Consider the following 54,647-nt stretch of genomic DNA (forward strand, 5'->3'; position numbering starts at 1 on the left):
GATTTGCTCGTCGAAGACAATTACAATTCCGGCTCCCGTTGGCGTCGTGCCACGCGCAAAACACTTTTTTGGGCGGGTGATCTCATGGATTGCGGAGCGAGAGGAAAAGCGGTTCAGCCGCCTTGCCCTTGCCGAACTGACAGATGAACAGCTTGCGGACATAGGCGTGACGCCCGCGGAGGCGCGGCGCGAGGCCTCGCAACCTTTCTGGAATTGATCGCGGTCTTGCCGGCTACAGGAGCTCGAGAACCTTCGTCTTCGGCCGGCAGATCGCCACGCCTTTTTCGGTGACGACGATCGGCCGTTCGATCAGTTCGGGATGTGCCAGCATGGCATCCAGGATCTGTCGGTCTGTCTTGTTCTCATCGTCAAGTTTCAGTGACAGGTAAGAGCGCTCTTTCGTGCGCAACAGTGCGCGCGGTGACATGTCCATGGCGAGCAGAAGGGCCAGCATCTGCTCGTGGGTTGGCGGCGTCTTCATGTAGTCGATGATGACAGGCTCAATGCCGGTTTCGCGGATCGTCTCCAGCACCGCCCGGGACGTGGTGCAGCGGTTATTGTGATAGATCGTAACACTCATCAATATGCCTTTGGTGCATTCCCGGCCGTGGGAGGACGGCGGCTTTGCTGTAGACAGCAGGCCTGTGCTTATGAGGGACGTAACGCAGTTTCGTGACAGGCTTGAGAATGCATTCCGGGCGGGAAACGCGCAAAACACTGTCCGCATCTCGGGAGGCTCAATCAGAAGTCCGCGCGACGGATTGTCGAGCAAAACTTCAAAAAAGAAAAGCTGCAAGATTTGGCGGAGCGCCGTCGTCGCGCTGTTTCCGATCCCGCCAGCGCTTTATCGGCAACCGGTGCTGCCCGCGGCCCAGCGCTTCACGTCTGTTACCATTCTCGCTCCAACCGCTTCATTGAACAGCGGTCCGAAGGCTTGAAGCCGGGCAGGGTGTCCCTCCGCCTGGACGACGGCGAGTGGGCGCGATTCGGGTGAATTGCGCTTGACGAGCAGGATGCGCGGGCGTCCGGAGAAGGAGTTGAGTTCTGGAGCCAGGCGATACGGCTTGAACGCTGCGTCTCCAGACTTGAACCAGCAGGCGTTGGCGCCGAGCGCGACGCGTTCCATGGTCGGCAACGCCGCCGTGCTTTGTGCGGGCGCCGGCGGGCTTGCCGACTGGCAGCCGGCGCCGAGCGCAAGTGTGGCGACTGCGCCGGCAGTTGCAAGGAAACGGAAGAAAGTTGCGCCGCGCATCGGAAGGTCCCTGTGATTCGATCTCTGAGGGAGCCTTCTATCAGACCGAATGTTAAGCAGCGATTACATCAAGAGCGGAAGCGAACAGGCCGCGCCCATCGGCGCCGCCATGGGCGGCCTCGATCAGGTTTTCCGGATGCGGCATCATGCCGAGGACATTGCCCTTGGTGTTGACGATACCGGCAATGTCGTTGATGGAGCCGTTCGGATTGGTGCCGGCTGCATAGCGGAAAACGACCTGCCCATTGCCCTCGATGGTCTTCAGCGTTTCCGCCTCGGCGAAATAGTTGCCGTCGTGATGGGCGACGGGGCAGCGGATGATTTGCCCCTTTTCATAGGCGCGGCTGAAATCGGTGTTGGCGTTGACCACTTCCAGCTGGATTTCCTTGCAGACGAATTTCAGAGAGGCATTGCGCATCAGCGCGCCCGGCAGAAGGCCTGCTTCGACCAGGATCTGGAAACCGTTGCAGACGCCCAGCACCTTGACGCCTGCTTCGGCCTTCGCCTTGATCGCCTGCATCACCGGCATGCGCGCCGCGATTGCGCCGCAACGCAGATAGTCGCCGTAGGAGAAGCCACCGGGGATGACGATCAGATCGACATCCGGGATATCCGTCTCGGTCTGCCAGATCGTCACTGGCGCCTTGCCGGAAATCTTGGTGAGCGCCGCGATCATGTCGCGGTCACGGTTGAGGCCTGGAAGCTGGACGACGGCTGATTTCATGGGTGCGGTTCAAACCTGGATTGGGCCTCGGCAAGCTCGCGCAGTTCGAGGCGGTTTTCGATACGTTCTAAGCGCTGATCGGACCTATCCAGTCGGGTGTAGATGTTGTGGATGTCCATCTGCACGGACACCATCGTTCCGCGAAGATTGCTGAGCTCGGTCTTGATGCCGGACGTCTCGAATTTGAGGTTCGAAATGTCCGACTGCATTCGCTTCAACAGCTCATAGATCAGATCGTTTGTAATTGCGGCCATACTGCACCTCATTCAACCCTTAGGCGAGTGAGATAGTGTAATTCTCGATCACTGTGTTGGCCAGCAGTTTCTCGCACATGGCCTTGAGGTCGGCTTCGGCCTTCGCCTTGTCGGCGGTCTCGATCTGGAGATCGAAGACCTTGCCCTGGCGGACATGGCCGATGCCGTCGAAACCGAGAGCGCCAAGCGCGCCCTCGATTGCCTTGCCCTGCGGGTCGAGAACGCCGTTTTTCAGCGTCACTGTTACGCGTGCGTTGATCACTGTTGTCTTTTCCTGCTTATTTTACCAGCACAGGGCCGGTGCCGCGGGGCGGCTCGTTCTCGTTCATGATGCCAAGGCGGCGGGCGACTTCCTGATAGGCCTCGACGAGGCCGCCCATGTCGCGGCGGAACCTGTCCTTGTCCATCTTTTCCTTGGTTTCGACGTCCCAGAGACGGCAGCTGTCCGGCGAGATTTCGTCGGCCAGGATGATGCGCATCATGTCGCCTTCGAACAGGCGGCCGCATTCGATCTTGAAATCGACGAGCTGGATGCCGACGCCCAGGAACAGGCCGGTCAGGAAGTCGTTGATGCGGATGGCGAGCGCCATGATGTCATCGAGTTCCTGCGGGCTTGCCCAGCCGAAGGCGGTGATGTGCTCTTCGGAGACCATCGGGTCGTCGAGCGCATCGGCCTTATAGTAGAATTCGATGATGGAGCGCGGCAGGACGACGCCTTCCTCGATTCCGAGGCGCTTGGAGAGCGAGCCCGCGGCCACGTTGCGCACGACGATCTCGAGCGGAATGATTTCCACTTCCTTGATCAGCTGTTCGCGCATGTTGAGGCGGCGGATGAAGTGCGTGGGAATGCCGATCCTGTTCAGATGCGTGAAGATATATTCCGAAATCCGGTTGTTGAGCACGCCCTTGCCGTCGATGACATCGTGCTTCTTCTTGTTGAACGCGGTGGCGTCATCTTTGAAAAACTGGATCAGCGTGCCTGGCTCAGGACCCTCGTAAAGGATCTTGGCTTTGCCTTCGTAGATACGGCGGCGACGGTTCATCAATATTGTTCTCTATGGTTGTCGGCGCACTTGGGCTGCGCCATTGGCATTTTCTAATCGGGTCCATAGCTCAAAAGAAACTATTTCACAATCGGCGTCTGATCCGATCCCCTGAATTAGCAAGAGGGTAACACGGAAAGTCATCAAAGCGGAAAACTTCGCATTGCACTTTTGACAGGCTTTTGGTTTATGGGCGAAAAGCTGTTTGCGGCGTGGTTTTCAGGGAGATCGACGAATGACCAGTATGCAGGATCGCGAAAAGGCGTTCGAGGCGAAATTTGCGCTGGATGAAGAACTGCGGTTCAAGGCCGAGGCGCGCCGCAACAAGCTGCTCGGGCTCTGGGCAGCCGAGCTTCTGGGCAAGAGCGATCCGGCGGCCTATGCCACGGAGATCATCGCCGCCGATTTCGCGCAGGCCGGACATGAGGACGTCGTGCGCAAGATCCGCGCAGACTTCGATGCTGCCGGCGTCGCCCAGACCGAGGAGGAGATTCGCCTGAAGATGCTGGAGCTTCTCTCCGAAGCCGTCACGCAGATTCAGAACGGCTGATACCGGCCATTGCGCTGATTGCTGGGCCGTCCGCTTGCGGGCGGCTTTTTTGTTCCGGCATCTGGATGTACCGCGCCGCCGCCGGGTCAGGGTCGAAGCCTATTGAGGAACTGGGCGAAGACCATGGTGCCTTCCGGCCACGGACCGTGACCGGATTCGGCGTTGATGTGGCCGGATTCACCGGCGTCCACCAGCAGCGAGCCCCAGGCGTTGGCGATATCGCCGGCATGATCATACGATCCGAACGGGTCGTTGCGGCTTGCGATCACCAGACTCGGGAACGGCAGCGGATCGCGCGGGTAGGGGCCGAACGTCATCAGGTGCTTCGGTCGGATTTTCGGATTTGTCACTTCCGGCGGGGCGACGAGGAAAGCGCCGGCGATCTTCTTTTCCGCGTGCGGCAGGGCGAGGATGGCGGTTGCGACGCCAAGCGAATGCGCCACGATGACGACGGGTTTGGCCGCCGCGTTGATCTCTTCGACCATGCGTCGCACCCAGTCCTCGCGTACGGGCTTTGCCCATTCGGCCTGTTCGACGCGGCGCGCGGAGGCAAGTTTGTTCTGCCACCGGGTCTGCCAATGGTTCGGACCCGAGTTGGTGTAACCGGGCACGATCAGGATATCTGCTTCAGATGCTTTCATAATAACGGCGATTTGTGCTCGGGGGAGACGGAAGTCAAGTGAAAGAGACGCAGATCTGGTATATGCTCGCTGCACGGGACGATTGGTCACGACGTTCCGTGACGGCGAAAGCCGCCAATATCGAGAGCATTGGATCGCGGTCAGCGATGCCGAAATCCCCTCGAAACCGGCACTACTGACTGTTCTCGAATGACGTGACGATGCGTGTGTTCAAGGAGGAGAATTGGTCATGACAACATTCCATGTATTGGCAGGATCCAGCACCACTATCGAGAATCCGGTAATTCGCAAGATCGGCATCGCCGATGTCTTCGACGCGTTGCGTCTCGGCTGGCAGGACTTCAATGCCAAGCCGTCTCATTACGTCTTCCTCTGCCTGATATACCCGATCGCCGGTGTTGTGCTTGCCACATGGAGTTCGGGCGCCAACATGTTGCCGATCCTCTATCCGCTGGCTTCCGGTTTTGCCTTGCTCGGCCCGGTAGCCGCCATCGGTCTCTATGAGATCAGCAGGCGGCGCGAAAAGGGGATGAACACGTCGTGGCGGCACGCTTTCGATGTTCGCCACTCTCCAGCCTTACCGTCGATCATCGCGCTTGCTTTCCTGTTGTTTGTGTTGTTCGTCGCCTGGCTGCTCGTTGCCCAGGCGCTTTATGTGCAGATGTTCGGTGATGTGCCGCCGGCATCGATCTCAACCTTCGCCAACCAGATTTTCGCAACAGAACAGGGCTGGAACCTGATCCTGGTCGGCAACGCCGTCGGTTTCGTCTTTGCCGTGATCGTGCTGTCGACCGTCGTTGTGTCGTTTCCGCTGTTGCTCGACAGGGATGTCGGCGCCGTGACTGCGGTCGAGACGTCCGTGCGGGCAACGCTCACCAATCCGGTTCCAGTTGCCGTGTGGGGACTGATCGTTGCCGGAGGCCTCGTCATCGGCTCGATCCCGGTCTTCGTCGGTCTCGCCGTCATCATGCCGATCCTCGGCCATGCGACATGGCATCTCTATCGCAAGCTCGTGGTTGCGCCGGAGACCAAATGAGGCGGGACCGATCTGAAAAAACGAACGTGCCGCCAGACGGGCGGCACGTTCGTACTGTCATGCGGGCCGTTTAGCGGAAATATTTGAAATAGGACGAGATTTGCGCCGTGGTATTCGACGACGGGTCGAGACGAATGCCAATCTTGTCGCCGCGATACCATTGTACGACGCCGGCAAGATGACCGAATTCGTTGCTTTCGATCGACACTTCCTGACCGGTCTTGGCATTGATATCGAAATAGAGCTGGAAACAAATTCCGGCTGCCGAAAGATCTTTGACGATCCCGCGACTCGACCCGCCCTTGCAGGTCACCGTGCCCGTGAATTTGGCTGTCGTGCGCGCTACCTTGCGTTCGATCGTCTGCTGATACGGCATGTTCCAGCCCGCTCCCGTTTGCTCATTTTTCCGCAGCCTCTCACGGAAGGCTGACGAAAGGCTTGAGAAAACCGTTCAAAATGGAGCGATGTGGGCCGAAACCGGACGCGCGAAAGTGGAACGGGGAGCCTCTTCGGCTCCCCTTAGGGCATCAACCGAAAACGCGACTGAAGATCGTATCGACGTGCTTCGTGTGATAGCCGAGGTCGAATTTTTCGCGGATATTCGCCTCGGGCAGGAAAGCCCGGACTTCGCTGTCGGCAAGCAGTTCCTCGAGGAAATCCTTGCCCTGTTCCCAGACCTTCATGGCGTTGCGCTGAACGAGGCGATAGGCATCCTCGCGGGATGCGCCGGCTTGCGTGAGGGCAAGCAGGACGCGCTGGGAATGAACGAGCCCACGGAACTTGTTCATGTTCTTCATCATGTTGTCCGGATAGACGAGCAGCTTGTCGATCACGCCCGTCAGGCGCGCCAGCGCGAAGTCGAGCGTCACCGTGGCATCGGGGCCGATCATGCGCTCGACGGAGGAGTGGGAAATATCCCGCTCGTGCCAGAGAGCGACGTTTTCCATGGCGGGCAGGGCGAAGGCGCGAACCATGCGCGACAGGCCGGTCAAGTTCTCCGTCAGCACCGGGTTGCGCTTGTGCGGCATGGCCGACGAACCCTTCTGGCCCGGCGAGAAATATTCCTCGGCTTCGAGCACCTCGGTGCGCTGGAGGTGGCGGATTTCGGTTGCCAGGCGTTCGACGCTGGAGGCGATGACACCAAGGGTGGCAAAATACATCGCATGGCGGTCACGCGGGATGACCTGGGTCGAGACCGGCTCAGCGGCAAGGCCCATGGCCTTGGCGACGTGTTCTTCGACGCGTGGATCGATATTGGCAAAGGTGCCGACGGCGCCGGAAATAGCGCAAGTGGCGATTTCCTCACGCGCGGCGATCAGGCGCTTCTTGCAGCGCTCGAACTCCGCATAGGCGAGCGCCAGCTTGATGCCGAAGGTGGTCGGCTCGGCGTGGATGCCGTGCGAACGGCCGATCGTCACCGTGTCCTTGTGTTCGAACGCCCGGCGCTTCAGCGCTTCCAGCAGCCTGTCGAGGTCGGCAAGCAGAAGGTCACTGGCCTTGACGAGTTGCACGTTGAAGCAGGTATCGAGCACGTCGGAAGAGGTCATGCCCTGGTGCACGAAACGCGCGTCAGGACCGACGATCTCGGCAAGATGTGTCAGGAAGGCAATGACGTCATGCTTGGTAATGGCTTCGATTTCGTCGATACGCTCGACGTCGAAGGTGGCCGCACCGCCCCGTTCCCAGATGGTTTTCGCCGCTTCCGTCGGGATCACGCCAAGCTCGGCGAGCGCGTCGCAGGCATGCGCCTCGATTTCGAACCAGATGCGGAATTTGGTTTCGGGCGACCAGATGGCCACCATTTCCGGTCGGGAGTAACGGGGGATCATGGGCTTTCAGCTTTCGTCATAGGTGGCGTTGGCTGAGCCTCTAGCAAAGATGGCCGGTAATCTCAACGTTGCTGATCGGGCATCTTGCATGCAAGCCACAAGCTGGCGGCTGCAAGGGCAGCAAATCCGACCGGCAGATAGAGGCGAATGCCCATCACGACGAACTGATAGATGGCGCCGGCCGAGGTGAACCCGAACTGATAGAACCAGGTCAATGTACCAACAGGGGCATGCCAGCGGGCATAGAAGCTCCGGTAGTCCAAGGCGAAGAGAAAGGCCGTTACGGCGAGGGTGCAGACGGTCAGGCAGAGAAAGAAGGCGGCAAAACGCGTTTCGCTGGCGCGGCCCTGCGCACAGAAGCGGCCGAGAACGAGGGCGAAAGGCCAGGCGACCAAGCCGCCGAGGAAGAACAGCAGGAGAATGCTGTAGAAATGGGACGTTTCGGCACCGTTGCGCAGATAGAGCGCTGCAAGCGCCGACAGCGCCATCATCGCACCCCAGATCGGTGCGCCAAGAAGAATGTCCCGCGCGCCCGGAAGCGTTGCGAGTAACCTCTGGCCCGTGCGCCGCATCAAGCTTGGATATTGTTTTGCCTCGGAGACCTGAACTTGATTCATGGCACCACAGGGGCCGGAACGGCGATCCACCGGCCGTCGCGTCCCTCGAAACCGAAGCTCAGCACCTGCACCAGGACGATGTGGATCGGATCCCGGCCGACCGGGTGGTGAACCATGACACCGCCGATCCGGTAACCGGTCGGGCATTTGCGGCTCTCGGGGATGGCGGTGTCGGAGTGAAGCACGCGATCCGACGCCTGACCATCCTCGCTTTCGAAGGCAAGGCTGAAGCCGATCGATTGCGGTGCCATGTCTTTGCAGAGCGCCGATGGCGGCAGCGTGATTTCCTTCAGCGCCAGCGTGAAGATGCCGCCAACCGGCGGTTCTACGGCGTATTGACGGTATGCCAGCCGATGCGCCGGGGCTTCGGTCTCGGTGACCGGATTGAAGCCCGCCATCAAGCCCGGATGGTCTGTCATGTCGTAGCGATCGACGAGGGCGGCGGCTTTCGCCTGCGTCTGCGCCCGAACCGCGGCAAGACCGGCTTGCTCGTCATCGATTCGCACGCGGATCGGCGTGCCCGGCAGGAACGTGTCCTTGCGCGTGTCGATGAAGAAGATGTTGGAGTAGGGAAAGCCGGAGCCGTCCTGGACGCCATATTCCTCGAAGGCGAAAACGCTGCCGTCCGGTGAAAAGCCGATGGGCTGCAACGAGGCGATATCACCGGCGCAAACGACATCGGCCATCAACACCGATGCGAAAACTGCGGCAGCGATCCCGCCCGAAAATCTCACCCGCGGCCCCCTTCGGCATTGGCGCGCAGAGTGTCGATGGTTTTGCGATAGGCGTCAACATGGCCGCCGCTGAAGATCGCCGAGCCTGCAACGAAGACGTTGGCGCCCGCAGCGGCCGGACGCGCGATCGTGTCGATCGTAATGCCGCCATCGACCTGAAGATCGATCGGTCGATCGCCGATCATCGCCCTGATGCGGCGGATTTTTTCTTCCATCGCCGGAATGAACTTCTGGCCGCCGAAACCGGGATTGACGGTCATCACCAGAATAAGATCGAGCTTGTCGAGCAGGTAGTCGAGAACGCTTTCTGACGTTGCAGGATTGATCGAAACGCCGGCCTTCTTGCCGAGCGCCTTGATCGCCTGCAGCGAGCGATCGAGATGCGGGCCTGCCTCTGCATGCACGGTGATGCTGTCGCAGCCAGCCTTGGCAAAGGCTTCGAGATAGGGGTCGGCCGGCGCGATCATCAGATGGCAGTCGAAATAGGCATCCGTGTGCGGACGCAGCGACTTGATGATGTCCGGCCCGAAGGAGATGTTCGGGACGAAGTGACCGTCCATGATGTCGAGATGGATCCAATCGGCGCCGGCGGCGACGACATCGCGCACTTCCTGTCCGAGCTTGGCATAATCAGCGGCGAGAATGGACGGTGCAATCCGGATGGGCAGGGGCATGATGCAAGGCTCCAACTGTTTTCCGGCCAATAACACTGCTCTTCGCCGCAAACAATATTAGCGAACGCCGCTTTGACGTTATGCTGCGCTATCTTTGGTCGACCAGGTTGGCAGAAGATCGTTCTCGGCAGCGGTCGCATCGTGAATGCCACGCGCGATCGCGCGGGCCATGGTCGACGCCGACGCAGCGCCGAGATCGATGAAGTCCTGCACGGAAACGGTCATTCCGCTCGTCCCGGTTGCCAGCGCGAAGACGAGATCACCGTCGAGCGGCGTGTGTGACGGCCAGAGCGCCCGCGAAAAACCGTCATGGGCTGATATCGCCAGCCTCTTCGCTTCCGCCTTCGTCAGAACCGCATCGGTGGCGATGACGGCGATGGTGGTGTTTTGCGTTTCCTGCTGCCGGGCGCGGAACTTGATGCGGAGCTCGCGGGCATCCTGCGGGAAAGGCTGCGGCATGCCGAGCCCGCCGAATTCCACGCCTTCTTCGAAGGGTGCAGCCCAGAAATGCCGGGTATCGCCGATGGTTGCGGAGCCGAGCGCGTTGACGGCAACCAGCGCGCCGATGGTGATGCCGTTGTCCATGACCGTCGAGGCTGTGCCCAGGCCGCCCTTGAACGTGGCGGTGAGCGCGCCTGTGCCGGCTCCCGCGGTGCCCGTTAGGAAATCCTGAGATGCTGCCTGTACCGCCTGGTAACCGAGTTCGCGATAGGGCGGATACTGGCCCCAATCCTTGTCACCGCCATTGAGCAGATCAAACAGGATGGCGGCGGGCACGATCGGAATACGCAAAGGGCCGACGGCAAAGCCTCGGCCCATTTCGCGCAGCGCGGCCTGAATGCCCGACGCCGCATCGAGACCGAAAGCCGAGCCGCCGGACAAGACCACCGCATCGACCGTCTGCACCGTATTGTGCGGATCGAGCAGGTCTGTCTCCCGTGTTCCGGGGGCACCGCCGAGCACCTGAACGGCGGCGACGGCTGGCTGATCGCAGATGACAACGGAAACGCCGGATTTCAGGCGATAATCCTCGGCGTTGCCGACCCTGAGGCCCGCGACATCGGTAATCGAATTTTTCGGGCCGGGGCGCATCATTCGGTTCCCGTGGCAGTGGGGGCGGGCACGAAACGGCCATCCTGCCACTGGAGCAACCGGTAGGGATTGTCCGCCAACTCATGGCCCGCATTGAATCGGATCGCGCCGATCGCGGTCTGATAGGGACCTTTGAGAAGCGCCTCGAGAAGCGGCGTGTCGTCTTTGCCGGCCTGGTCCTTCGCCTGTTCCAAAAGGGCAACAGCAGAAAATGCCGGCAATACATAGCCTTCGGGAATGAGTTTGGCCGCCGTCATCGCTTCGCTTGCGACCTTCGCCTCCGGCCGGGCAGCGTAGTCCGGCAATGACACCGCCAGCACGCCATTCGCAAGTGCAACAGACTGATCGGCTGCGTTCAAGGCTTCGCCGCCCATCAGCGTCAGCGCAATCTGTTCGGAGGCAGCGTCGCGGGCGATGATGGCCGTGTCCGGCCGGTCGCCGCCAGTGAATACATGTGTCGCGCCGCTCTTTGCCAGCCGGCGCACCAAGTTCACCTGCTGCTCCTGCGCCGGACGATAGGTGTCGGAAAACACCGGCGTCAGTCCGACTTCGGCCAGAGCCGCGCGTACGCTTTCCACCAACTCGCGCCCATGGATCGTCCCGTCCTCGATCAGTGCCAGCGGCTCGTTCTTCCAACGCGACAGGATGATCTCGGTGACCTTGGCCGCTTCCATCCGGGCGCTCGGCACGAGACGGAAGAACGGCCACTTCTTTTTGAATGCGTCCTCCATCAGGACATCGGAACGCACGCTCAGCGTCAGCGCAGGAATGCCGGCCCCGGCGAGCGCGGGAAGCGTTGCCTCGAGGCTTTCCGTGCAGAGAAACCCGATCGCGGCTTCCGCGCCGCTGGAAAGCAGGGCCTTCCTGAGGTTCTCGGCGGCGTTCGGTTCGCAGGTTTCCGGAATCGGGATGATCTCGGACCCGCGATCTTCCGCCTGGAAGCGCGCACCGTCGAGCATCTGCTCTCCGAGCAGCGCGAATGGTCCTTCAACCGGCGAGACGACCGCGATCTTCACGCCAGCCGCCAGCGCGGGAGCGGCCTGCACCGATCCGGCAATGAGGAGGCTTGCGACAATCGAACGGAACATGCGCTTTTCCAGATGGATAATGCGCATGTTTTAAAGATGTGGCCGAAAGCGTCAAAGGAAAAGATCGTGACCTTCGCCGCGTGAACGGCAATTGCCGCGCATGACCAAGAAAAACCGGCTAATGGCTTTCATATTTTGTCGCAGCGTCTATGTGTAAAATGCGAACATCGATCTGGAGACTGCCGTGTTGGACAAGACCCAACTGGACCCGCTGACCTACCGCGATGCCATGAGCCGCTTGGCCGGCCACGTCCATATCGTGACGGCAGCGCATGAAGGCGAGCGCCGCGGCGTGACGATCACCGCGGCATGCTCGGTCTCCGATAGTCCGGCGACGCTGCTCGTCTGCCTCAATGGCGCGAACCCGAGAAATGATATTTTTGCGCGCAGCGGTAGCTTTGCGCTCAATCTGCTCGGCGCCGACCAGATGGATCTCGCCCAGGTCTTTTCCGGCCGCAATAGCATCGATCCTGCCGCACGGTTTGAGCATGGCACATGGGATGAATTGAAGACCGGCGCGCCCATTCTGCGCGAGGCCGTCGCGGCCTTCGATTGCCGGCTGATCGACATCAAGACGGTAGCCACGCACATCGTGCTGTTCGGCGAGGTCGTGGCCGTCACCCTCGGCGAACAAAAACCGGCACTCGTCTACCTCGACCGGGATTATCGCACGCTGTAGTTTCCTCGAAGACGGTCGAGGAATCAGAGCGAAAGGCTGCTGGAAAATGGACAATACGGCAATCGAGGAGATGTTCGCGGCGCTCGGTCCGGTCACGGTCAAGCGCATGTTCGGTGGCAAGGGCATCTATTTCGAGGGTCGCATCCTGGCATTGGAAGTCGGCGGGGACATCCTGCTCAAGGCGGATGCCGAAAGCGCGCCGGAATTCGAAGCTGCCGGAAGCTCGCAATGGACCTATGACGGCAAGGGAAAGCCGGTGAAAATGCCTTACTGGTCGATTCCGGACGACGCTTTCGACGACCCGGACGAGATGGCCCGCTGGGTGCGGCTTGCCTATGAGGCAGCCTTACGCGCTAGAAAATAGCCTTCGACTGCAGCGCCTTGACGGCATCCTGCGCGAACACCGACAGCGGCTGCGGCAGGTCGTCGAGCGCATACCAGCCGATTTCGGAGAGCTTGTCCGGCTCCATCAGCCGTGGTTCGCCGGAGAAATCTTCGGTCACGTAGATCAGCGAGACCCAGTGCTGCCGGTCGGCTTCGACGCGTTGCTCGCTCAGGCAGAGAAAACGCGCGGAATGGATCGTCAGGCCACTTTCCTCTTCCGCTTCGCGGCGCGCGGCCTCTGCGGCCGGCTCCATATGATCGACCTTGCCGCCGACGATGCTCCAATGGCCGGCTTCCGGTGCCTTCAAACGCTTGCAAAGCAAAAGCTTGCCGTCATTCAAAACGGCAAGCCCTGATCCCACACCGGGGAAATCAATGCCTGGATGTGCCATGCGACCGCCCGATAATCAGGCCTTGCCGGCGATGAGCATGAAGGCCGGAATATCGTCGCCGAAGCCGATCGGCGTCGGACCATCATCGTGATCGCGGCGATAGCGGTTGCGGCGATCGCGATTGTCGTCGTTGGCAGGATGCGGCTGAGGCGCAGGGCGATTGCTGTGGCGGCCGGCATTCTGCGGTTTCGTGTCTGCCTTGCGTTCTGATCTCACAGGTTCTGCCTTTGCTGTAACCGGTTCCTGGTCCGTCGATATATCGTCTGATTTGATGTCCGATTTGTGACTGGACACCGGACGAGGAGCGTGGTCACGGTCCCTGTCGCTGCGGCGTCCGCCACGTTTTCCGTCACGTCCGCCGCGCTCGGACCGGCCACTGTCGTGGCTTTCCATCGGGGCGGGCAGGGCGGAAAGGTCGCCGTTCAGCCATTCGATCTTCTTGTCGATCAGCTTTTCGATGGCGTCTGCGAATTTCGTGTCGCGCTTGGAAACCAGCGTGAAGGCGGCACCGGAACGGCCGGCGCGACCTGTGCGGCCGATGCGGTGGACATAGTCTTCCGCATGGATCGGCACATCGAAGTTGAACACGTGGCTGACATCCGGGATATCGAGACCGCGGGCTGCAACGTCGGAGGCGACGAGCAACTGGATCTGGCCATCCTTGAAACTTGCGAGCATCTTCGTGCGCGAGCTCTGGTCCATATCACCATGCAGAGCGCCGACCGAGAAACCGTGGCGGCTCAGCGAACGGAACAGATCGGCCACATCGAGCTTGCGGTTGCAGAAGATGATGGCGTTCTTGAGCTCTTCCTGGCTCTGGACCAGATCGCGCAACACCGCGCGTTTCTCGTAATCCTTGCTGTGGGTCGCGACCAGGCGCTGCGTCACGGTCGTTGCTGTCGAGGAGCGGACGGAGACTTCGACGCGTTCCGGGTTCTGCAGGAAGCGGTCGGCGAGCTTCTGGATTTCCGGTGGCATGGTTGCCGAGAAGAACAGGGTTTGGCGCGTGAACGGGATCAGCTTGGCGATGCGCTCGATATCCGGAATGAACCCCATGTCGAGCATGCGGTCGGCTTCGTCGATGACGAGGATTTCAACGCCGGTCATCAGAAGCTTGCCGCGTTCGCAGTGGTCGAGCAGGCGGCCGGGCGTGCAGATCAGCACATCGGCGCCGCGCTCAAGTTTGCGGTCCTGTTCGTCGAAGGACACGCCGCCGATCAGGAGGGCGATGTTGAGCTTGTGGTTCTTGCCGTACTTTTCGAAGTTTTCGGCAACCTGGGCTGCCAGTTCGCGCGTCGGCTCGAGGATCAGGGTGCGCGGCATGCGAGCACGGGCGCGGCCCTTTTCGAGCAGCGTCAGCATCGGCAGCACGAATGACGCGGTCTTGCCGGTTCCCGTCTGGGCAATGCCGAGAATATCACGCCGCTGCAGGGCTGGCGGAATGGCGCCCGCCTGGATCGGCGTAGGAATGGTGTAGCCCGCATCGGTAACTGCGGAAAGAACTTTTTGGCTCAGGCCAAGGTCTGAAAAAGTGGTCAAAGGGAAATCTGTTTCCGTTCCGGTTCGGTCGAACTCTGGTGACTCGGCAAATGCTTTCTATGCCGCCGCTGGGGCTCATAGGCCCATAGGCGAACAAAGTCAAGAAAACCGGCATTTTGCTCTGGAGCAGAGTGAATAAACAGCCTGCCATCAATAGGATGGCTCCGGAGCGGCTCCCAAACGGTCAAGGTCACAAAACAAATATTTGTCAGTTGATGTAGTGGCTGAGCTTTATGCCGGCCGTCAGGAAGCGCGTCGGATCGACAGCCTCGCCGTTCAGGCGAACCTCATAATGCAGATGCGGCCCCGTCGAGCGGCCGGTGCTGCCGGAGCGGCCGATCGCTTCACCTGCCGAAATCGTATCGCCGACATTGACGAGAAGAGACGATAGATGGGCATACCGCGTCGTGATGCCGTTGCCGTGGTCGATCTCGACCATATTGCCGTAGCCGCCGCCCTTGCCGGCAGTGATCACGGTTCCGGGCGCCGTGGCAACGATCCGCGTCCCGCTCGGTGCGCGAAAATCGATGCCGGCATGCATGGCCAGCCGCCCGAGGAACGGGTCGAGGCGATTGCCGAAGCGGCTGGTGATGTCGCTCGCCGGGGAGGGATTGTTGAACGGCAGTTTCCTCGCCTGGCTGCGGACGTGTTCGAGCCGGGCAAGCGCCGTGTCCAGCGCGACGAGGGAGTTGTCGAAGACTTCGGTGGTTTCCGGCTCGACGAACGGCCCGCCGATCGCCGTTTCCTCTTCCACTTGGGCTGCAGCCGTCGCCTCGTCGTCGCCGACCTTGACGCCCGTGCGGGCAACGATGTTCACGATGGCATCGGTGGCCTGCGAAGCGCCTGCTGTCAGGGTCTGGATGCGATGCTTTTGCTGCTGCTCGATGTCTTTGAGGGAAAGGGTAACCTTGGAGAACAACCGGTCGGCCCGATCAGACACGGCTTCCCGGTCGCCATTGGCGGATATCGGCGCATAGGCGAGCGCCATCTTCTGCTGCACGGGCTGGCCGCCGATCCCCATCAGCCGCTCGATCGCCTTGATCCCGCCGCTTGCATCGGCGCGCTTGCCATAGGCCTCCGGTGCGGCGACAGGCTGGGCCTCTTCCTCCGCAATACCGGATTCCTCCGCCCGTTCGAGAAGCGTGCCGAGCTTGCCGTGACGGGATGTCAGCGCCATCTGCTGTTGGAGCAGTTTTTCGACCTTGTCCTCGACAACTTGTTGGTCGAGAAGCTGGCGACTCGTCACCCGGTCGACCTGGGCGCGCAGGGCGGCAATTCGGTCCTCATACTCATGTTGCATGCGCGCCTGGCGTGCCATGGTGCCGCCGATCAGATCGTCGCGGAGCACGAGATAGGAGGTCGCCGCGAGATAGCCTATTGAAAAGACCGAGATGAAGCAGATCGACAGCGCCGCCATCCAAGGCTGGAAGGTCATGTGGCGAACCTTGTCGCCGCTTGCGACGATGATGATGTGCTTTTGCGCGCGCTTGCCGAAGACCCGGCTTTCCGTAGACACCAACTCACCCCCACCGCCTGCGATTCTGCGCGTTTTGATGGGGTTGATTAGATACTGTTAAGGTTAATAAAGCCTTGATTGCAAGGGAGTTAGCGCCTGCGTCAGGTGTTCACGGAGGCCGTCATCGAACGGTAGAAAGATGGCGTCAAACCGGCTTCCGCGCGGGCGATATCATTAAACGGCGCCTTCAGCGGACCGCGGAAATTGGCCCGGACAAGGGCCTGGAATGCCGCGACAGGATCCTTCTTCTGGCGGGCGCAGAGAAAGCGGAACCATTTGGCGCCGACGGCGACGTGGCCCTTCTCGTCTTCGTAGATGACGTCGAGCACCGCAGCGCTCTCAAGGTCGCCTGCTTCCCGCATCTTCGCCTGCAGGGCAGGCGTGACGTCGAGGCCGCGTGCCTCGAGAATCAGCGGCACGACAGCAAGACGCGCTGTGAGGTCGTTGCGGGTATCGTGCGCCGCCTGCCAGAGACCGTCATGGGCGGGCAGGTCGCCATAATCGGCGCCGAGCTGCTGCAGCCGGTTGCGGACCAGGCGAAAATGCTTGGCTTCCTCGAATGCCACCCGCATCCAGCCGTCGAAGAACGAGTTCGGCACCGGTTCGCTGGCAAAACGGGCGACGATGTCGAGCGCGAGATCGACGGCATTGAGTTCGATATGGGCAATGGCATGGAGCAGGGCGATCCGTCCTTTCTCCGTCGCCAGTGCCCTTTTCGGGACCTGTCTTGGCGGGATAAGGTCGGGTTTTTCGGGGCGCCCGGGGCGATCCGGAACCTGTGTATCCAGCGGCGATCGCAAGGACAGGCTGCGCGTGCTCCAGCGGCGCGCGACCTCCTGTGTCAGCAGTGTCTTCGCGTCGAGATCGGCCGCACGAATTGCGCGCGCGGCCCCGTCGCGCAGGCTGTGGATCGCCGGCAGTTCCGTCATTTTTGGCTGCTCTCCGCAAGATTTTTCACTGCGGCCAGCACCTCTTCGGCGTGCCCGGCAACCTTCACCTTTTCCCAAACCCGCCGGACAAGGCCGTTTGCGTCGATCAGCACGGTGGTTCGCTCGACACCCATATATCTGCGGCCATACATGCTTTTTTCGACCCAGACGCTGTAGTCGTTCAAGACAGCCTTTTCTTCATCTGCGGCGAGAACGACCGAAAGATCGTATTTCTTTGCGAACTTGTCGTGCTTCTTGACGGAATCAGGCGACATGCCGATCACGACTGCGCCAGCGGCTGCGAATTCGCCCGCAAGTGACGAAAATGCAATGGATTCCGTGGTGCAGCCGCTGGTGTCGTCTTTCGGATAGAAGAACAGCACAACGGATTTTCCCCTGAACTGCGCCAGCGAGACAGTGCCGCCGCCATCACGGGGAAGAGTAAATTCCGGTGCTATGGCACCTTCTTTCAAATTCGCCATGGATAATCCTTTTTTCTGCGCCATGTGCTGCGGCGGTTATCGCAAGAGGCTTATCGAATTCGAACCCGCCGCGTCCAGCGCCGAGTGGAATGAGCGATCCGTATCGGACAGCGAAGATGTGCCCGGCGGCAGACATCGTTTGCCCTGCCGTTCTTCTTTAACTACTGTGGAGCAGATGCGAATGCCAGTCGGGGGAGCAGTGCCCTCGGGCATTCTCGGATGTAAATCCGAACGAAATCAGCCACGACAGCGTGAGCAAGGTGCGGATGGCGAGCCGTCGCCGTCTGGCGCCGCGAGGTGGAATAGCAACAGACGGGAAAACGCAACCGAATGAACTTTTTGACAATTCCGGGAGGCCGCCGGCACTGATGAGTGAAATCCGCGGCGAAAGGGTATCGTTTCGCAAGGAAGACATTGTCGCTCTGCATTCCCTGCCGTCGGCGCAGGCGCATGACCCGTGCATCGTGCATGCGCCGAACAGGCGTGGCGTGGCACACCTGATGTTCACGACGGTCGCTGTCATTACCGCAATTGCCTTTCTTCTCGGCGCCGTGCTGTTGGCAACGATTGAAGGCGGGCTGCTGGACGGACCGCTCAATGCGCGGGCGCAGACGGCGTTGAACGCGGCGATCGGTGACGGCTATCATGCCGAGGTCGGCAGCACCGTGCTGCGCGTCACGTCGAACGGCGGTCTCGCCCTCAAGGCACAGGACGTCGCGCTGGTCGAAAATGCCTCCAGCAAGCACCTGGTGACCACCAATTCCGTGTTTATCGAACTCAATCCGATTGCGCTGTTGAGCGGGAGGATTGCCGTGTCGCGGCTGGAGGCAGAGGGAGTGATGCTCGATCCCTCCTTGCTGCCGCAGGGAAAACCGATCGATCTGACGGCGATACGCGTTGCCGATGTTGCCAGCGGACTGGAGTTCGTTTTCAACCAGATGGACGGCATCTCGCAACTGATCAGCCGCAGCAATACCGAATCGGTCAGGATCGCGGACCTGCAATTGTCTTTTGCGGGACCACGCAAGCGCGTCGTTCCCGTGGTCGTGGATGCCGTTGATTTCAAACGCGGCAATGACGGCTCCATGCAGATCGACGGGGTTTTCTCGGTGGCTGGCGAAGCAGCCGCACTGAACCTGCGCGCCAGCCGGCAGGGCGATCGCGTCGCGCGCCTTGTTGGCGCGGTTGGTGGGCTGCCGCTCTCGGCGCTGCTGCACCGGGATGAGACCGCCACGGAGCCGGCCTTCGGCATCAAGAGCGGCGCCAACCTGAGCATCACTGCGACACGCGCTGCCGATGGCGCGACGCCGACGCTTGAACTGAGCGGCCGGACAAGCGCCGGGGCATTTGACGCCGGCGGCTTCACCTCGGAGCTGAAACAATCCGAGCTTAACGTCACCTATGACTTTTCCCGCGGCAGGATAGAAATTCTGCCGTCTATCGTGCGGGTTGGCCGGTCGGCCTTTCCCTTTACCGGCGCCATCGCCGACCTCGATCACACCACGCCTGCCGGCAAAAAGGGATTTTCGCTGGATCTCCTGTTGCAGTCGGCCAGTTCCGCGCCTGTCGACGTCGCCGAACCACCGCTGATCTTCGACGCCAAGGCGCAAGGCCGGTTTCTGTCGGAGAGCCACGAGCTTGTCTTCGACGAACTCGCGGTGTCGAGCAGGCTTGGCACGGCTGCCGGCTCGCTTGCCATGACCTTCGGCGAAATGTCGCCGCAGGTCAGCTTTGCCCTCGTCACGGATAAGCTGAAGTCGGCGGCGGTCAAGCAGCTCTGGCCCTGGTGGGTCGGAAAGAACGCGCGCCGCTGGGTGGTCAACAATATCTTTGGTGGAACCGTCACCGACGGCAGGATTGAAATCTTCCTGCCGATGGGGCGCATTACCCGCACTGTCGGTCCGGTCGATCTGAACGGCGATGAACTCAACGTCCGCTTCGACATAACAGACGCCCGCGTGAATATCGCTGGCGACATCCCGCCGCTGCGCGATGCGGCTGGCGCGTTCACGCTGAAGGGCGAGCATCTTGACGTGCAGATCGATCGGGGAACCGCCTATTTCCCATCCAGCCGCTCGGTAACGCTCAATGGCGGCAATTTCGTCATCCCGAATACCTATGCAAAGCCGCTGATCGCCGAAATGAAACTGGATGTGGGCGGGCAGGCGGATGCGATCGCAGAACTCGTCACCTACCGGCCTATTCTTGCCCTGCAGCGGACGCCGTTCAAGCCCGAGGACTTTTCAGGTGAAATGACCGCGCAGGTCGGGGCGCGGTTTGGCCTTGTGAGAGCACAGAACCCACCGGAGCCGCTATGGCAGGCACAGATGCTGCTCGATGGCGTGACCGTCAACAAGCCGATATCCGGGCGGGCGATCTCCAACATCAAGGGCACCCTCAGAATCGATCCGCAACAGGCTGTATTGCAGGCCAAGGCCGACATCGATGGCGGGCCGATGGATATCTCCCTGATAGAACCTGTCGGGACGGCCAGTCCCGTCAAGCGAAAGCGCGAGATTTCCGGGACGCTCCAAGATGGTATGCTTGCCAAGCTGGCCCCCGGCCTCGCGGAGATCATCAGCGGGCCCGTGTCGCTGGATATCCTGATTGATGAAAGGGATCAGCACACGGTATCTGCTGACTTTGGCAACGCGTCGATTTCCCTGCCCTGGATCGGCTGGTCGAAGGGGCCGGGGATCGCGGCGAAGGCGACGTTTTCGGCTTCAACCACCGACGGCGTGACGCAGATCGATGACCTGAAGCTCAACGGCAACGGTTTTGGTGCCAGCGGCAAGTTCGTGATCGACAAATCCGGGCTGAACTCAGGCCAGTTTTCGTCGGTGCGGCTGGCTCAGGGCGACAATTATGCCGTCAGCATCAAACGCCAGAAGGGTGGCTTTGCTGTCAACGTCAACGGCAGCGCCGCCGATATCCGACCGGTGATCGAGCGCATGCGCAGTTCTTCCGGAAAGGACACGACGAATTCCACGCGAATCTCGCTGGACGCGAACCTGCAGCAGGTGATCGGATTTCATTCCGAGACCCTGTCCAACCTCAATCTGAGTTACGTCGCAAGAGGCAAGCAGATTGACGCCGTCAATCTCTCAGCGGTCACTGACAGCGGTCAGGCGGTGGTTGCGAAACTGACACAAAATGGCGCGGACAATATTCTGGAGCTTACCAGCGGCGATGCCGGCTCGCTGGCGCGGTTCGCAAACATCTACAGCAACATGCGCGGCGGCCTGCTGGACGTGAAACTGCGCGACAGGGGCGCCAGTTCCTGGCGCGGAAATGTCGATATCCGCAAGTTCTCGCTTGTCAACGAGGCAAGGCTGCAGTCCATCGTTTCCACGCCGACCGGCGCCGACGGCCGGAGCCTGAACCAGGCGGTGAAAAAGAACATCGACGTCAGTTCTGCCCGTTTCGAACGTGGTTTCGCAAATGTGATGCTCGACGATGGAACGATAGCCGTCGACGGCGGGGTCGTGCGTGGCATCGATATCGGTGCAACCTTCCAGGGAACGGTGCGCGACAGGAACGGCAATATGGACATGACCGGCACGTTCATGCCGGCCTATGGCCTGAATCGGTTGTTCGGCGAATTGCCGCTGATCGGCGTGCTTCTCGGCAATGGCCGCGACCGCGGCCTGCTCGGGATCACCTTCAAGCTGACAGGACCGTTCACCAAGCCGAACCTGACGATCAACCCGCTGTCGATCATCGCGCCCGGCGTTTTCCGCAGCATCTTCGAGTTCCAATAAAAAACCGGCGGGGTTGCCGCCGGTTTCAATCATTGCTCGACGGTGCCGCCGATCAGGCAGGCCGCACGAGAATATGCTTCTTCTTGCCGAGCGACAGCTTGATGACGTTCTCGGCGGTTATCTCGGCTGTGCCGATCACCTGCCGGTCGTCGCTGATCACCTTGTCGTTGACGCGCACCGCACCGTCTTTCAGAAACTGCCGGACCTTGCCGTTGGATTCCGCCAGACCGGCGCGGACGAACAGCGAAAGAACGCCGACGCCAGCCTCGAGCTCAGCCGCCGGCACATCGATGGATGGCAGGTTTTCCGCAAGTGCGCCTTCCTCGAAGGTCTTGCGCGCGGTTTCTGCGGCTTCCTCTGCAGCAGCGCGGCCGTGCAGCATCGCCGTGATTTCAGTTGCCAGGATCTTCTTGACCTCGTTGATTTCCGCGCCGCCAAGCTGCGACAGACGGGCGATCTCGCTCATCGGCAGTGTGGTGTAGAGCTTGAGGAAGCGTGAAACGTCGGCATCTTCCGTGTTGCGCCAATATTGCCAGAAGTCGTAGGCCGACAGCATATCCGGATTAAGCCAGATCGCGCCATTCACGGACTTGCCCATCTTGGCGCCCGACGAGGTGGTAAGCAGCGGCGAGGTCAGCGCGTAAAGCTGCGGCGTGCCCATGCGGTGGCCGAGGTCGAGGCCGTTGACGATGTTGCCCCACTGGTCGGAACCGCCCATCTGCAGGCGGCAGCCAGTGCGCTTGTAGAGCTCGACGAAGTCATAGGCCTGCAGGATCATGTAGTTGAATTCGAGGAAGGAGAGCGGTTGCTCACGGTCGAGCCTCATCTTGACGCTGTCGAAGGCGAGCATGCGGTTAACCGAGAAATGACGGCCGACATCGCGCAGGAACTCAAGATAGTTGATGCCGAGCAGCCAGTCGGCATTGTTGATCATCAGGGCGCCCTTCGGCCCGTCGCCGTAGGTCAGGTAGTTGGAGAAGACCGACTTGATGCTGGCTATGTTCGAGGCGATCATTTCCGGCGTCATCAACTGGCGTGCCTCGTCCTTGAAGGAGGGGTCACCGACCATGCCGGTGCCGCCGCCCATCAGCGAGATCGGCCGGTGGCCGGTCGCCTGCAGCCAGTGCAGCATCATGATCTGGATAAGCCCGCCAGCATGGAGGCTCGGAGCCGTCGGGTCGAAGCCGATATAGGCCGTCACGATTTCCTTGTTGAACAACGCATCGAGCCCGGCGTCGTCGGACGTCTGGTGGATGAAACCGCGTTCTTGGAGAGTGTGAAGGAAATCGGACTTGAACTCGGACATGACCTGTCTCTTTCGGTGGGCTGTTTGGATTAACGCTTGTTGGATATTTGCGCGGCGTTTAGCACTGTTTCTCGAAAAGTGCACCTGTTTGCGTCGGGAATGTTTGCGACGGGACCGATGCCTGTAAGTTCGGAGCGCCGATGACGAAGATCATAAGAACGGCCATCGGCCTGATGAGCGGCACGAGCATGGATGGCATCGATATCGCTCTCCTGCGGACCGACGGTGAAAACGTGATAGAACGCGGGCCGTCGATGGGCATCCCCTATGAACCGGCTTTCCGCGACCGGCTCAAGCAGGCGCTGGTCGACGCGCGGGATTTGACCGACAGGACAGCGCGGCCGGGCGATCTCGCTGCGATTGAACGAAACCTCACGTTACGGCATGCCGTGGCCGTAAGTGATTTTCTTTATCGGCATGATCTGTCGCCCGCCGAAATCGATGTCATCGGCTTTCACGGGCAGACCGTTCTCCATCGCCCGGATGAGGCGCTCACCGTGCAGCTTGGCGATGGCGCTCTCCTTGCGCAGATGACTGGCATTCCGGTCGTCTGTGACATGCGCGCAAACGACATGGTTCACGGCGGGCAGGGCGCGCCGCTCATTCCCGTCTACCATGCCGCACTCTCTGCAAGCGCAAGTCAGCCCTTGCCGGTGGTTTTCGTCAATATCGGCGGCATCTCCAATCTCACCTTCGTCGACCGGAACGGCGAGATCGCGGCCTATGACAGCGGGCCGGGAAATACGCTGATCGACCAGTGGGTGGAGATGCATACAGGCGCGGCGTTCGATCAGGGAGGGGAAATCGCCAGCACCGGACAGGTCTTACCGACCATGGCTGACCGCTATCTCGGCAGTCCCTTCTTTTCCTCCAATCAGCGGCGGTCGCTGGATCGCAACGACTTCCTGCCGCCGGAGATCGGTGAGGCCGATCTGGCGGACGGTGCGCGCACGCTTGCCTATGTCACGGCTGCCGCCATTCTCAAATCGGCAAAACATCTTCCCGAGCCTCCGGCGCGCTATGTCGTCTGCGGTGGCGGGCGGCTGAACCGCGTCATCATGCGGGATCTCGGAGATTTGGCGCAGGCGCAAAACGCAGCCGTCATTACCGCGGAGGAAGCGGGTCTCGACGGAGATGCGATGGAAGCCGAAGCCTGGGCCTATCTAGCAGTTCGTTCGTTAAGGGGGTTGCCGCTGACATTCCCGGGGACGACTGGCGTGACCGCTCCGATCACTGGCGGCATCCTCCGCATGCCCGATGAATCACGGCTTTCCCGCGCCGATTAATATTTCCTTTGCCGGAAACGGGTAGCCTCGAACACTGGCAGGCCCAGGCTTGAGGACCATCAGGAAATGAAAAGGCCGGGAAATGCCCGGCCATTTCATGTTCAGCGGATGCGCTTGGCCGCCGGCTCCGGCGTCAGCTCGCCGTTCAGACGCCGGTCGAGATAGTCCTCGCATTCGGCCATCAGCGTGTCGACCTGGCCGTTGAAGAAGTGGTTCGCACCCGGCACGGTCTTGTGGGTGATGAGAATGCCCTTCTGCGCCTTCAGCTTGTCGACCAGGTTGTTGACGTCCTTTTCCGGCGCCACCTTGTCGAGATCGCCATTGATGATCAGCCCGGAAGACGGGCAGGGCGCCAGGAACGAGAAGTCGTAGGTGTTCGGCTGCGGCGCGATCGACATGAAGCCTTCGATTTCCGGGCGGCGCATCAGAAGCTGCATGCCGATCCAGGCGCCGAAGGAATAGCCGGCGACCCAACAGCTCTTCGAATCCGGGTGCATGCTCTGCACCCAGTCAAGTGCCGAGGCAGCGTCTGACAGCTCACCGGCGCCATGGTCGAATTCGCCCTGGCTGCGGCCGATTGAGCGGAAGTTGAAGCGGAGCGTTGTGAAGCCGCGCTTCTGGAACATGTAGAACAGCTGGTAGACGATCTGGTTGTTCATCGTGCCGCCGAATTGCGGGTGCGGGTGCAGGACGATGGCGATCGGAGCGTTCTTCTGCTTGGACGGCTGGTAACGGCCTTCGAGGCGACCGGCAGGTCCGTTGAAGATGATTTCGGGCATTGGCTCTCCGGGCATGTTTATGGCACTAAAAAACGCGTTCCGGGGCTTCAGCAGTCTTGACGAAAGCAGTCAGCTTTTCTAAAACGTAGTTTAGAACCATTCAAAACTTTGACACGGTCTTTCCGTGGCGAGTGTCGTCTCTTACGGCAAGCGACGCGAAAATTTCAAGGAAAATGCACCGGCCGCTGCCTTTAACATGGCAACCGGTCATTCTTTGGCAAGGGAAGATGAGAGAAGCGCGCATTTATATGGACTGGAATGCCACAGCGCTGCTTTTGCCGGCAGCGCGCGAGGCGTGCCTGTCTGCGCTCGACCTTGCCGGCAACCCGTCGTCCGTCCATGGCGAAGGTCGCAAGATCCGCGCGCTGATCGAGAATGCCCGGCGCGATGTTGCCGCATTGTGTGGCGCGCAGCCGTCTGGCGTGACGTTCACCAGCGGCGCGACCGAAGCGGCCAACTGGGTGCTGACGCCCGATTTTCGCATGGGCAAGATGCCGCTGAAGATCGGCCATCTCTATATTTCGGCCATCGAGCATCCCGCCATTCGCGAGGGCGGCCGTTTCGACAGACACGAGATCGGCGAAATCGCGGTGACGCCCGGCGGCACGGTGGATCTGGCAGCGCTCGAGGCGGCGCTTGCGGCGCATGACCGCCAAACCGGCCTGCCAATGGTCGCCGTCATGCTCGCCAACAACGAAACCGGCATCGTTCAGCCGATCGCCGAGGTTTCTCGCCTCGTCAAGGCGGCCGGCGGTATTCTGGTTGTCGATGCAGTGCAGGCCGCGGGCCGCATTCCGTTGTCGATTGAGGAACTCGGCGCTGACTTCCTGATCGTCTCGTCGCACAAGATCGGCGGTCCGAAGGGTGCCGGCGCTCTGATCGCATGCGGCGAAATCCTGATGCCGGCAGCGCTGATCCGCGGCGGCGGCCAGGAGAAAGGCCATCGCTCAGGCACGGAAAATCCTGCGGCGATCGCCGGGTTTGCGGCCGCGGCTCGTATCGCCGCCGACGGGCTGGAGATGCGAATGACGGCCGTTGCGGCGTTGCGTCGTGATCTTGAGGACGCCATGATCGCCGCAGCACCCGATGTCATCATCCATGGCAAAGGCGGGCCGCGGCTGGCCAACACAACGTTTTTCACCTTGCCCGGGCTGAAGGCGGAGACAGGCCAGATCGCCTTCGATCTGGAAGGCGTTGCCTTGTCGGCGGGATCGGCCTGCTCGTCCGGCAAGGTCGGCCAGAGCTATGTTCTGTCGGCCATGGGGCATGATCCGGGGCAGGGCGCATTGCGGATTTCGATCGGGTCCTCTACGACGCAGGCCGAAATTGAGCGGTGTGCAGAGGTCTTTGCAAAAGTCGCAGCGCGGCGCAGGCTTTCGGGTGCTGCGGCCTGACGACAAAATTGCGGAAATTCAATTTTCCGCTTGGCAAACGGGGTGAAAATCGCCCCTTAGCCATTACATAAGCGGTGCGACGAAAATTGCATCGTACTGACAAGCTGCCGGACCTTGTATCCGGCAAGATTGGAGAACGACATGGCTGCCGTGCAGGAAACAATCGATCAGGTCGCCCTGATTGATGTGGACCAGTACAAATATGGGTTTGAAACGAAGATCGAGGTGGACAAGGCGCCCAAGGGCCTGTCCGAAGAGATCATCCGTTTCATTTCGGCGAAGAAGCAGGAACCGGAGTGGATGCTCGAGTGGCGTCTCGGTGCCTATCAGCGCTGGTTGACGCTGGAGGCGCCGACCTGGGCGCGCGTCAACTATCCGAAGATCGACTTCAACGACATCTACTATTATGCCGCGCCGAAAGGCCAGAGCGGCCCGAAGTCGATTGATGAAGTCGATCCGGAAATCTTGAAGGTCTATGAAAAGCTCGGTATTCCGCTGCGCGAACAGGAAATGCTCGCTGGCGTGAAGACCTCGAAGATCGCCGTCGATGCGGTGTTCGATTCCGTTTCGGTCGTTACCACCTTCAAGGAAGAGCTGAAGAAGTCCGGCGTGATCTTCATGTCGATTTCCGAGGCCATCCGCGAGCATCCCGATCTCGTGAAGAAATATCTCGGTACCGTTGTCCCGACCACCGACAACTACTATGCGACGCTGAATTCGGCCGTCTTCACGGACGGTTCTTTCGTCTTCGTACCGAAGGGCGTTCGCTGCCCGATGGAACTGTCGACTTATTTCCGCATCAACGAGAAGAACACCGGTCAGTTCGAGCGCACCCTGATCATCGCGGAAGAAGGCGCCTATGTCTCCTACCTCGAAGGCTGCACCGCGCCGCAGCGCGACGAAAACCAGCTGCACGCAGCCGTGGTCGAACTGGTCGCGCTGGATGATGCCGAGATCAAGTATTCCACTGTCCAGAACTGGTATCCGGGCGACAAGAACGGCAAGGGCGGCATCTACAACTTCGTGACCAAGCGTGGCGATTGCCGCGGCAAGAACTCGAAGATCTCGTGGACACAGGTTGAAACCGGCTCCGCCATCACCTGGAAGTACCCATCCTGCATCCTGCGCGGCGACAATTCACGCGGCGAATTCTATTCGATCGCCGTTTCGAACGGTCACCAGCAGATCGATTCGGGTACGAAGATGATCCATCTCGGCAAGAACACGTCGAGCCGCATCATCTCCAAGGGCATTGCCGCCGGCGTGTCGCAGAACACCTATCGCGGCCAGGTCTCGACCCACCGCAAGGCGGAGAATGCCCGCAACTTCACGCAGTGCGACTCGCTTCTGATCGGTGACAAGTGCGGTGCACACACGGTGCCCTACATCGAGGCGCGCAATTCCTCGGCCCAGTTCGAGCATGAAGCGACGACATCGAAGATCTCTGAAGACCAGCTGTTCTACTGCCTGCAGCGCGGCATTCCGGAAGAAGCGGCGATCGCGCTGATCGTCAACGGCTTCGTCAAGGAAGTCATCCAGGAGCTGCCGATGGAATTTGCGATCGAAGCGCAGAAGCTGATCGGGATCTCGCTGGAAGGCTCGGTCGGCTAAGCGGCTTCACAAATTGAACCTGATGCGCAGAACGCTGCGCACGATGTTTATTCTTTTCCCAAAGGGAAGATCGAAATGCTTGAAATCAAGAACCTGCATGCCCGCATCGCCGAAGACGGCACCGAGATCATCCGTGGTCTGAGCCTTACGGTAAAGGCCGGCGAAATCGCCGCCGTCATGGGGCCGAACGGCTCTGGCAAGTCGACGCTGTCCTACATCCTGTCGGGCCGCGAAGACTATGAAGTGACCGAGGGTGACATCCTTTACAATGGCGAGAGCATTCTCGAGCTCGACCCGTCCGAGCGCGCCGCCAAGGGCATCTTTTTGGCCTTCCAGTATCCGGTCGAGATTCCGGGCGTTGCGACCATGCAGTTCCTCAAGGTGGCAATGAACGAGCAGCGGAAATTCCGCGGCGAAGACGAACTGACGACGCCGGACTTCATCCGCCGCGTCAAGGAAGCCGCTGCCAGGCTGCAGATCGACCCGGACATGCTGAAGCGGCCGCTGAACGTCGGTTTCTCCGGCGGCGAAAAGAAGCGCGCCGAGATCCTGCAGATGGCGCTGCTTGAGCCGAAGCTCTGCGTGCTCGACGAGACCGACAGCGGCCTCGATATCGACGCGCTGAAGATCGTTGCCGACGGCGTCAACGCGCTGCGGTCCCCGGACCGCGCCGTCATCGTCATCACTCACTACCAGCGTCTGCTCGAATATATCGTGCCGGATAGCGTCCACGTTCTCTACAAGGGCCAGATCATCAAGTCCGGCGACAAGTCGCTGGCGCTTGATCTCGAAGCCAACGGCTATGCCGACATCATCGACGCGGCGGCCTGAGGAGTGCAAGCGATGAACATGCAAACCGGGATAATGATGACGGCCGCCGAGACGGCCCTTGTCGATGCCTATGCCGCTGAGATCGGCGAACTGCCCGGCGAAGGCGCCGTGCTTTCGGCGCGCGACACGCTGCTTGCCGATCTGAGGAAACAGGGGCTGCCGACGCGTCGCGTTGAATCCTGGCACTATACCGACCTGCGCGCGCTTCTCAGGAGTGTTCCGGCTGCTGATCCGACTGCCTTCGCACAGCGGGTAGACCCGCTGGTTGCCGGCTCTTCCGTGCTCTCCGTTCTGAACGGCATGGCCGATACGAAAGGCGCGCCGGCCGGTGTCAACGTCCGCTCCTATGCCGAAAGCCTCGTTGACGGCGTTGCCGCAGCCGACCTCGTTGAGCGCGACGCCGACGACGCGATTGGCCGCATCAACGGTAGCTTCGTGCGCGACGGTTTCGAGATCGAGGTTCAGGAAGGCACCGAGCTCGAACAGCCGCTGGAACTTCAGCTGGTGCAGAGCGCCGGCCAGAGCCACACCCGGTTCCCGGTGACGTTTGGCGCCAATACAAAGGCGATGGTCATCGAGCGCCATCTCTCTGTCAGCGACGCGCCGAGCCTCGTGACGACGGTTTGCGACCTGATCGTCGACGATGGTGCCGAGATCACCTGGGTCATCTTGCAGCAGCAGGGCGAAGCCGATAGCCATCTCGCCCAGGTCAATTTCGATCTCGGCGCGAACGCAAAGTTCAGGCTGTTCGTCATCAATGCCGGTGGCAAGCTGGTGCGTCAGGAAGTTCATGGCGTCACCACGGGCGAGGGCTCCGATTTCAAAATGCGGGGCATCAACCTGCTCGGCGGCGAAACGCACACCGATGTCACCTTCACGCTCGGTCACGACGTGCCGAACACGACATCGACGCAAGTCATCCGCAACGTCTTGTTCGACCGTGCCAAGGGTGTGTTCCAGGGCCAGATCCGGGTCGCCCCCGACGCGCAGAAGACGGATGCGAAGATGGCGTGCAATACGCTGCTCCTCTCCGACGACGCCGATTTTTCGGCAAAGCCGGAGCTGGAAATCTTCGCCGATGACGTCCAGTGCGGCCACGGCGCAACCGTGATCGATATCAACGCGACGCAGCTTTTTTACCTGCGTGCCCGCGGCATTCCGGAAAACAAGGCGCGCGCCATGCTGGTCAATGCCTTCGTCGACGAGATCGTCGAGGAGTTGGAAGTCGAAGCGGTGATCGAGCCGTTGGAAGCGATCATCGCAGCCTGGCTCGAGAAGCACGCCTGATTGGATAATTGACATGGAACACACGGTGCCGGTGCCTGCCTATGACGTCGAGGCGATCCGCAGGGATTTTCCGATCCTGTCGCGGACCGTCTACGGCAAGCCGCTCGTCTATCTCGACAATGGCGCCTCGGCGCAGAAGCCGCAGGTGGTCATCGATGCCGTTGCCCATGCCTATGCCAATGAATATGCCAATGTCCATCGCGGCCTGCATTTCCTGTCGAATGCCGCGACGGATGCCTATGAGGGCGCGCGCGAAAAGGTGCGCCGCTTCCTGAATGCGCCGTCTGTCGACAATATCATCTTCACCAAGTCCTCGACGGAGGCGATCAATGCGGTTGCCTATGGCTACGGCATGCCGAAGATCGGCGAGGGCGATGAGATCGTCGTGTCGATCATGGAACATCACTCCAATATCGTGCCGTGGCATTTCATCCGTGAGCGGCAAGGCGCCAAGCTGGTCTGGGCGCCGGTCGACGACCAGGGCGTATTTCACATCGATGACTTCGTCAAATGCCTGAGCGATCGCACCAAGCTGGTGGCGATCACGCATATGTCGAATGCGCTGGGCACGGTCGTCCCGGTCAAGGAGATCTGCCGTATCGCGCATGAGCGCGGCATTCCGGTGCTGATCGACGGCAGTCAAGGCGCGGTCCACATGCCGGTCGATGTCCAGGATATCGATTGCGACTGGTACGTCATGACCGGCCACAAGCTCTACGGCCCCTCGGGCATCGGCGTGCTCTACGGCAAGACGGAGCGGCTCAAGGAAATGCGTCCCTTCATGGGCGGCGGCGAAATGATCGTCGAGGTCACCGAAGATAACGTCACTTATAACGATCCGCCACACCGTTTCGAAGCGGGCACGCCGCCGATCGTCCAGGCGATCGGCCTCGGCTATGCGCTGGACTATATGGAAAAGATCGGCCGTTCGGCGATTGCTGCCCACGAGGCCGATCTGGCGGCCTACGCGCTCGAGCGCCTGTCCTCCGTCAATTCGTTGCGCATCTTCGGGACGGCGCCCGGAAAGGGTGGTATCTTCGCCTTCGAGCTCGAAGGGATCCACTCGCATGACGTGTCGATGGTGATCGACCGGGCGGGCGTGGCAGTCCGGGCCGGCACGCATTGCGCCCAGCCGCTCTTGAAGCGCTTCGGCGTCACCTCCACATGCCGCGCATCCTTCGGTCTCTACAATACGCGCGCCGAAGTGGATGCGCTTGTCGATGCGCTGGATCATGCCCGCAAGTTCTTTGCGTAAGGAATAGTCTGATGAGCCTTGATACGACCGAAGACAAGATCGACGTCCGCGAAGGGATCGTTCATTCGGCAATTCCCGCGGATGAGCTGGCGCGTTTGAGCGACGACATCATCTCCGCCTTGAAGACGGTCTACGACCCGGAAATTCCGGCCGACATCTTCGAGCTCGGGCTGATCTACAAGATCGATATCGAAGACGACCGGATGGTCAAGATCGCCATGACGCTGACCGCACCCGGCTGCCCGGTGGCCGGCGAAATGCCGGGCTGGGTCGAAAACGCCGTCGGTGCCGTCGAAGGCGTCTCCGGCGTCGAGGTGTCGATGACCTTCGACCCGCCGTGGACGCCGGACCGGATGTCGGAAGAGGCACAGGTCGCTGTCGGCTGGTACTGATCGACGCAGGTGTATTGATCCCTTAACCGCCGCGCATTACATTCTGGACTAGAAAGCATCAGGCCTTGAACCTGGTTGCGCCAAGGAGAATGGCCGATGGGCTTTGCAGTCATGAGTTTGAGCGATGCGGCGGCTGGCCGTGTCAAGGCGATCATTGAGAATGCGGGCGGCGATGCGCAGGGTATTCGCGTCTCGATCAAGAAAGGCGGTTGCGCCGGCATGGAATATGCCATCGATCTGGTGACCGCTGCCAACCCCAAGGACGATCTCGTCGAACATCAGGGGGCCAAGGTCTGGGTCGCGCCGGAAGCCGTCCTTTACCTCCTCGGCACCCGGATGGATTTCGAGGTCACGGCGCTTCGCTCAGGCTTCACATTCAATAATCCCAACCAGACCTCGGCCTGCGGCTGCGGCGAATCGGTCGAGCTCAAACCGGCCGACCTTGCAGCACTCGCGGCCAAGGGCGACGCGGTGGTGCGAGCCGGCTAAGCGTTTCGCCCGAGCCAACCCCATTTGCGTAAAATTCCGAAAAGAGACTGGTTTCCGCCAGTCTCTTTTTCTGTTCTTATGCACTGCTGATAAACGCGGCCAGGCATGGATCGAGTAACGCGATGCCGATTGCGCAGAAACATTTCGTCCTGGCCCTCTACGGCAGCTTTCCCGATCCTGTTGTCATCGTCGATTCCGACCGGATCATCCTTTCCGCCAATCCCGCGATCACGAAGCAATTCGGTTATGCACCGGACGAAATCGCCAAACGTCCGGTGCGGATACTTTATGCTTCCGATGAGGACTACGACGCATGTCTCAGCCGGGATGCACGCGAACGAGCCGGGGAGGATGTTTCCGACGGCGTCTATCAGTACCGCCGCAAGGACGGATCGGTGTTTTCCGCCCGTCTTCGTGTTACCCGGGTCACCGGAGAGGACGGCACGCCGCAGGGCTTCATCGGTGTCGTGCATGACATTTCGGATATTCTCGAGCTTGACAGGGAGCGAAAGAAGACCGCCGGCATGCTCCATGCTGCTCTCCAGGCGATCCCGGAAGGGGTTGCCATTTTCGACAGACACGAAAAACTCATCGCCTTCAATGAAGCCTATCGCCGTATTCTGGGCGCGGCCGGCCAGGGTCTTCAGGCAGGCATGACCGCGGAGGAGGTCCTTGTTGCCGTGTATGAGGCCGGCAACTATCCGTTCGTACCCATCGGCTCGCCGCATGCTGCGGCATGGATTGAGAGCCGGATGCAGGATTTTCGCCACCCGTGCGGCAAGGCGCAGGTCTTTCCATACGGCAACGGGCGCTGGCTGCAGGCCGAAAACCTGAAGGCAGGCGACGGCAATACGGTCGTTCTGCGTATCGATGTCACGGCATTGAAGGAGGCGGAACTCGCGCTCGACCGGCAGCGGCTGGACTACTACACGCTCGTCCAGAACATACCGGATTTCATCTGCCGGATTTCCCCGGATATGAGATGTACTTTCGTCAACAGGACCTATGCCGAGCTCGTTGGCCAGCCCGCCGACGAGCTTGCCGGAAAGCCCTTTCTGGATTTTGTTCCGGAACGCGACCGCGAGCGCCTCACTCGCCTTCTGAAGAACCTGTCGCCGGAGGAACCGATCTTCGCGCGCGAACAGCGTCAGCAATTGGCCGATGGCAGTGATTTCTGGATCTTCTGGTCAAACATGGCGGTCTTCGACGGCGAGAATCTTGTCGAATACATCACCGTCGGGCGCGACATAACCGAGTTGAAGCGACAGCAGGTGCGGATCGCCCAGCAAAGCACCGAACTGAAGCGCAAGAACGAGGCCCTCAACCAATTCACCGGCACGGTTTCACACGACTTGAAGGCGCCGCTACGCCACATATCGATGTTTTCGGACATGATCAGCGATGATGTTACGAGCGGCAATCTCGAAGAACTTCCGGTCTATGCCCGTCACCTTCGCCAGAGCGCCCAGCGGATGGGACAACTGATCGACAGCCTCCTCGACTATGCCCAGATCGCCGACCAGATCGCTAACTGGCAGACGGTTTCCATGGTCGACGTTGTTTCCGACGCCATCCTCAATCTTGGCACGTTCATTCGCGAGGCGGGCGCGAGGTTCGAATTCGATGTTCTGCCGCAAGTGAAGGGCGATCCAGAACTGCTCAAGCGTCTTTGCCAGAACCTGATCGGCAATGCCGTCAAGTATCGGCGCGAGGGGGCCAAGCCGGTCATCAGGATCTATTGCGAAAAGGATGACGATTGGGTCCGGATCTATTTCCAGGACAATGGCATCGGTGTCGACCCAAGGTTTGCGAAGAAGATATTCGATGTCTTGCAACGTCTTCACAGGGATGAATCGGTCTATCCGGGCACGGGCATCGGACTGGCATTGGCAAAACGAGTCGCCGAAAGCCACAATGGCTCCATCGAGCTCGACACGTCTTTCACGCAGGGTGCACGCTTTGTCCTGATCCTGCCGGACATGATGTAATCTTTCCAAAGACAAGGCGAACAGTCAGCGGTGACAGGACATTTGCCGAAGCGCGTTTCTGGGTCGGGCCCCCCCCACACACAGCGATCGCTGTGGTCAATATCGATAGCAGTACGAAAAAGGGGTGCACTGAGCGCCCCTTTTCGTTTTCAGCGTTACTCTGCCGCCTCGGCGTAATCCTCCAGCGGCGGGCAGGTGCAGACGAGGTTGCGGTCGCCGAAGACGTTGTCGACGCGGTTGACCGGCGACCAGTATTTGTCGACGCGGAAGGCACCCGGCGGGTAGCAGGCCTGTTCGCGCGAATAGGGGCGGTCCCAATCGCCGACGAGATCTTCCACCGTGTGCGGCGCGTTCTTCAGCGGATTGTTGGTGCGGTCCATCCGGCCGTCCTCTATCGCCTGAGCCTCGGCACGGATCGCCAGCATCGCATCGCAGAAGCGGTCGATCTCGGCCTTGGTTTCCGATTCCGTCGGCTCGATCATCAGCGTGCCGGCAACCGGCCAGCTCATGGTGGGCGCATGGAAGCCGCAGTCGATCAGCCGCTTGGCAACGTCGTCCACCGTGACGCCGGCGCTGTCCACCAGCGGGCGCGTGTCGATGATGCACTCATGCGCTACGCGGCCCTTGGCCGACTTGTAGAGCACGCCGTAAGCGCCCTTCAGCCTTGCGGCGATATAGTTGGCGTTGAGGATCGCCACCTTGGTCGCCTGCGTCAGGCCTTCGCCGCCCATCATCAGGCAGTAGCTCCACGAGATCGGCAGGATCGACGCCGAGGCGAAGGGAGCCGCGGAGACGGCGCCTTCGCCGCCATCGGTTTCCGGATGTCCCGGGAGGAACGGCGCTAAGTGCGCCTTGACGCCGATCGGCCCCATGCCGGGGCCGCCGCCGCCATGCGGGATGCAGAAGGTCTTGTGCAGGTTGAGATGGCTGACGTCGGAACCGATATCGCCGGGCCGGGCGAGCCCGACCATGGCGTTCATGTTGGCTCCGTCGAGATAGACTTGGCCGCCATGCCTGTGAACAATCTCGCAGACCTCGCGAACATTCTCCTCGAACACGCCGTGCGTGGACGGATAGGTAATCATGCAGCACGAGAGGTTTTCCGTGTACTGCTTTGCTTTTTCACGGAAATCCTCCATGTCGATGTCGCCGTTGTCGCTGACCTTGACGACGACCACCTTCATGCCGGCCATCTGCGCCGAGGCCGGGTTGGTGCCGTGCGCCGAGGTCGGGATCAGGCAGACGTCGCGATGACTGTCGCCGTTGGCAAGGTGATAGGCGCGGATGGTAAGCAGCCCCGCATATTCGCCCTGAGCACCCGAATTCGGCTGCATCGAGACCGCGTCATAACCCGTGATGGCGCAAAGCTTCTGCGACAGATCGGTGATCATGTGGCGATAGCCTTCGGCCTGGTCCGCCGGCACGAAGGGATGGATTTCGGAGAATTCCGGCCAGGTGATCGGCAGCATTTCCGCTGTTGCGTTGAGCTTCATCGTGCAGGAGCCGAGCGGGATCATCGAACGATCGAGCGCCAGATCCCGGTCCGACAACCGGCGGATATAGCGCGTCATTTCGCTTTCCGCCCGGTTCATATGGAAGATCGGATGGGTCAGATATTCGCTGGTGCGCAGCAAGGATTCCGGCAGACGGTAGCCGGGTTCGAAATCCTCGACGCTGAAATCGCCGCCGAACGCCCGCCAGACGGCCTCCAGCGTCACCGGCCGCGAGCGTTCGTCGAGACTGATGCCGATTTTGGTGGTGCCGATCCGGCGCAGGTTGACTTCTTCGGCGACCGCCGTCTTCAGGATGATGCCCTGAAGCTTGCCGACATCGACGGTGATCGTGTCGAAGAACACGTCGGGCTCGACCTTGTAGCCAAGTTTCTCGAGTCCCATGGCGAGACGAACGGTCTTCTGATGAACGCTCTGGGCGATCGCCTTGATGCCCTTCGGACCGTGGAAAACCGCATACATCGATGCCATGACGGCAAGCAGCACTTGTGCCGTGCAGATGTTGGATGTCGCCTTTTCCCGGCGGATATGCTGTTCGCGCGTCTGCAGCGACAGGCGGTAGGCGCGGTTGCCGCGGCTATCGACGGATACGCCGACGAGACGGCCGGGCATTGAGCGCTTGTAGGCATCCTTGACCGCCATGTAGGCCGCGTGCGGGCCGCCATATCCGACGGGAACACCGAAACGCTGGGTGCAGCCAATGGCAATATCGGCACCCATTTCGCCGGGCGATTTCAGGAGTGCGAGCGCCAGTGGATCGGCGGCAACGACCGCGATCGCGCCGGCCTGATGCAGCCGGGCGATCAGACCGGAAAAGTCGCTCACATGGCCATAGGTGCCGGGATACTGGAAGATTGCGCCGAAGACGCTCGCGGATTCGAGATCGCTATGAGGATTGCCGACGATGACCGTCCAGCCGAGCGGCTCGGCGCGGGTCTTGATCAGCGCGATCGTCTGCGGATGGCAGTTCTCATCGACGAAGAACGTGCGTTCCTTGGATTTTGCGACGCGTTCGGCCATGGCCATGGCTTCGGCTGCAGCCGTTGCCTCGTCGAGCAGCGAGGCGTTGGCGACGTCGAGGCCAGTCAGGTCACAGACCATCGTCTGGTAGTTCAGCAGCGCCTCCAAACGGCCCTGGCTGATTTCCGGCTGGTAGGGCGTATAGGCCGTGTACCAGGCCGGGTTTTCCAGAATGTTGCGCTGGATCACCGGCGGCGTGATTGTGCCGTAGTAGCCTTGGCCGATCAGCGACACGAGCTTCTGATTGCGGTTGGCCGTTTCGCGCATCTTGTCGAGCGCCTCGCGCTCGGTCATCGCGGCCCCCCAGGCAAGCGGCGTCTTCTGCCGGATCGACGGCGGAACTGTGTCATCGATCAACGCGTCGAGGCTGTCATAACCAATGACCTTGAGCATCGCCGCCATTTCGTCGGGCGAGGGCCCGATATGGCGCCGGTTGGCGAAGTCATACGGCTTGTAGTCGGTGAAGGTGAAGTCTTTCGGCATGCTCATCAGGCGATCAGCTCCTTGTAGGCGGCTTCGTCCAGCAGTGCATTGGCGGCGGACGGGTCCGAAAGCTTGAGCTTGAAGAACCAGCCGGCGCCCTGCGGGTCGCTGTTGACCAGCGCCGGGTCGTCGACGATCGCCTGGTTGCTCTCGAGGATCTCGCCGTCGAGCGGACAATAGACGTCGGAAGCAGCCTTGACGGATTCGACGGTCGCGGCGGTCGCGCCCTTGTCGAGGCTCGTTCCGGTTTCAGGCAGTTCGACGAAGACGAGATCGCCCAGTTGCTCGGCGGCATGCGCGGTGATGCCGACGGTCGCCACGTCACCCTCGATCTTCAGCCATTCATGTTCGTCGGTAAATTTCAGCATTGGATTTTGCTCCAGATCAGCGTTTGTAGGTCGGGGTGATGAAGGGAAGGGATGAGACGGTGACGGGCAGGTATTTGCCGCGCACCTCCGCGAAGAGTTGGGAACCGTTCGCGATATAGGGCGCTGCGACATAGCCCATGGCGACCGGATGGTCGGCGCTCGGTCCGAATCCGCCTGAGGTGACGGTACCGGCCGGCCGTTCACCCTGCGCATCGGCAAACAGGGCTGCACCGCCGCGCACGGGCGCTTTCCCGTCTGGCTTCAGGCCGACGCGCCGCCGGCCGGCGCCGTCGGCAAACTGACGCAAGATGATGCCCGCGCCGGGGAAGCCGCCTTCGCGAGCGCCGCCCGTCCGGCGCGCCTTCTGCATCGCCCATTCGAGCGCCGCTTCGACCGGCGTTGTGCCGGTGTCGATGTCGTTTCCGTAAAGACACAGCCCGGCTTCCAGGCGAAGCGAGTCGCGGGCGCCGAGACCGATCGGCAGGACATCGGGATGTTCGAGAAGCCGGCGCGTCACATCTTCGGCAGAGGCGGCGGGAATGGAGATCTCGAAACCGTCCTCCCCGGTATAGCCGGAGCGGGAAATGATGCAGGGGACGTCATGAAGATCGGCTTCGGCCACGTCCATGAAGCGCATGGTAGCGACATCGGCCCAGAGCTCGGCCAGAACACATTCGGCGCGGGGGCCCTGCAGCGCGATCAGCGCGCGGTCATTGAGTAAGGTGAGATCGCAGGTCTCGTTGAGCTGTTTTTGCAGATGTGCGAAATCGGCATCCTTGCAGGCGGCATTGACGACGAGGAACAGGTGATCGCCGCGATTGGCAATCATCAGGTCGTCAAGGATGCCGCCCTCGTCGTTGGTGAAAAGCCCGTAGCGCTGGCGGCCGTCGCCAAGACCGAGCACGTCGACAGGCACGAGCTTTTCAAGCGCAAGCGCCGCATCCTCGATTTTTCCGGATTTCGGCCGCAGGATGATCTGGCCCATATGCGAAACGTCGAACAGGCCGGCGGCGGCGCGGGTGTGGAGATGCTCTTTCATCACCCCCGCCGGATATTGCACCGGCATGTCGTAGCCGGCAAAGGGCACCATGCGGGCGCCAAGCGACACGTGCAGCGCATGCAGCGGCGTCTGTTTCAGGGGGGAATGATCGTCCAAATCCGGCCTCCAGGTCTGGCGCAACGCGCCGGCTCATCTCCACGCGCATTGACTGCGACGTATCCTCGAGCCCCCTCTGTCCCTTTGCCTGAGATTGTTATCCCTTCGGCGAGCGGAAATGCTTCTCTCCAGAGTCCTACCGGCACCTTGCTGGTCCTTTGGCCTGAGAGTTTCCGGGGCGGTTGCTCCTTCGGCACCGGTGTTACCCGGATTCTCCCAACAAGATCGGGTTCAGATAACGGCGATCCCGATTGCTTGGCAAGCGCAAAATGTCGCGGCCGAACAGATTTTTGTCGCCACCGTTTCAGTAGGATGAGAATGCTGCGGCAAAGCGGCCTTTGCTTTTCTTGCGCCGAGACGTTAATGCAATCGGTCAACACGGGGATGATCGATGGCCAGAGCCGGACGACAGTGGCAGATGACGGTGCGCGTGCTTTCGGCACTCGCCCTGCTGTTCCTGTCTTTTGCGCATCAACCGACCTTCGCCCGGCAGATCACGTCGGCGATCGCAAGCGAATATCTGCTACCGGATGGCACGATCGCCGATATCTGCTTCGGGTCGGACGGTGTCGACGATCACAATTCCACGCATGAGGGGCTTGCGCCGGTCTGCGACTATTGCCGGCTCGCCGCATCGATCGCCTTGCCGTCGCCCCCAAGCGACGGTTATCTCATCATTCGCTTCGCCGCGTTTGCCGAAAGCAAGGCGGATTTTCTAGCCGTTTTCGTCGAACATCGGCGCGCTCTGCCGCAATCGCGTGCCCCTCCGCTGTCGCTCTGACGTTATCGCTTCGGCGATTCTTTCACGTTTTCAGTCATTTTAGCCGCCCGATGCGGCGTTGACCGGCTTGCCGTGTTGGCAACGACCGGTCTGGAGACAGATCAATGATACAGACCAGAACAGCACTTCTTGCGTTTGCCTTTTCTCTTGCTGGCGCTGGCGCCGCCTATGCGCATGCGTCCTTCGAAACCGATAAAGTTGCCTCGGAAAGCAACTTCAAGGCCGTGCTGCAGATTCCGCACGGTTGCGACGGCAATGCGACGACCGAAGTCCAGGTGAAACTGCCGGAAGGCTTCGTCTTTGCCAAGCCGCAGCCGAAGGCCGGCTGGGAGATCGAGATCATCAAGGGCGACTACCAGAAGAGCTACGACAACCACGGCAAGACGGTAACGTCCGGGCCGCTCGAAATCCGCTGGAAGAACGGCAATCTGTCCGACGACTATTACGACACCTTCGTCATCAAGGGGAAAATCTCGGGCTTCGACAAGGAGACGCAGATCGCCTTTCCGGTGACGCAGCTATGCGGCGCGACGGACAAGGTCGTCTGGGACGAGATCGCCGCCGAAGGCCAGGACGCCCATTCGCTCGATCACCCGGCACCGACGATCACCGTGACTTCGGCACAGGCCAGCGGGCATCACGGCGATCACATGGCAGCGATGGCGGGGAAGGGTGACGCGACGGTCAAGGCCGGATCGCTTGAGATTTCAGGCGGCGGCGTCAAGGCGATGCTACCGGGGGCCAAGGTCGGCGGCGGCGGCTTCACGGTCAAGAACGATGGAAGCGAAGACGATAGGCTGGTCTCGGTCGAAAGCCCGGCCGCGGGTCGCGTCGAACTGCACGAAATGACCATGCAGAACGACGTGATGAAGATGCGCAAGCTGGAAGAGGGCATCGCCATTCCGGCCGGTGAAACCGTCGAGCTCAAGGGCGGCAGCCTGCATCTGATGTTCATGGACGTGAAAAAGCCGTTCGTCGAGGGCGACAGCGTGCCGGTGACGCTGACCTTCGAAAAGGCCGGCAAGGTCGACTATGTACTTCCCGTCGGTAGCGCCGCCGGTGGCGCGCACAAGCACAATTGAATTTCCGGCACAACTGAGTTTTGTGATTTTTTCGGCACAAGGAGGCGGCGCGGGAACACTGCGCTGCTGCCTTTTTCTCACGGGGAGGGCGGCTTACTCTTCGGAGCTCTCGCCGTTCTCATCGGCTTTCGGCTCATCCGGTTCGAATTCCATATAGCGACGAACCACGTCGCCGCGTGTGCCCTGCGGCGGCCGACCGTTGGAACTCAACAGCATCAGCGACAGCGCGGTCGGGCTGCGCAGTGCCGCGACCGATGCATGCCTGTTGGCCGCATCGTCCTTCGGCCGTGCCGACAGCAATGTGATCGCCTCCTCGGTCGGGCCATCGCCGCTCACGCGCGCGGACGGCTTCACGGCTTGCGCCGCGTAAGCCGCCGTGGTGGCTGACATGGTAATGACCTGGGCCATGACGATCTGCCCTGTGAGGGCGCTCCTTCGGATGTGGCAATACAGCCCTCTTAACCCGGGCGCCATTTCATCCGCGTGAAATCGGGCGCCTGCATTTGAGGCAAATTTTATCGGTCATCCGAAGGAGGAAGGGGATTGAAGGGGTGGGCCTGGCGGAGGCTTGACGCCTGCCAGCGTCATTCCGCCGTCTCTTTGAACGGCGAAAAGCCTAGCGGCGCCATGTCAGTTCGACGCGGTCTCGTCGATAGAACGGCCGACCACCAGCGCAGCCTTCAGGCCCGACTCCAGCTTTTCGTAAATGCCGTCGGCTTGCACACCGAGCGCGTCAAGTGTCTTCGAGAAGAAGCAGCGGACGGCGGCGGCGGTGACGACGTCGAAGATTTCGGCGTCGGAGAGGCCGTGCCGCTTCAGGGCATCGACATCCGGCTCTTCGATCGCGGTCGCATCACGCACCACCTTGGCGGCAAATCGCATGATGGCGCGTTCAGCCTCGTCGATCGGGGCCTCGTTCGGATTTTCCGCGACTTGCTGCACCTCGTCGGCGGTAAAGATATCGCGCAGCAGGACGGAGCCGTGAGCAAGCATGCAGTAGGAACTCTTCAATTCCTTTGCCGCCGCCATCGTCACCAGTTCGTAGCGGCGCAGGTCCATGTTGGCCCTGATGCTGGCAAGCAGCGCGCTCCAATTCGCCATCACCTCCGGCCGGTGACCGAAGGCCTTCATCATGTTCGGCAGGTAGCCATAGCCGGCCTCGGCCTGCGCATACATCGCCGCTGTCTGCTCGCCGGCGGAAGCATCGGGTGTTTCGATGAAGGGCATCGTGCAGGTCTCCCAAGGCGGAAAAGGCACAATAGGAGCGCCTGAGTTGCATTGCAAGAAAGGCGGAACACGGCCCATCACGATGTGGTGACCGGGCTGGATTCGTGACGGCAGAAGCAGGTGACACCGTTGGAACCGGCCGCAATTGGCGGCATAACGGGCTCTGCTCCGATTCTTCCGGACGAGGATAGGTCGCGCACTGCTTTCATCGGCAAGCGTGCCCGGCTGCTTCGTTCGGCTGGATAGGACATGTTGAAGCGGATTGATGGGGCTCATGACAATCGACCATAGTTTATCCCGCCGCGGCTTTCTCGCGGCGCTTGCGGCATCGGCTGGCACTTTGGCCGGCTGTACGACGTCCAGTCGGCCCGTGCCGAAGCCGGTGACGATCGCGCGACCCATCGGGCCGCCGTCGGAAGCGGAACTGCAGGTCATGTATGGCCCGGTCGAAGACGGTGGCTACCTGATCCCGGCGGTGCCCTATCAGGAGATCGATCCGCAATTCTACCGCCAGCGCGTCAAGGACCCGACCGGCGAGGCGCCTGGCACGGTGGTCGTCGATACGCCGTCGCGCTTTCTCTACGTCGTCGAGCCGGGCGGAACGGCAATGCGCTACGGCGTCGGCATCGGCCGCGAAGGGTTTGCCTGGCAGGGCGACGGCATCATCCACTGGCGCCAGGCCTGGCCGCACTGGAAGCCGCCGAACGAGATGGTCGCCCGCACGCCGAGCCTTGCGAAATACTCGATCGAGAACGGCGGCATGCCGCCGGGCCTCGACAATCCGCTCGGCGCGCGTGCGCTCTATATCTTTCAGAACGGCGAAGACACGCTCTACCGGCTGCATGGCAATCCGGAGTGGCAGTCGATCGGCAAGGCGGTGTCGTCCGGCTGCGTGCGGCTTCTGAACCAGGACATCATCGAGCTCTACGAGAGGGTGCCCTACAAGGCGAGGATCGTCGTCTGGCAATGACATGCCGGCGGATGCTTCCGCCGCAACAAGCCCGGTCCTGATTAACGGAACGCTAACCGCTCTTTCGGATTCTGTCTGGGATCGGGGCGGACGGTGCCCTGATTTGGACCGTTCGACACAACTTTGGCACGATTTCAAGCAATAGACGCCTTCATGCTTCCTTCGATTTCCCTTTCCGGCGCCGCGATGCGCACCGCCCGCCGCGTTCTCACCCGGACGATCGCCGCCCTTGCGCTCGGCGTGGCGCTCTCCGGCTGCCTGGGGCTGGACGATCTCTCCGAGGCGCCACCGAAACTCTCCGGCAAGATGATAGCCGAGATGTCGAGGAAGGGCATGAAGCCGGAAAGTCCGGTGCTGGTCAGGATTTTCAAGCAGGAAAGCGAGCTCGAAGTCTGGAAGGTCGACAAGTCGGGCACTTACGCGCTTTTGAAGACTTATCCGATGTGCCGCTGGTCGGGAAAGCTCGGACCGAAGACGAAGATCGGCGACCGGCAGGCGCCGGAAGGCTTCTATCACGTCTCGGCAGGCCAGCTTAATCCGAACTCGCAATATTACGTCTCCTTCAATCTCGGCTATCCGAACCGACTCGAATCGGCGCTCGGCTATACCGGCGAGGCGCTGATGGTTCATGGGGCCTGCTCGTCCTCCGGCTGCTATGCCATGACCGACCAGGGCGTCGGCGAAATCTATGCGATCGTGCAGAGGGCGCTTTCGGGCGGGCAGGAGAATTTCCAGGTCCAGGCCTTTCCGTTCCGCATGACGGCCAAGAACATGGCGCTCAATCGGGGCGATCCGAACATGTCCTTCTGGCACACGCTGAAGGAAGGATACGATGCCTTCGAGGTGACGCGCCGGCAGCCCAAGGTTTCCGTCTGCGAAAGCCGCTACGTCTTCAACAAGGAATTCGACGGCGGCGAACCGGCCGATCCGCTCGCGGCCTGCCCGGCGGTCACCAACCAGCTCGAGCCGCAGGCGATGGCGAAGATTGAAGCGGCGGAGCGCCAGGTCGAAGCGGCGATGACGCAAGCCATTCCCGCGAGCAGTTCGATGAGCGCCTATGTCGATGGCGGCATGCATCCGAGTTTTCGCACACTGTTGAAGCGGGAAGGGCCGAAGAAGCTGGCGGCGAGCATTTCCGCCACCAAATACCCGATCAGCCGGCCGGAAGCGGCACTGGCGGATCCGTTCGCGGGGCGGTGAGGGCGGGCGTTCGGCCCTTTGAATGCACGTAACAATGAAGCGCAACGGGAGGATCGGATGCGCCACAGCTACAGTCTCGACCACTTCGCACTGCTGGTCCGCGATCTTAATCGCAGCGTCGCCTTCTACACCGACATCCTCGGTTTCGAGCCGATCGAACGGGCCGGCAGCGCCAATGTGCGCTGGCTGACGATCGGCGGGCTCGATACGATCCACCTCATCGAGGGCGATTTCGGCGCCACGCACCTGACCAAGGATACGCATTTTGCGCTGCGCGTTGACGACCTTGATGCGTTCGTCGCGGATATCGTGGCGAGTGGCGTGACGTTTTACGACTGGCCGGGACATGTCGGGCAGATCGGGGTCCGGCGGGACGGTTTCCGGCAGGCCTATGTGCAGGATCCGGACGGGTACTGGATCGAGATCAATGATCATACGCGGGCGGTTGCTGGCAGGTGAGGCGGGACGTCTTGCGGCCATGACCGATCCTTCACGCGCGATCTCTCGCCGTGGTTTGGCTGATGTCGGACGGGGCGCTGAAAGCTGCCTCGTAAGAATAGAATAGGTGACACCTCTCAGAGCCCCGTTCGGCGGTTTATGCCCGCAAACTCGTTCCGCTACGGCCTGTCGGCCCTCTATGCCTTTGCACGCCCGCAGCAGCAGCATCAGCCTGCGGAGGGGAACCTTCTTGCAAACCCCGGCCTCAAGGACTTCCGTCCTTTCCCTGAAACCGGCGCCGGTCCCGCCTGGCTGCCACGGCTGGCAGCGTATCCGAGGCGGAACGGGGTTATCGTAGAGGAGGTTTTGGAGGCGGGGATTTTTGAGGTGTTGCGGAGATCCCCTCACCAACAAAATCTAACACTTAGCCTTTGGCTAAGATGTTGATTTTGTGTCCTCTCCCACTGGGGGAGAGGTAAAGCCAGCCGCGCCTTCGCGGCAGACCGTCATCCCCGTTTTGGCCGGAGAGGTGCCGCGGGTTACCTCTCCCCTTGTATCCCCTTCCTTCCGGCGTGGTCTCGAGCCGTTTTTTTACGGAATTATGTAGCAAATGCCACCAACGACCGCTTTCGGCCCAATGCTGGAAATTTTGCATCAGCGAGACGATCAGGGTTACGTGGAGCGTCGATATTCGGGACGTGACCCATCTGCTTTGGCAGGATTACGGCCTGTCGTCGAAAGTCCAGCCGGGCGCGTCGTGCTGATTGCGGAGACAATAATCTCCGCAACCAGCACCATCGTTCGCAAGCAGGCGTCTTAGCCGGCAGAGAACTTCTGGACGGCGGTCACGTCGAAATAATCCCGCCACTCGACAATCTTGTCGCCTTCAAGCTCGAAAATTCCCATGATCATCACGCGCCCAATCTCACTGCCGTCGGCACGCTCGAACCGGTCGAGCCTTTCGGTGAGAACGCGGGGTCCGTCTGCGGCAATCGCGAGCATGTCGATATGGACCGTGGAGATGCCCATAGATGTCTCAAGTCCGTCGATCATCGCAATGGCCTCGTCGGTACCCGTTGTGACTGAGACGCCTTCGTTGACCCAGCGCGTGTCGGGTGTGAACCAGCGACGGACGGCTGGCCTTCCGCCGTCTTCATGAAATGTTGCGCAGAAAGCTGAAACGATTTCGATTGGGGTGGGCATGGCAGTTTCTCCTGGACCATCAGAAGCCCCGATGGCCTCTGTCTTGAGGCCGATAATAGGATTTGAACCCGGATGCCACGATGCCGAATCTTCCGTCAACATTGCCTAATCTTCCGGAATGCTTGATAGAACTGGGCAATCGGGTTAGGGTGGCTCCATGAGCGAACTCGACAAAATACGCGCCATCGCAATGCGTCACGCCGGCCGTCCAAGTCTTAAATTGCCGAGACTGTTTGCTTACACCCTCGACCATACGACTGAGATCGACCCGCTGATCTATGATCCGGCGGCATCCCTGGTGATACAGGGCACTCAGCGCATGTTTATCGGCGACAAAATGTTCGAGTACGGACCCGGTCAAAGCATGATCGTCGCGGCCGAGATCGCCGCGTTGGGACAGGTCTGCGAGGCTTCACAAGATAGACCGTTTGTCGCAGTCGGTCTGTTTCTGGACCCGGCTCTGCTGTCCGACCTCGTCCTCGAGATGGCAGCGATGCCGGAGTTGCCGATTGAATCGGGATACGGCGTCAGCACTGCGAGTGTGTCGCTTCTTGGCGCTTGGGGAAGATTGGTGGAACTGCTCGATCGCCCGACCGAAATCCCGGTCATGGCTCAGTCTCTGGAGCACGAGCTCATGTTTCGGCTGCTGATAGGCCCGCACGGCGGCCTGCTCCGTCAGATTGCCGGGTCTGACTCGCGCCTGATGCACATTCGCAAGGCCATGGCCTGGATACGCGACCATTACACCGAGCGCCTCGATTTCAAGGCGGTGGCGGCACTGGCAGGCATGAGCGTATCCGTTTTTTATGACCGCTTTAAAGCCGTCGCCGCCGTCAGCCCGCTTCAGTATCAGAAGTATATCCGGCTCCACGAGGCCCGCCGACGCATGATCGCGAACCAGGCAGGTGCAGCCGAGGTGGGGTTCGCGGTCGGCTACGAAAGCGCCTCGCAGTTCAGCCGTGAGTACAAGCGTCTCTTCGGAGCGCCTCCGGGTCAAGACACCAAAAGAGCGAAGGCGGGATTGGGGGGCATTACTCCGCCAAGAGCGCTTGGTGCTCGGCCAGATGTTGCTTGAACCGCTGACCGTAGTCCCGACCCACGGCCGCCACGACGCTCTCTCGTAGAGCCAAAGCGTCCCGCCATCGCGTTACGCTCGGGAAGCCCTGGAACATCATCTGCGTCACGGCCGGGTTGATGAGGTCGAAATACCGGAGCAGAGGCGCGAACACCGCATCGACCATGCTGAACGTCGAACCAGCGAAGTACGGCCCCTGTTCCAATGCTTCCTCGAGCCTCTCAAGCCGGCCTCGAAAGGCGGCACGCTTGGCGTCTGCAGTCCCGCGATCCTTGGCGTTGAGGAATTGCCAGGCTTCGGCCAGAGTCGCCGTGCCATATTCGATCCAGGCGCGCTGCCGAGCGCGGGACAGCGCATCCTCCGAGTAGAGCTTGCCGCCACCTTGCGTCTCTTCGAGGTATTCGCAGATCACCATGCTTTCGAACAGGACGGCGTCCCTGTCATCCGCCTGCTTCACCTTCAGCAAAGGCACCTTGCCCGTCGGTGAAAGCGCCAGGAACCAGTCTGGTTTGTCAGCGAGATCGACGTCGATCCTTTCGAAGGCGACGCCTTTCTCCAGGAGAACAATGGCCGCGCGCTGAACGAACGGGCATAGGGGGTGGCTGATGAGGGTAAGCTTGGTGGTCGTCATGATGGCCTCTCGATAATCGACAATCTGGTGAGAGCTCGCGCGGTCTAAAGTAATTGTCCTCCCGAGATGTCGAACGTGGTGCCATTGGCCCAGGCCATGTCGTCGGACAGGATCGCGGCGACGGCGCCGCCCACATCGTCCGGCAGTCCGACGCGGCCAAGCGCGATGCCTTGCGCGACGTACGCGTTTACACCCTCGTCATCGCGTACTGCGCCGCCGCCGAAATCGGTTGCGATGGCACCCGGCGCGATGGCGTTGACGCGAATCCTGCGCTCACCCAGCTCGACAGCCAGATAACGTGAGAGCACCTCGACCGCCGCCTTCATGGCCGCATAGAGGCTGTACCCCGGCAAGGTGAAGCGCACGAAGCCGGACGAGACGTTCAGAATGCGCCCCCCGTCCGCGATCAGCGGCAGAAGCTTCTGGGTCAAGAAAACAGGCCCCTGGAGATGGGTTGAAACCAGGGAAGCAAACTGCTCCTCGGTCGCGTCGACAAAGTTAGAGAACAGGCCGTTGCCTGCGTTGTTGACGAGATAGTCGAAACGATCTCTGTGGAAATCCGACCTGAGCGTCTTCGTGATGGCATCGACGAATGCCGGGAAGCTCGCCGTGTCGGAGACATCGAGCGCCAGCATCGACGCCTTACCGCCCAGCGCTTCGACTTCCTGACGCAGTGCGTTGGCCTCGGCTGCGCCAGTACGGTAGGTGCCAATGATGTGGACCCCCCGTTTGGCCAGGTGAAGCGCCATGTTGCGGCCAAGGCCGCGGCTTGCGCCGGTGATAAGTGCGATAGGGTGGGTCATGGTTGCCTTTCTCGGATCGTCGCGCCATCGGGCGCTTGATCCAAAATAGGCTAAAGCCTGATCTGGAATACGCCTGATCGGCTCAACGTCTTGCCTGATCGTCTCAACGCCTTTGCTTTTCCGCGGGCCCGTGGCACACTGGAGAAATGACACACGATCTCGCGCAGCACCTGGACATCGTTTTGCGTCATGCCGCGACGGGCCTGACGGAGACACTGATCCCCCGCCTCGATATCTTCGTGGGACAAGGCTCCACGGGCACGGCGCCTTGCCTTTATCGCTCGATGATCTGCTTCATTCTGCAGGGGTCCAAGCGTGTTGCGATCAACGATACCCTTCTCAGTTACGACAGCGCGCAGTATTTCATCAGCGCTCTCGACCTGCCGCTGATCGGGGAAATTCTCGATGCCGGAGAGGCCCGCCCCTATGTCGCGGTCTCACTCGTCCTGGACCCGGCGCTGTTGGCGGAGCTGGCTGCGACCATGCCCTCGGTACGCGAGAGCGATCAGAAAGGCATGGGCGTCGCGGTCAATCCGATGACCGCTCCGCTTTGCGATACATTGCTCCGGTTGCTGTCCTTGCTCGATAGCCCGGCGGACATTCCCGTTCTCGGCCCGATGATCGAGCGCGAGCTACTCTATCGGTTGCTACAGGGTCCGCAGGGACGATTGCTGCGTCAGATCGCACGGCCTGAAGGTGCCTTGGAACGCGTCCGGCGCGCCGTCGCATGGATCAGGGATCACGCCGACGCGCACCTTCGCATCGATGCCCTTTGCGATGCCAGCGGGATGAGCCGCGCAAGCTTGCATCGCCATTTTCTGGCGATAACTGGCTTCAGTCCTCTTCAGTATCAAAAGCATCTCAGATTGCAGGAAGCCCGCCAGTTGTTGCTAGCAGGCGGCCATAGCGCGTCGGATGCGGCCTTCGCGGTCGGATACGAGAGCGCCTCCCAATTCAGCCGCGAGTATCTTCGGCAATTTGGCGCGCCGCCGGCGCGGCATGTCCAGGAGATGCGTCAAGCGATTGAACACCCGACGGTGCCTGCGGCGGCGGGCCAATCTCCAAGACGCCGAGCCGGCTCCAGCGGATGAAGCGATTGTAGAGCGTTTTGTACGGCCCATAACCTGCCGGCGCGTCCTTCCACTGCAGGCCGTTGCTGATCACGTAGACGATCCCACTCACCACCCCGCCGGTCATCGACCCGCGGAACCCCGCGCGACAGCGGGAAGAACGGCGATATCCGCGCGACCCAGCGTTCGATCTAACCGGCCATTTCAATAGGTCCGCCTGAGCTCCTGTCACCATCAAGCTTGAAAGGCAGCTTTCAAGAACTCCCACGGGTGTTGTGAACGACCGAAATGGGGCGCAAAGCTGCCAACGCCGCATCGTTATCGGTTGGTGGCATTTGCTCCATAATTCCGTTTTTTTATCGTCATGGTTGGTTTCCTCTGCATCCTCCTTTCGAGGCCGAAGGCTGGCCGTGCAACCGACAAGGGTCGAGGAAAGCTCCTCGATCCATCCTCCCGGCGTTCTGTGCGCAAGAATGCCACGCACTGCCGGCTTTCTACGGCGAAGCCGTTGGCAAACTTGAACGTGTGAGTGACGAGGAACGCCGTCGCCAGGAGATCTTTCGTCGAGCCGCGCCAGGCATTGCCGGAACACGGTGCCTGGTCACCCTCGGAGCAGAGCAAGGTTATAGGACGGTGGCAATCAGCCGGAAGGATTGATGCGCGCGGGTATTGGCGGGAGACTTTCGCTCGCCTCAGCTCAAATTCCGACGATTCCAATTATCGGCGGCGTGAAGTCCGGAAACCCAAGCCTCGGATAATCACAGTCCCTATCAAACTTGGAGATCGATTGAGTGCGACTGCAAGTCGGATCGGTTTTATAGGCATATCCAGGCAAGTTAACGTACCGACTACTTGGGGTGCACACCACGATGGCGACTCCGATAATCAATGCCGCGTAGGTCTTCATGATCGCGCCTCGTAAGCAAATTGTGTCGGACTTACACCAATCACGGAATTTGTTTGTGCTTTCGTCCGTGATGAAAGCATTCACTCCGTGCAAATATCTCATAAACAGAGGGTGACAACTATTCACACAAAGGGATTAGGGCCGTCTTCAAGTTAGGCATGCGGCAGGAATGTCGGCTGGCAAAGCTCGATCAAATGAACCGGGCGGCAAGGATTTCAATGCCGCGGACATTCGCCGCTCGACCGCGCTCGTCGTGCTGCCCTCGAGGCGGTAGGAGCCGGTCCAGCCAAGGGCAGGAGAGCCAAGCCGCGTGCGATAGTGCGAAGTGCGCCGCGAAGAGGGCTGGGCGGTCTTCGGAGTGGGCGGAGCGTCGCAGAAGCCTCCCCGACGGGGTCTGCGCGATTGAATAGCCGATGCCCAGAGCAGCCCATAGTGCGAGAAGGGTGATGAAACTCCCGACGATTGCAGTCAGCTCCAAGCCTGCAATCAAAATTCACCGGTCGCCCACTATCAGCGTCCTACCGGGTGCCAGTGATGATATTCGCAGTCGAACGGAGCTGGACATGGCCGTCCTGCATGGATTGACGCGCCAGGGCCAGAACCTCGTCGCGGACTAGGGCTCGCGTCGCCGTGTCGGCTTTCGCAAGTCCGGCCACCACGGGTGCTGCGATGTCTGTCATAAAGTCCCAGTACCTTTCCGGCGTTTCGTGCGTCATGATCGACGAAACCTCCTCCTCCACGATGTCTTGCAGACCTGCTTCTTCGAAGGCGGTGCGCATTAGTCCTGATGGCGCGCAACGAAAGAGACCGGGCGAACCGGGCAGCGGTGCTGGCATCTCCACGTGACGTGCAATCGTAGACATGATTGTTGTTGCCCAAGGGTTTTTGTCAGGCCCGTTCCAGACCGCCGCGCAAATCTTCGCACCTGGCTTTGCCACCCGTGCGAATTCGCGTGCGGCAGTTGCGATATCTGGAAAGAACATGAAGCCGAAGCGGCACAGGAGGGCGTCGAAGCGCGCATCGGGGAAAGGCAGGGCTCCCGCATCGCAGACCTTGGTTTCCAAATTCGACAGGCCGCGCCGAGCTGCATTTTCAGCGGCAACCGCCAGCATGCGCTCGGAGAGATCAATTACGGTCACCTTTCCATGCGGGACCATTTCTGCAGCAGTGAGGCCGGGTTCGCCGGTCCCGGCGGCGACGTCAAGAACATGCGAGTTCTTCCGCAGGTTCGCGTGCCGGAGCATCGCATCGCCAAACGGAGCGAGCCAGCCCAGAACCAGCGCGTCCCATTTTTTCCACCCTGCTGAAAAGCGGTCCCAGGTGTCGCGCTGCTGTTCGCGGATCTCATCGAGGTTTCCAGACATGCCCGTCTCTCCTTCCAGGATGAACCTTCCCGATCGACCGGGTGGCGTACTATGAACCGTCTGGAGTTGGTTACAACGAAATTTACGCCGTCAGGCGACAAGTTCGCTCCGCCGGCTCCGGGCATCGACAGGCGAGGGTGTCAACATTGCAGCGGCGTTGTCCTGAGGAAGAAGACAGGGGCGGGAGGGCACGCGCAAGACTGTCCAGCGTTTGGCTCACATTGCCACTCTCGCTTGGCCACTCTCGCTTGGCCACTCTCGCTTGAAACTCATGATCCCCGGTCTCACTTATATATCAACTCAACACTGTCGTACTGACAGCCCCCTTGCTCATGCAGGCCGCTGCCGGTCCTCTACAAAAGGCGTTGGCGGACGTCGGAGGGCGTTACCTATGGGATTCATTGATCAGAGCATTGTGCCCGCAGAAGACGGCGGCCTCCTCGACGTCTATTCGAGTACGGTCGCCAGCGCGGTCGATCTCGTCGGCCCGGCTGTCAGCCGCATCGAACGGATCGGCGGACGAGGCGGCCACGGTTCGGGGTTCGTGATCTCTCCCGACGGTTTGATCGTTACCAACAACCACGTCGTGGAAGAGGGGCGGTTAGTGCGGATCACGACACCCGATGGGTTTGTCACCGAGGGGCGGGTGCTCGGCCGAGATCCGGATACCGACATCGCCCTGATCAGAGCCGACAGCAGCGTCGGCGCGTGGGCCAGACTCGGCGATTCCAAGCGCCTGAAGCGAGGGCATATCGCGATCGCGATCGGCAATCCCCTGGGTTTTGAGTGGACGGTCACCGCCGGAATCATTTCCGCGCTTGGCCGCTCGATGCGCGCAGCCAATGGACGTGTTATCGACGACGTCATCCAGACCGACGCTGCGCTCAATCCTGGCAACTCGGGCGGGCCTCTCGTGTCGTCGAGCGGTGAAGTGGTCGGTGTCAACACCGCGGTCATCCAGGGAGCTCAGAGCATCGCCTTCGCCGTCGCCTCGAACACCGCGCAGTATGTGGTCTCGGAACTCCTGCGTTTCGGCAAGGTCCGCCGGGCGTTCATCGGCATTGCCGCCGACACTATCGAGCTTCACCGTCGCGTGGCGCTCCAGGCAGGGGTCACACAGACAACCTCAGTCCGGTTGCGACGGGTAGAGCCAGGCAGTCCGGCGGAAAAGGGCGGCCTGCAGGAAGGAGACCTGGTTTTGGCCATCAACGACAAGCCCGTCGCCGGTGTCGACGATGTCGTGCGTCTTATGGATGGCGATCGTATCGGGCAGGAAACCGCGTTTCTGATTTTTTCGGTGCAAGGAACAATCGAGACGAAGTACGTGACGCCAGCGGCACGGCCGTTATAGGGCACGCCAATCGTTCGCTCCATCAGAGCATGAGAAAATTGATCCAATTATTTGAAACCATTCAAGGAACCATGGTGTTCAGCGCAATTATCGGCACTGCACACGGATGATCCAGCATTGACCCTGCCGAGGGACGCCGAATGGGCAATCCTGCAACAGGACGGGACCGTCGTTCCGACGCAGCATCCGCAACCCAAGGATCGAAGGCTATCAAGTAGCCAAGGAGAACCCAACAGGACAGGAATCCGCCGGCGACGGAGGGCATTACAATAGCCCGCATTGCGAGGTAAAATGGCACCAGCAACAACTCCTGCCGTGCGGCACACTCGGGTCGTGAGCTGCAGCGCCCATAGCGCTCTCGTCCCCCACCGGTTGCCGTTATAAGCGCGAGATCGCGCCGCGATGTGAAAAACCCGTTAACGGATGGGAGAGCAAATGGTGCAGATGAGCAGTTGTGTGTAGCAAAGGCAGCAGTCCCATGGCCATGAACGAGACACGCGAACCTACCCGCCGTGATTTTCTCTATATTGTGACAGGCATGGCGAGTGCTGTGGGTGCCGTTGCATCGGCCTGGCCATTCATCGATCAGATGCTCCCGAACGCATCGACGCTTGCGCTGGCCTCCATCGACGTAGACATATCCTCGCTCGACGAAGGCATGTCACTCACGGTCAAATGGCGCGGCCGTCCGGTTTTTATTCGCAACCGGACCTCAACGGAAATCGAAGCGGCAAACGCAGTCGCAATTGAGGAACTCAAGGACCCCGTGGCGCGGAACGCCAATCTTGCTGACGATCAAGCTGCGACCGGTCTTGCTCGCTCTGCCGGCGATGGGAGGGAGAACTGGATCGTGATGATCGGTGTCTGCACCCATCTAGGCTGCGTCCCTCTCGGGCAGACCGGGGACTTCGGAGGCTGGTTCTGCCCGTGTCATGGATCGCACTATGATACTGCAGGTCGCATTCGCAAGGGTCCAGCACCGGAGAACCTCGCCATTCCGCGCTTTGAATTCATTTCCGAAGCCGTCGTCCGGATTGGTTGAGCTCCTTCCGGATTCGACTGCGAGATCATCGACACGCCCGGTCGCCGCCATGATATAGTCTCTCCTTCGCATGAACCACGGGAGGGGTGAATGCGCAGCGTTGCGTTATTTCTTGCGATCGAAGTGCTGCTCGTGTCGAACGCGGCAGCAGCGGAGCCGATTGTCTTTCATACGGCGCACTTCGGCGACGACACGGTTGTGAACCTTAGTCTCGTTGGCAATCAAGCTGCGGAACGAGTGGGGTACGACTATGACGTGCTTATCTCGCTCTCCGAAACGAACGGGCGGGGCGACGCGGTCTACAGCGACCCCGGAAAACATAGAGCACTTGTCAGATGCAACCCGCCGGAAGCGGTAGCGGTGAGGGGTGTCGACTATCCCGTACGAACGTCGGGCGCGGGAGGAGACGACTGGAAGGATGATCTCTGGAGGGCGGTCTGCGAAAGTCCCGTTTCGTAGGGAAGCCGCCCTCCAGGCAGTGCGACCCAACTCTGCGCTATACAATCGGGAGGCAGAACGTTCTGTCAGGGCGGACGATACGACACGTGGCGCGTGCGTAGTTCGGCCGAAGAACTCCAGGCACCCGGCGACGAAGACCTATCGGTCGGCCGAGCCCGCTTTCTCTCGGTTACCACGAAGATGCGTGGGACACGGCCGCGTGAACGGCCGCGCCCCTGAGTATCGGATTACTTGACTTCGGTGACCGTGAGCTTGCCCTCGACGCGCTCGGCGACGAACTCGATGCTCGCGCCCTCCTTGAGCTTCTCGAGCAGGGCGTCGTCCTTGACGCGGAACACCATGGTCATGGCAGGCATCTCGAGGGACTTCAGTTCCTCATGGATCAGCGTGACCTTCTTCGCCTTGACGTCGACCTTCTTGACGGTGCCCCTGGTGAATTCCGCGGCAAACGCTCCGGACGCGACCGCTACGGTGAGGGCGGCGGCCGTGACGAACCTCATGAGTGATTTCATTGTCATGTCTCCTTGGGTTGGATTACTTCTTGGCCACGGTCACGTCGCCGTGCATTCCGGCGTCGTAGTGGCCGGGAACCAGGCAGGCGATCTTGAAGGTGCCGTCGTTGGTGAACTTCCAGATGATCTCACCGGATTTTCCGGTAGCCAGACGGATCGC

57 protein-coding genes, 2 pseudogenes and 1 riboswitch (2 of these 60 cut by a window edge) are annotated in these 54,647 nt (G+C 60.7%); of the genes and pseudogenes, 25 read left to right on the forward strand and 34 right to left on the reverse strand.

Annotated features, from left to right (window positions below; translation table 11 throughout):
- A protein-coding gene (locus tag ACSQ3F_RS16255; RefSeq protein ID WP_436101174.1) for a DUF1127 domain-containing protein crosses the window boundary here: on the forward strand, positions 1-217 show its end. The gene continues 299 nt to the left of window position 1, outside the view; 217 of the gene's 516 nt are visible here — the last part of the coding sequence; the start codon falls outside the window, past its left edge; the stop codon is at positions 215-217.
- 15 nt (positions 218-232) lie between these two features.
- Here the strand turns inward: ACSQ3F_RS16255 and arsC are convergent, their stop codons facing one another.
- The 6 genes from arsC to purC all read right to left on the reverse strand — a co-directional run bounded on the left by arsC (position 233) and on the right by purC (position 3,273).
- Positions 233-580: an arsenate reductase (glutaredoxin) gene (gene arsC / locus ACSQ3F_RS16260; protein ID WP_436101175.1), complete on the reverse strand. Its 348-nt coding sequence runs from the start codon at positions 578-580 to the stop codon at positions 233-235.
- A 264-nt stretch (positions 581-844) separates the two neighbouring features.
- Positions 845-1,252: a hypothetical protein gene (locus ACSQ3F_RS16265; protein WP_436101176.1), complete on the reverse strand. Its 408-nt coding sequence runs from the start codon at positions 1,250-1,252 to the stop codon at positions 845-847.
- Between the two features lie 52 nt (positions 1,253-1,304).
- The gene (gene purQ / locus ACSQ3F_RS16270; protein ID WP_436101177.1) at positions 1,305-1,976 is read right to left on the reverse strand and encodes a phosphoribosylformylglycinamidine synthase subunit PurQ; all 672 of its coding nucleotides are present in this window, start codon (positions 1,974-1,976) and stop codon (positions 1,305-1,307) included.
- Positions 1,973-2,230 (reverse strand): hypothetical protein, encoded by a 258-nt coding sequence (locus ACSQ3F_RS16275; protein ID WP_436101178.1) that lies wholly within the window; start codon positions 2,228-2,230, stop codon positions 1,973-1,975. Before ACSQ3F_RS16275 ends, purQ begins: the two co-directional genes overlap by 4 nt.
- A gap of 19 nt (positions 2,231-2,249) precedes the next feature.
- Positions 2,250-2,492, reverse strand: a complete 243-nt coding sequence (gene purS / locus ACSQ3F_RS16280) for a phosphoribosylformylglycinamidine synthase subunit PurS (RefSeq protein WP_436101179.1) — start codon at positions 2,490-2,492, stop codon at positions 2,250-2,252.
- Positions 2,493-2,508: 16 nt separating this feature from the next.
- On the reverse strand, positions 2,509-3,273 hold the full coding sequence (purC, locus tag ACSQ3F_RS16285) for a phosphoribosylaminoimidazolesuccinocarboxamide synthase (protein WP_018324721.1): 765 nt from the start codon (positions 3,271-3,273) through the stop codon (positions 2,509-2,511).
- A 235-nt stretch (positions 3,274-3,508) separates the two neighbouring features.
- On the opposite strand from purC, the gene ACSQ3F_RS16290 reads away from it, so the two are divergent.
- Positions 3,509-3,823 (forward strand): DUF1476 domain-containing protein, encoded by a 315-nt coding sequence (locus ACSQ3F_RS16290; protein ID WP_436101180.1) that lies wholly within the window; start codon positions 3,509-3,511, stop codon positions 3,821-3,823.
- 86 nt (positions 3,824-3,909) lie between these two features.
- Here ACSQ3F_RS16290 and ACSQ3F_RS16295 read toward each other — a convergent pair whose 3' ends face one another.
- On the reverse strand, positions 3,910-4,464 hold the full coding sequence (locus ACSQ3F_RS16295; protein WP_436101181.1) for an RBBP9/YdeN family alpha/beta hydrolase: 555 nt from the start codon (positions 4,462-4,464) through the stop codon (positions 3,910-3,912).
- A 229-nt stretch (positions 4,465-4,693) separates the two neighbouring features.
- On the opposite strand from ACSQ3F_RS16295, the gene ACSQ3F_RS16300 reads away from it, so the two are divergent.
- Positions 4,694-5,500: a DUF2189 domain-containing protein gene (locus tag ACSQ3F_RS16300; RefSeq protein ID WP_436101182.1), complete on the forward strand. Its 807-nt coding sequence runs from the start codon at positions 4,694-4,696 to the stop codon at positions 5,498-5,500.
- Positions 5,501-5,570: 70 nt separating this feature from the next.
- Here ACSQ3F_RS16300 and ACSQ3F_RS16305 read toward each other — a convergent pair whose 3' ends face one another.
- The 7 genes from ACSQ3F_RS16305 to ACSQ3F_RS16335 form a co-directional block, all read right to left on the reverse strand.
- Positions 5,571-5,876 carry a PilZ domain-containing protein gene (locus tag ACSQ3F_RS16305; RefSeq protein WP_436101183.1) on the reverse strand — a complete coding sequence of 102 codons (306 nt, stop codon included), beginning with the start codon at positions 5,874-5,876 and terminating at the stop codon, positions 5,571-5,573.
- Between the two features lie 151 nt (positions 5,877-6,027).
- Complete coding sequence (gene purB, locus ACSQ3F_RS16310; protein WP_436101184.1) at positions 6,028-7,329, reverse strand: adenylosuccinate lyase; 1,302 nt, start codon at positions 7,327-7,329, stop codon at positions 6,028-6,030.
- Between the two features lie 62 nt (positions 7,330-7,391).
- Entirely contained in the window at positions 7,392-7,901 is a 510-nt protein-coding gene (locus ACSQ3F_RS16315) for a hypothetical protein (protein ID WP_436102170.1), read from the reverse strand.
- 41 nt (positions 7,902-7,942) lie between these two features.
- Positions 7,943-8,680 carry a DUF2259 domain-containing protein gene (locus ACSQ3F_RS16320; protein ID WP_436101185.1) on the reverse strand — a complete coding sequence of 246 codons (738 nt, stop codon included), beginning with the start codon at positions 8,678-8,680 and terminating at the stop codon, positions 7,943-7,945.
- Positions 8,677-9,354, reverse strand: a complete 678-nt coding sequence (gene rpe, locus ACSQ3F_RS16325; protein ID WP_436101186.1) for a ribulose-phosphate 3-epimerase — start codon at positions 9,352-9,354, stop codon at positions 8,677-8,679. The genes ACSQ3F_RS16320 and rpe overlap by 4 nt, the downstream gene beginning before the upstream one ends.
- 78 nt (positions 9,355-9,432) lie before the next feature.
- Positions 9,433-10,449 (reverse strand): P1 family peptidase, encoded by a 1,017-nt coding sequence (locus ACSQ3F_RS16330; RefSeq protein ID WP_436101187.1) that lies wholly within the window; start codon positions 10,447-10,449, stop codon positions 9,433-9,435.
- Positions 10,446-11,534 carry a branched-chain amino acid ABC transporter substrate-binding protein gene (locus tag ACSQ3F_RS16335; protein WP_436101188.1) on the reverse strand — a complete coding sequence of 363 codons (1,089 nt, stop codon included), beginning with the start codon at positions 11,532-11,534 and terminating at the stop codon, positions 10,446-10,448. Before ACSQ3F_RS16335 ends, ACSQ3F_RS16330 begins: the two co-directional genes overlap by 4 nt.
- Before the next feature lie 229 nt (positions 11,535-11,763).
- Between ACSQ3F_RS16335 and ACSQ3F_RS16340 the strand changes: the two genes are divergently transcribed.
- Positions 11,764-12,213, forward strand: a complete 450-nt coding sequence (locus ACSQ3F_RS16340; RefSeq protein WP_436102171.1) for a flavin reductase family protein — start codon at positions 11,764-11,766, stop codon at positions 12,211-12,213.
- Positions 12,214-12,259: 46 nt separating this feature from the next.
- Positions 12,260-12,577 (forward strand): TfoX/Sxy family protein, encoded by a 318-nt coding sequence (locus ACSQ3F_RS16345; RefSeq protein ID WP_436101189.1) that lies wholly within the window; start codon positions 12,260-12,262, stop codon positions 12,575-12,577.
- Here ACSQ3F_RS16345 and ACSQ3F_RS16350 read toward each other — a convergent pair.
- From ACSQ3F_RS16350 to ACSQ3F_RS16370, 5 genes are all read right to left on the reverse strand, one after another.
- Positions 12,567-12,989, reverse strand: coding sequence for an NUDIX domain-containing protein (locus tag ACSQ3F_RS16350; RefSeq protein WP_436101190.1), 423 nt, complete (start codon positions 12,987-12,989; stop codon positions 12,567-12,569). The genes ACSQ3F_RS16345 and ACSQ3F_RS16350 overlap by 11 nt on opposite strands.
- 15 nt (positions 12,990-13,004) lie before the next feature.
- Positions 13,005-14,528, reverse strand: coding sequence for a DEAD/DEAH box helicase (locus tag ACSQ3F_RS16355; RefSeq protein ID WP_436101191.1), 1,524 nt, complete (start codon positions 14,526-14,528; stop codon positions 13,005-13,007).
- Positions 14,529-14,736: 208 nt separating this feature from the next.
- The gene (locus ACSQ3F_RS16360) at positions 14,737-16,047 is read right to left on the reverse strand and encodes a M23 family metallopeptidase (protein ID WP_436101192.1); all 1,311 of its coding nucleotides are present in this window, start codon (positions 16,045-16,047) and stop codon (positions 14,737-14,739) included.
- Between the two features lie 98 nt (positions 16,048-16,145).
- Entirely contained in the window at positions 16,146-16,973 is an 828-nt protein-coding gene (locus tag ACSQ3F_RS16365) for a ferritin-like domain-containing protein (protein ID WP_436101193.1), read from the reverse strand.
- The gene (locus ACSQ3F_RS16370) at positions 16,970-17,455 is read right to left on the reverse strand and encodes a peroxiredoxin (protein ID WP_436102172.1); all 486 of its coding nucleotides are present in this window, start codon (positions 17,453-17,455) and stop codon (positions 16,970-16,972) included. Before ACSQ3F_RS16370 ends, ACSQ3F_RS16365 begins: the two co-directional genes overlap by 4 nt.
- A gap of 368 nt (positions 17,456-17,823) precedes the next feature.
- On the opposite strand from ACSQ3F_RS16370, the gene ACSQ3F_RS16375 reads away from it, so the two are divergent.
- Entirely contained in the window at positions 17,824-21,216 is a 3,393-nt protein-coding gene (locus ACSQ3F_RS16375; RefSeq protein ID WP_436101194.1) for a YhdP family protein, read from the forward strand.
- 52 nt (positions 21,217-21,268) lie between these two features.
- On the opposite strand, the gene tyrS is transcribed toward ACSQ3F_RS16375, so the two are convergent.
- Positions 21,269-22,522, reverse strand: a complete 1,254-nt coding sequence (tyrS, locus tag ACSQ3F_RS16380) for a tyrosine--tRNA ligase (protein ID WP_436101195.1) — start codon at positions 22,520-22,522, stop codon at positions 21,269-21,271.
- A 140-nt stretch (positions 22,523-22,662) separates the two neighbouring features.
- Between tyrS and ACSQ3F_RS16385 the strand changes: the two genes are divergently transcribed.
- On the forward strand, positions 22,663-23,808 hold the full coding sequence (locus tag ACSQ3F_RS16385) for an anhydro-N-acetylmuramic acid kinase (protein ID WP_436101196.1): 1,146 nt from the start codon (positions 22,663-22,665) through the stop codon (positions 23,806-23,808).
- 101 nt (positions 23,809-23,909) lie between these two features.
- Here the strand turns inward: ACSQ3F_RS16385 and ACSQ3F_RS16390 are convergent, their stop codons facing one another.
- Positions 23,910-24,587, reverse strand: a complete 678-nt coding sequence (locus tag ACSQ3F_RS16390) for an alpha/beta hydrolase (RefSeq protein ID WP_037130387.1) — start codon at positions 24,585-24,587, stop codon at positions 23,910-23,912.
- 227 nt (positions 24,588-24,814) lie between these two features.
- Here ACSQ3F_RS16390 and ACSQ3F_RS16395 point away from each other — a divergent pair, with 227 nt between their 5' ends.
- From ACSQ3F_RS16395 to ACSQ3F_RS16430, 8 genes are all read left to right on the forward strand, one after another.
- Positions 24,815-25,981, forward strand: coding sequence for a cysteine desulfurase family protein (locus ACSQ3F_RS16395; RefSeq protein WP_436101197.1), 1,167 nt, complete (start codon positions 24,815-24,817; stop codon positions 25,979-25,981).
- Positions 25,982-26,122: 141 nt separating this feature from the next.
- Positions 26,123-27,592, forward strand: a complete 1,470-nt coding sequence (sufB, locus tag ACSQ3F_RS16400) for a Fe-S cluster assembly protein SufB (protein WP_436101198.1) — start codon at positions 26,123-26,125, stop codon at positions 27,590-27,592.
- A gap of 75 nt (positions 27,593-27,667) precedes the next feature.
- Entirely contained in the window at positions 27,668-28,423 is a 756-nt protein-coding gene (gene sufC / locus ACSQ3F_RS16405; protein WP_436101199.1) for a Fe-S cluster assembly ATPase SufC, read from the forward strand.
- Between the two features lie 12 nt (positions 28,424-28,435).
- Positions 28,436-29,710: a Fe-S cluster assembly protein SufD gene (gene sufD, locus ACSQ3F_RS16410; protein WP_436101200.1), complete on the forward strand. Its 1,275-nt coding sequence runs from the start codon at positions 28,436-28,438 to the stop codon at positions 29,708-29,710.
- A gap of 13 nt (positions 29,711-29,723) precedes the next feature.
- Positions 29,724-30,965 (forward strand): cysteine desulfurase, encoded by a 1,242-nt coding sequence (locus ACSQ3F_RS16415; protein ID WP_436101201.1) that lies wholly within the window; start codon positions 29,724-29,726, stop codon positions 30,963-30,965.
- Between the two features lie 11 nt (positions 30,966-30,976).
- Positions 30,977-31,357: an SUF system Fe-S cluster assembly protein gene (locus ACSQ3F_RS16420; protein WP_436087304.1), complete on the forward strand. Its 381-nt coding sequence runs from the start codon at positions 30,977-30,979 to the stop codon at positions 31,355-31,357.
- Positions 31,358-31,453: 96 nt separating this feature from the next.
- Complete coding sequence (gene sufA, locus ACSQ3F_RS16425; protein ID WP_436101202.1) at positions 31,454-31,846, forward strand: Fe-S cluster assembly scaffold SufA; 393 nt, start codon at positions 31,454-31,456, stop codon at positions 31,844-31,846.
- Positions 31,847-31,968: 122 nt separating this feature from the next.
- On the forward strand, positions 31,969-33,834 hold the full coding sequence (locus tag ACSQ3F_RS16430; protein WP_436101203.1) for a PAS domain-containing sensor histidine kinase: 1,866 nt from the start codon (positions 31,969-31,971) through the stop codon (positions 33,832-33,834).
- Between the two features lie 155 nt (positions 33,835-33,989).
- Here the strand turns inward: ACSQ3F_RS16430 and gcvP are convergent, their stop codons facing one another.
- Genes gcvP through gcvT form a run of 3 tightly spaced genes read right to left on the reverse strand, consistent with a single transcriptional unit; the run spans position 33,990 to position 38,372 of the window.
- Complete coding sequence (gene gcvP / locus ACSQ3F_RS16435; protein ID WP_436101204.1) at positions 33,990-36,854, reverse strand: aminomethyl-transferring glycine dehydrogenase; 2,865 nt, start codon at positions 36,852-36,854, stop codon at positions 33,990-33,992.
- Complete coding sequence (gcvH, locus tag ACSQ3F_RS16440) at positions 36,854-37,216, reverse strand: glycine cleavage system protein GcvH (protein ID WP_436101205.1); 363 nt, start codon at positions 37,214-37,216, stop codon at positions 36,854-36,856. The genes gcvP and gcvH overlap by 1 nt, the downstream gene beginning before the upstream one ends.
- A 16-nt stretch (positions 37,217-37,232) precedes the next feature.
- Positions 37,233-38,372 carry a glycine cleavage system aminomethyltransferase GcvT gene (gene gcvT / locus ACSQ3F_RS16445; RefSeq protein ID WP_436101206.1) on the reverse strand — a complete coding sequence of 380 codons (1,140 nt, stop codon included), beginning with the start codon at positions 38,370-38,372 and terminating at the stop codon, positions 37,233-37,235.
- Between the two features lie 141 nt (positions 38,373-38,513).
- Positions 38,514-38,601: riboswitch (glycine riboswitch) on the reverse strand.
- A gap of 162 nt (positions 38,602-38,763) precedes the next feature.
- Here gcvT and ACSQ3F_RS16450 point away from each other — a divergent pair.
- Positions 38,764-39,153, forward strand: coding sequence for a hypothetical protein (locus tag ACSQ3F_RS16450; RefSeq protein WP_436101207.1), 390 nt, complete (start codon positions 38,764-38,766; stop codon positions 39,151-39,153).
- A 104-nt stretch (positions 39,154-39,257) separates the two neighbouring features.
- Complete coding sequence (locus ACSQ3F_RS16455; RefSeq protein WP_436101208.1) at positions 39,258-40,235, forward strand: DUF1775 domain-containing protein; 978 nt, start codon at positions 39,258-39,260, stop codon at positions 40,233-40,235.
- Positions 40,236-40,328: 93 nt separating this feature from the next.
- Here ACSQ3F_RS16455 and ACSQ3F_RS16460 read toward each other — a convergent pair whose 3' ends face one another.
- Together ACSQ3F_RS16460 and ACSQ3F_RS16465 are read right to left on the reverse strand one after the other, a co-directional pair.
- Positions 40,329-40,643 carry a hypothetical protein gene (locus tag ACSQ3F_RS16460; protein ID WP_436101209.1) on the reverse strand — a complete coding sequence of 105 codons (315 nt, stop codon included), beginning with the start codon at positions 40,641-40,643 and terminating at the stop codon, positions 40,329-40,331.
- Positions 40,644-40,865: 222 nt separating this feature from the next.
- Positions 40,866-41,462, reverse strand: a complete 597-nt coding sequence (locus ACSQ3F_RS16465; protein ID WP_436101210.1) for a carboxymuconolactone decarboxylase family protein — start codon at positions 41,460-41,462, stop codon at positions 40,866-40,868.
- 274 nt (positions 41,463-41,736) lie between these two features.
- Between ACSQ3F_RS16465 and ACSQ3F_RS16470 the strand changes: the two genes are divergently transcribed.
- The 3 genes from ACSQ3F_RS16470 (at position 41,737) to ACSQ3F_RS16480 (ending at position 44,091) form a co-directional block, all read left to right on the forward strand.
- Entirely contained in the window at positions 41,737-42,432 is a 696-nt protein-coding gene (locus ACSQ3F_RS16470; protein WP_436101211.1) for a L,D-transpeptidase family protein, read from the forward strand.
- A 153-nt stretch (positions 42,433-42,585) separates the two neighbouring features.
- Complete coding sequence (locus ACSQ3F_RS16475; RefSeq protein ID WP_436101212.1) at positions 42,586-43,632, forward strand: hypothetical protein; 1,047 nt, start codon at positions 42,586-42,588, stop codon at positions 43,630-43,632.
- 57 nt (positions 43,633-43,689) lie between these two features.
- Positions 43,690-44,091, forward strand: a complete 402-nt coding sequence (locus ACSQ3F_RS16480; RefSeq protein WP_436101213.1) for a VOC family protein — start codon at positions 43,690-43,692, stop codon at positions 44,089-44,091.
- Positions 44,092-44,886: 795 nt separating this feature from the next.
- Here ACSQ3F_RS16480 and ACSQ3F_RS16485 read toward each other — a convergent pair.
- Complete coding sequence (locus tag ACSQ3F_RS16485) at positions 44,887-45,273, reverse strand: limonene-1,2-epoxide hydrolase (protein WP_436101214.1); 387 nt, start codon at positions 45,271-45,273, stop codon at positions 44,887-44,889.
- 157 nt (positions 45,274-45,430) lie between these two features.
- Here ACSQ3F_RS16485 and ACSQ3F_RS16490 point away from each other — a divergent pair, with 157 nt between their 5' ends.
- The gene (locus tag ACSQ3F_RS16490; RefSeq protein ID WP_436101215.1) at positions 45,431-46,348 is read left to right on the forward strand and encodes an AraC family transcriptional regulator; all 918 of its coding nucleotides are present in this window, start codon (positions 45,431-45,433) and stop codon (positions 46,346-46,348) included.
- Here ACSQ3F_RS16490 and ACSQ3F_RS16495 read toward each other — a convergent pair.
- Together ACSQ3F_RS16495 and ACSQ3F_RS16500 are read right to left on the reverse strand one after the other, a co-directional pair.
- On the reverse strand, positions 46,305-46,979 hold the full coding sequence (locus ACSQ3F_RS16495) for a glutathione S-transferase family protein (RefSeq protein ID WP_436101216.1): 675 nt from the start codon (positions 46,977-46,979) through the stop codon (positions 46,305-46,307). The two genes, ACSQ3F_RS16490 and ACSQ3F_RS16495, sit on opposite strands and share 44 nt — an antisense overlap.
- A 44-nt stretch (positions 46,980-47,023) precedes the next feature.
- Positions 47,024-47,782, reverse strand: coding sequence for an SDR family NAD(P)-dependent oxidoreductase (locus tag ACSQ3F_RS16500; RefSeq protein ID WP_436101217.1), 759 nt, complete (start codon positions 47,780-47,782; stop codon positions 47,024-47,026).
- A 146-nt stretch (positions 47,783-47,928) separates the two neighbouring features.
- On the opposite strand from ACSQ3F_RS16500, the gene ACSQ3F_RS16505 reads away from it, so the two are divergent.
- Positions 47,929-48,873 (forward strand): AraC family transcriptional regulator N-terminal domain-containing protein, encoded by a 945-nt coding sequence (locus ACSQ3F_RS16505; protein WP_436101218.1) that lies wholly within the window; start codon positions 47,929-47,931, stop codon positions 48,871-48,873.
- On the opposite strand, the pseudogene ACSQ3F_RS16510 reads toward ACSQ3F_RS16505, so the two are convergent.
- The 3 genes and pseudogenes from ACSQ3F_RS16510 to ACSQ3F_RS16520 all read right to left on the reverse strand — a co-directional run.
- Positions 48,848-49,043, reverse strand: a pseudogene (locus ACSQ3F_RS16510) (transposase); the annotation flags it as partial. The gene ACSQ3F_RS16505 and the pseudogene ACSQ3F_RS16510 overlap by 26 nt on opposite strands.
- 1,014 nt (positions 49,044-50,057) lie before the next feature.
- Positions 50,058-50,252 (reverse strand): annotated as a pseudogene (locus ACSQ3F_RS16515) (MFS transporter); the annotation flags it as partial.
- A 25-nt stretch (positions 50,253-50,277) separates the two neighbouring features.
- The gene (locus ACSQ3F_RS16520; RefSeq protein ID WP_436101219.1) at positions 50,278-51,123 is read right to left on the reverse strand and encodes a class I SAM-dependent methyltransferase; all 846 of its coding nucleotides are present in this window, start codon (positions 51,121-51,123) and stop codon (positions 50,278-50,280) included.
- 391 nt (positions 51,124-51,514) lie between these two features.
- On the opposite strand from ACSQ3F_RS16520, the gene ACSQ3F_RS16525 reads away from it, so the two are divergent.
- From ACSQ3F_RS16525 to ACSQ3F_RS16535, 3 genes are all read left to right on the forward strand, one after another.
- A complete protein-coding gene (locus ACSQ3F_RS16525; protein ID WP_436101220.1) occupies positions 51,515-52,474 on the forward strand; it encodes a S1C family serine protease in 960 nt (319 codons plus the stop codon).
- 478 nt (positions 52,475-52,952) lie between these two features.
- Positions 52,953-53,516, forward strand: a complete 564-nt coding sequence (gene petA / locus ACSQ3F_RS16530) for a ubiquinol-cytochrome c reductase iron-sulfur subunit (protein WP_436101221.1) — start codon at positions 52,953-52,955, stop codon at positions 53,514-53,516.
- Positions 53,517-53,606: 90 nt separating this feature from the next.
- Positions 53,607-53,975 (forward strand): hypothetical protein, encoded by a 369-nt coding sequence (locus ACSQ3F_RS16535; RefSeq protein WP_436101222.1) that lies wholly within the window; start codon positions 53,607-53,609, stop codon positions 53,973-53,975.
- Between the two features lie 227 nt (positions 53,976-54,202).
- On the opposite strand, the gene ACSQ3F_RS16540 is transcribed toward ACSQ3F_RS16535, so the two are convergent.
- Together ACSQ3F_RS16540 and ACSQ3F_RS16545 are read right to left on the reverse strand one after the other, a co-directional pair.
- Positions 54,203-54,487 (reverse strand): copper-binding protein, encoded by a 285-nt coding sequence (locus ACSQ3F_RS16540; protein WP_436101223.1) that lies wholly within the window; start codon positions 54,485-54,487, stop codon positions 54,203-54,205.
- A gap of 22 nt (positions 54,488-54,509) precedes the next feature.
- On the reverse strand, positions 54,510-54,647 hold the 3' portion of the coding sequence (locus ACSQ3F_RS16545) for a cupredoxin domain-containing protein (protein WP_436101224.1). The gene runs 342 nt beyond the window's last position; the window shows 138 of its 480 coding nt (coding positions 343-480); its start codon lies beyond the right edge, outside the window; it ends in the stop codon at positions 54,510-54,512.

The sequence above is a fragment of the Pararhizobium sp. LjRoot238 genome (assembly GCF_964252955.1).
Classification (GTDB): Bacteria; Pseudomonadota; Alphaproteobacteria; order Rhizobiales; family Rhizobiaceae; genus Pararhizobium.

What these genes read in the sequence shown, in the direction of transcription:
- arsC (WP_436101175.1), bottom strand. Translation starts at nt 580, where the DNA reads ATGAGTGTTACGATCTATCACAATAACCGCTGCACCACGTCCCGGGCG.
- ACSQ3F_RS16265 (WP_436101176.1), bottom strand. Translation starts at nt 1,252, where the DNA reads ATGCGCGGCGCAACTTTCTTCCGTTTCCTTGCAACTGCCGGCGCAGTC.
- purQ (WP_436101177.1), bottom strand. Translation starts at nt 1,976, where the DNA reads ATGAAATCAGCCGTCGTCCAGCTTCCAGGCCTCAACCGTGACCGCGAC.
- ACSQ3F_RS16275 (WP_436101178.1), bottom strand. Translation starts at nt 2,230, where the DNA reads ATGGCCGCAATTACAAACGATCTGATCTATGAGCTGTTGAAGCGAATG.
- purC (WP_018324721.1), bottom strand. Translation starts at nt 3,273, where the DNA reads ATGAACCGTCGCCGCCGTATCTACGAAGGCAAAGCCAAGATCCTTTAC.
- ACSQ3F_RS16290 (WP_436101180.1), top strand. Translation starts at nt 3,509, where the DNA reads ATGACCAGTATGCAGGATCGCGAAAAGGCGTTCGAGGCGAAATTTGCG.
- ACSQ3F_RS16295 (WP_436101181.1), bottom strand. Translation starts at nt 4,464, where the DNA reads ATGAAAGCATCTGAAGCAGATATCCTGATCGTGCCCGGTTACACCAAC.
- ACSQ3F_RS16300 (WP_436101182.1), top strand. Translation starts at nt 4,694, where the DNA reads ATGACAACATTCCATGTATTGGCAGGATCCAGCACCACTATCGAGAAT.
- ACSQ3F_RS16305 (WP_436101183.1), bottom strand. Translation starts at nt 5,876, where the DNA reads ATGCCGTATCAGCAGACGATCGAACGCAAGGTAGCGCGCACGACAGCC.
- purB (WP_436101184.1), bottom strand. Translation starts at nt 7,329, where the DNA reads ATGATCCCCCGTTACTCCCGACCGGAAATGGTGGCCATCTGGTCGCCC.
- ACSQ3F_RS16315 (WP_436102170.1), bottom strand. Translation starts at nt 7,901, where the DNA reads ATGCGGCGCACGGGCCAGAGGTTACTCGCAACGCTTCCGGGCGCGCGG.
- rpe (WP_436101186.1), bottom strand. Translation starts at nt 9,354, where the DNA reads ATGCCCCTGCCCATCCGGATTGCACCGTCCATTCTCGCCGCTGATTAT.
- ACSQ3F_RS16330 (WP_436101187.1), bottom strand. Translation starts at nt 10,449, where the DNA reads ATGATGCGCCCCGGCCCGAAAAATTCGATTACCGATGTCGCGGGCCTC.
- ACSQ3F_RS16335 (WP_436101188.1), bottom strand. Translation starts at nt 11,534, where the DNA reads ATGTTCCGTTCGATTGTCGCAAGCCTCCTCATTGCCGGATCGGTGCAG.
- ACSQ3F_RS16340 (WP_436102171.1), top strand. Translation starts at nt 11,764, where the DNA reads ATGAGCCGCTTGGCCGGCCACGTCCATATCGTGACGGCAGCGCATGAA.
- ACSQ3F_RS16345 (WP_436101189.1), top strand. Translation starts at nt 12,260, where the DNA reads ATGGACAATACGGCAATCGAGGAGATGTTCGCGGCGCTCGGTCCGGTC.
- ACSQ3F_RS16350 (WP_436101190.1), bottom strand. Translation starts at nt 12,989, where the DNA reads ATGGCACATCCAGGCATTGATTTCCCCGGTGTGGGATCAGGGCTTGCC.
- ACSQ3F_RS16365 (WP_436101193.1), bottom strand. Translation starts at nt 16,973, where the DNA reads ATGACGGAACTGCCGGCGATCCACAGCCTGCGCGACGGGGCCGCGCGC.
- ACSQ3F_RS16370 (WP_436102172.1), bottom strand. Translation starts at nt 17,455, where the DNA reads ATGGCGAATTTGAAAGAAGGTGCCATAGCACCGGAATTTACTCTTCCC.
- ACSQ3F_RS16375 (WP_436101194.1), top strand. Translation starts at nt 17,824, where the DNA reads ATGAGTGAAATCCGCGGCGAAAGGGTATCGTTTCGCAAGGAAGACATT.
- tyrS (WP_436101195.1), bottom strand. Translation starts at nt 22,522, where the DNA reads ATGTCCGAGTTCAAGTCCGATTTCCTTCACACTCTCCAAGAACGCGGT.
- ACSQ3F_RS16385 (WP_436101196.1), top strand. Translation starts at nt 22,663, where the DNA reads ATGACGAAGATCATAAGAACGGCCATCGGCCTGATGAGCGGCACGAGC.
- ACSQ3F_RS16390 (WP_037130387.1), bottom strand. Translation starts at nt 24,587, where the DNA reads ATGCCCGAAATCATCTTCAACGGACCTGCCGGTCGCCTCGAAGGCCGT.
- ACSQ3F_RS16395 (WP_436101197.1), top strand. Translation starts at nt 24,815, where the DNA reads ATGAGAGAAGCGCGCATTTATATGGACTGGAATGCCACAGCGCTGCTT.
- sufB (WP_436101198.1), top strand. Translation starts at nt 26,123, where the DNA reads ATGGCTGCCGTGCAGGAAACAATCGATCAGGTCGCCCTGATTGATGTG.
- sufC (WP_436101199.1), top strand. Translation starts at nt 27,668, where the DNA reads ATGCTTGAAATCAAGAACCTGCATGCCCGCATCGCCGAAGACGGCACC.
- sufD (WP_436101200.1), top strand. Translation starts at nt 28,436, where the DNA reads ATGAACATGCAAACCGGGATAATGATGACGGCCGCCGAGACGGCCCTT.
- ACSQ3F_RS16415 (WP_436101201.1), top strand. Translation starts at nt 29,724, where the DNA reads ATGGAACACACGGTGCCGGTGCCTGCCTATGACGTCGAGGCGATCCGC.
- ACSQ3F_RS16420 (WP_436087304.1), top strand. Translation starts at nt 30,977, where the DNA reads ATGAGCCTTGATACGACCGAAGACAAGATCGACGTCCGCGAAGGGATC.
- sufA (WP_436101202.1), top strand. Translation starts at nt 31,454, where the DNA reads ATGGGCTTTGCAGTCATGAGTTTGAGCGATGCGGCGGCTGGCCGTGTC.
- ACSQ3F_RS16430 (WP_436101203.1), top strand. Translation starts at nt 31,969, where the DNA reads ATGCCGATTGCGCAGAAACATTTCGTCCTGGCCCTCTACGGCAGCTTT.
- gcvP (WP_436101204.1), bottom strand. Translation starts at nt 36,854, where the DNA reads ATGAGCATGCCGAAAGACTTCACCTTCACCGACTACAAGCCGTATGAC.
- gcvH (WP_436101205.1), bottom strand. Translation starts at nt 37,216, where the DNA reads ATGCTGAAATTTACCGACGAACATGAATGGCTGAAGATCGAGGGTGAC.
- ACSQ3F_RS16450 (WP_436101207.1), top strand. Translation starts at nt 38,764, where the DNA reads ATGGCCAGAGCCGGACGACAGTGGCAGATGACGGTGCGCGTGCTTTCG.
- ACSQ3F_RS16455 (WP_436101208.1), top strand. Translation starts at nt 39,258, where the DNA reads ATGATACAGACCAGAACAGCACTTCTTGCGTTTGCCTTTTCTCTTGCT.
- ACSQ3F_RS16460 (WP_436101209.1), bottom strand. Translation starts at nt 40,643, where the DNA reads ATGGCCCAGGTCATTACCATGTCAGCCACCACGGCGGCTTACGCGGCG.
- ACSQ3F_RS16465 (WP_436101210.1), bottom strand. Translation starts at nt 41,462, where the DNA reads ATGCCCTTCATCGAAACACCCGATGCTTCCGCCGGCGAGCAGACAGCG.
- ACSQ3F_RS16470 (WP_436101211.1), top strand. Translation starts at nt 41,737, where the DNA reads ATGACAATCGACCATAGTTTATCCCGCCGCGGCTTTCTCGCGGCGCTT.
- ACSQ3F_RS16475 (WP_436101212.1), top strand. Translation starts at nt 42,586, where the DNA reads ATGCTTCCTTCGATTTCCCTTTCCGGCGCCGCGATGCGCACCGCCCGC.
- ACSQ3F_RS16480 (WP_436101213.1), top strand. Translation starts at nt 43,690, where the DNA reads ATGCGCCACAGCTACAGTCTCGACCACTTCGCACTGCTGGTCCGCGAT.
- ACSQ3F_RS16485 (WP_436101214.1), bottom strand. Translation starts at nt 45,273, where the DNA reads ATGCCCACCCCAATCGAAATCGTTTCAGCTTTCTGCGCAACATTTCAT.
- ACSQ3F_RS16490 (WP_436101215.1), top strand. Translation starts at nt 45,431, where the DNA reads ATGAGCGAACTCGACAAAATACGCGCCATCGCAATGCGTCACGCCGGC.
- ACSQ3F_RS16495 (WP_436101216.1), bottom strand. Translation starts at nt 46,979, where the DNA reads ATGACGACCACCAAGCTTACCCTCATCAGCCACCCCCTATGCCCGTTC.
- ACSQ3F_RS16500 (WP_436101217.1), bottom strand. Translation starts at nt 47,782, where the DNA reads ATGACCCACCCTATCGCACTTATCACCGGCGCAAGCCGCGGCCTTGGC.
- ACSQ3F_RS16505 (WP_436101218.1), top strand. Translation starts at nt 47,929, where the DNA reads ATGACACACGATCTCGCGCAGCACCTGGACATCGTTTTGCGTCATGCC.
- ACSQ3F_RS16520 (WP_436101219.1), bottom strand. Translation starts at nt 51,123, where the DNA reads ATGTCTGGAAACCTCGATGAGATCCGCGAACAGCAGCGCGACACCTGG.
- ACSQ3F_RS16525 (WP_436101220.1), top strand. Translation starts at nt 51,515, where the DNA reads ATGGGATTCATTGATCAGAGCATTGTGCCCGCAGAAGACGGCGGCCTC.
- petA (WP_436101221.1), top strand. Translation starts at nt 52,953, where the DNA reads ATGGCCATGAACGAGACACGCGAACCTACCCGCCGTGATTTTCTCTAT.
- ACSQ3F_RS16535 (WP_436101222.1), top strand. Translation starts at nt 53,607, where the DNA reads ATGCGCAGCGTTGCGTTATTTCTTGCGATCGAAGTGCTGCTCGTGTCG.
- ACSQ3F_RS16540 (WP_436101223.1), bottom strand. Translation starts at nt 54,487, where the DNA reads ATGAAATCACTCATGAGGTTCGTCACGGCCGCCGCCCTCACCGTAGCG.